Raw genomic sequence first — 53,995 nt, forward strand, 5'->3', positions numbered from 1 at the left:
CCCTCCGCCACCCCGCCCGACGCCGCCGATCCCCTCACCGGCGAGGACCCGGTCCGCACGCCGCCCCTGCTCCACGACCTCGACGGAGTGGACGTCGACGTCGACATCACCCCTCCGGCGCAGCCCGGCTCCCTCTCGCTCTCCGTCGCCGCCGACGCCGTCGACCTCGCCGAGTCGGGCTCCACCGCCCTCCAGCGCCGGTTCACGGGCGGGATCCCCACGGTCACCGTCACCGACTCGCGCGTCGGCGCGCAGAACGACTGGTACGTCCTCGCCTCGGCGAGCGCCCTCACCGGCGCGAGCGCCTCGATCGGAGCCGACCACCTCGGCTGGACCCCGCGCCTGATCACCGGCACCGGCGCCGTCGCGGGCGATCCGGTCGCCTCCTCCCTCGAGGGCGGCGCGGGCCTGCGCGACGCGCTGCTGCTCGGAGCCGCCGGCGGGGCCGGCACCTGGAGCGCCGACGCCGAGCTGCGGCTGCTGGCCGAGCCGGACGTCGAGGCCGGCTCCTACCGCTCGACGATCACGCTGTCGCTGTTCGCCTAGGCGCGGACCAGCGCAACGGCCGGGGACCGCGCCCCGCGGTCACTCCTGAGCGACCGCGACCGCCACGACGAGCGCGGAGTGGACCGTCGGCTCCGAGACGGCGAAGTAGCGGCTCGAGCCCTCGATCCAGGCCTCGGTCGCACCCTCCCTGGTGCGGAAGCGGACGGGCTCGTCGCTCGAGGTCCCACGCCCGTCGGCCTTCGCGACCGCCTGCGAGCGCAGATCGGCGAGCACCTGCTCCGCCGTCGTCGCCCCGGAGGCCACGCGGTCGCGGACGGTGCGGGCGCGCACCGCGTCGATCCCGATGTCGCGTCCGGTCGCCAGCGCCGCGACCACCGCGCCGTCGCAGTGCGCGATGCTGATCCGCATCCGCTCCAGCGCCGGGTGCTCGCCGCCGAGCACCGGGCGGCCGTGCGGTCCGGAGCAGCGCTCGCAGCGCGCGTCCACGGCTACCTCGAGGGGATCGATCCCGAGCGTCTCGGCGGCAAGCTCGCGCACGAGGACCCGGCCGAGGAGGAAGCCGTCCCGGACCTCGCGCCGACTCGTCGCCTCGTAGCGCAGGCGCTCGGCGAGGGTGAGCAGGCGCAGCATCCGGTGGCGGGCGGAGTCGAGGACCTCGGGCCGCGCCCAGCGCAGCTGCACGTCGTCGGTGGCGAGGAGGGGGAGTCCGGTCATGCCCCGGACGCTACGCACGCCAGGCGACATCGGCGTGACGGGAGGGTGGCCGGAGGGAGACGGGCCGCTGTTGACTGGGAGGCGTGCAGACCTTCCTCCCCTACCCCGACTTCCACCGCAGCGTCCGCGCCCTCGACGGCAAGCGGCTCGGCAAGCAGCGCGTCGAGACGCTGCAGGTCATGCGGGCGCTGACCGTCCCGGGGTACGGCTGGCAGAACCACCCCGTCACGCGGATGTGGCGGGGCTACCGGCCGGCGCTGATGACCTACCAGCGCGAGACCTGCGCGGAGTGGACGGAGCGCGGCTTCGCCGACACGTGCCTCGTGAAGACCGAGGAGGCCCTCGCCGCCGCCCCGGAGGATCTCGCCGCCTACCTGACCGGCGACTACCCGCTCCCGCCGTGGTTCGGCGACGAGCGGCTGCACCTCTCGCACCGCTCGAAGCTCGTGGCCAAGGACGAGGACCACTACGGCCCGCTGTTCCCCGGCACGCCGCCGGGGCTCGACTACCTCTGGCCCGTCGGCGCCTGAGCTCAGGCCGCGGGCGGGCGGAGGAACGGGATCGCGATGCGCGGACGGAACACCTCGCGCTGGTTCGCCTTCACCAGTCCGCAGATGATCAGCACGAAGTGCACCAGCCAGAGCACGGCGAACAGCGTGATCGGGATGCCGATCGGGTAGAAGCCCTTCGCGAGCGGGGTGTCGGAGGCGGCGAAGAGCAGCACGACGTGCGCGCCGAGCGTCACGACCCCGATCAGGATCACCGTCAGACCCCAGTTCGCCGCGTTCCGCGCGTTCTCGGCGGCGAGCCCGCCCTTCCTCCGGGCGGAGGGGTACACGGACGCCATGACGATGCCGCCCACGATCAGGCTGAGGAACGGGATCCCGATGAACGCGAGGAAGCCGAGAGCGTACGAGAGGGCGCCCGTGGGCGGTGCGGGGACGGCCTGCGGGGGCGCGACCGGAGCGGCCTCCGGGGTCGTCGCGTCGGCCGGTCCGGGGTCGGAGGAGGGGCTCGCCATGCCGACAGCCTAGGGAACACCGTCCCCCGGGTCGCGGTCAGGGTCTTTTCAGGCCTCTGGCCGGGCCTTCGTCTTCGGGGGCTCTCGGGTTAGTCTGTCGAGGTTGACCTGCCGCACGGAGCGTGCAGGGCGTCGGCCGCGGTCGTCGCAGCATCCGGGGGGATTCGCGAAGGAGAAGGTTTGGCGTCCGACAGAAGGACCACCGGTGGTGTGGTCAAGGCGATCGTGGGCTTCCTGGGCATGAGCGTCGTGGCCGGAGTCCTCGTGACCGCCACCGTCACCCCGGCTGTGGCGCTCGCCGGAGTCGCCGCGAACCAGTCGATCGGCGTCTTCGACGGCCTGCCCGACTACCTCGAGGTCGACAAGCTCTCCGAGAAGAGCAACATCTACGCGACCGGCTCCGACGGCCCGCAGCTGCTCGCCTCCTTCTACGTCGAGAACCGCGTCGAGGTGCCGCTCGACCGCATCGCCCAGGCCGCCAAGGACGCCGCCGTCTCGGGTGAGGACCCCCGCTTCTACGACCACGGCGGAGTCGACCTCCCCGGCACGCTCCGCGCCGTCGCGCAGACCTACGTGCTCGGCAACGACGTGCAGGGCGGATCCTCGATCACCCAGCAGTACGTGAAGAACGTCCTCGTCGAGAAGGCCGTCCGCAACATCTCGGACGACGCCGAGCGCGCGGCCGCGATCGACGAGGCCACCCGGACCTCCCCCGAGCGCAAGCTCCGCGAGATGAAGCTCGCCATCGGGCTCGAGAAGCAGTACACGAAGGACCAGATCCTCCAGGGCTACCTCAACATCGCGTTCTTCGGAGGCACCACCTACGGCCTCGAGACCGCCGCGAACTACTACTACGCGACCTCGGCCGCGGACCTCTCGATCGCCCAGGCCGCGAGCCTCATCGCGATCGTCAACAACCCGGCCGTCCTGCGGATCGACCAGCCCGACAACCCGGACAACGGCGCCGCGAACGGCTACGCCCGCAACAAGGACCGCCGCGACTACATCATCGGCAAGATGCTCGAGGAGGGGAAGATCTCGCAGGAGGACCACGACGCCGCCGTCGCCACTCCGATCGAGCCCCGCATCACCCAGCCCAGCACCGGCTGCTCGACCGCGGGCAACGCGGGCTTCTTCTGCGACTACGTCACCAACGTCCTGAAGAACAACGAGATCTTCGGCGCCGACGAGGACACCCGCTGGACGAACTTCCGCCGCGGCGGCCTCGACGTCTACACGACGCTCGACGTCGGCCTGCAGGACGCGGCCGTCGCCGCCGTCGACGCGCAGGTCCCGCAGACCTGGAACTTCGACGTCGGAGCCGTCTCGGTCAGCGTCGAGGTCGGATCCGGGCGCGTGCTCGCGATGACGCAGAACAAGAAGTACTCGCAGGATCCGGACGTCCTCACGACCGACCCGTCCTACAGCGCCGTGAACTACAGCACCGATCGGGCCAACGGCGGATCCTCCGGGATCCAGCCGGGCTCGACCTACAAGCTCTTCACGCTGGTGGAGTGGCTGAAGGAGGGCCACAGCATCAACGAGTCGGTCGACGGGACGCGCAAGTCCACCTGGGGCACCTTCACGGACTCCTGCGTCTCCGGCGGCACCGACACGAGCAACGAGACGAGCGCGAAGAACGACGAGGGCGGCACCGGCGAGGTCGGCACCCCGGTGTCCTTCACGAAGACCTCCCTCAACACCGGCTTCGTCGGCATGGCCCGTGAGCTCGACCTGTGCGGCATCCGCGACACCGCGGTCGACATGGGCGTGAAGCAGGGCAGCGGCGAGGAGCTCGAGCACAACCCGTCGTCGGTGCTCGGCACGAACTACGTCTCGCCCCTCTCGATGGCCGGCGCCTTCGCCACCATCGCCTCCGGCGGCACGACCTGCGACCCCGTCGCGATCGACCGCATCACCGACTCCGCCGGAGCCGACCAGCCGGTGCCCCCGGCGAACTGCCGCCAGTCGATCGACCGCAACGTCGCCGCCACCGCGGCCGTCGCGCTGCAGGCGACCTTCACCGGCGGAGGGACGGCCGTGGCCTCCCGCACCGGCGACGGCGTTCCGCTGATCGGCAAGACCGGCACCACCGACGACGCGAAGGCCACCTGGATGACCGGAGCGAGCACCCGCGTCGCGACCGCCGTCGGCGTGTTCAACGTGAAGGGTGACGCGAACCTGCGCCTCGGCCGCTACTCCTTCGACTCCGGATCCGCCGCCACCGCGCGCCACCGCATCTGGCCGGTCGTCATGCGCGCCGCCGACGCGACGTACGGCGGGACGGCGTTCCCGGAGGCCGACGGCTCGCTGCAGGTCGTCCCGAAGGTCGACATCCCGGATGTCGTCGGGCTCTCCTCCGCCGACGCCGAGGCCAAGCTCGAGGCGGCCGGCTTCGGCGTCGTGCAGGGCGGCACGGAGGCGAGCGACGCCGCGGTCGGGACGGTCACCCGCGCCGACCCGTCGGGCTCGGCCCCGCGCGGCACCGCGATCACCGTGTTCACCAGCTCCGGCAACCAGAAGACCGTGCCGAACGTGACGGGCCAGGATCTGGAGGCCGCGAAGAACGCCTTCGGCGCCGCCGGCTTCACGAAGATCACGCTCGCCTGCGCCGAGGATCCGAAGGCGCCCGACGCCGGCCAGGTCACCGGGCAGGAGCCGGCCGGCGGCTCCCCCGTCGCTCCGGACGCCACGCTGAAGGTGACGATCACCGCGAAGAAGTGCCCCTGACCGGCGCCCGACGGCTCGCGAGAACGCGTCCGGCCCGCGAGGATCCTCGGATCCCGCGGGCCGGACGCGTTCCTGTCGGACGACGGCGTCGGAGCCGGGGCTACTGCCCGCGCCCCCGGATCGCGCCGACGATCGCGACGGTCGCGAAGTAGACGATGAGGGCCAGCACGCCGAACGAGGCGAGCGCCCCGCTGGCCTCGGCCCAGGGCCGTCGCTCGTCCGTCATGGTGCCGGGCATGACGATGTCGAGGGCGAACATGCCCACCGCCAGGGCGAAGCAGACGAGGCTCAGCACGAGCAGCGCCCGGACCGCCTTGCCCACGGGGTCGTAGTAGCGCGGGTTCGACATCGTGCCTCCGGTTCTCGTGCTCTCGTGTCTATCCCGCCCGGACCGCTGTGGCAAGCCGTGGGGACGCGAAGACCCCCGCCCCTCCCCCTCCGCGGGCGCCGCTCGCGACGACGGGCGGTGCCGTCGTCACGAGCGGTGTCTCGCGGAAGGAGGAGGGACGGGGGTCGGAGCGGGACCGGCTACGCGGCCAGCGGGAGGGCGGCGGCCGAGGTCACCAGCAGCTCGCCGGCGACGGCGTCGACGCGGACCGCGCCTCCGTCGGAGACCTCGCCGCTGACGAACAGGTCGGCGATCCGGTCGTCGATGGAGCGCTGGACGAGCCGGCGGAGGGGCCGGGCGCCGTACTGCGGCTCGTAGCCGTTCTCGGCGAGCCAGTCGACGGCCGCCTCCGTCACCTCGAGCGTCACCTCGCGGTGAGCGAGGCGGGAGCGCGTGGTGTCGAGGACGATGCCGACGATCTCCCGCAGCTGCTCGCGGCCGAGGCGGCGGAACAGGACGATCTCGTCGATCCGGTTGAGGAACTCGGGGCGCATCGCCTCGCGGAGTCGGCCCATGACGCGATCGCGCAGGTCCTTCTCCGAGGCGAAGCCCTCGGCCGACGCGTCGCTCTGAGCGACGAAGCCGAGCGCACCCGACCGCGAGGCCAGGAACTCCGAGCCGAGGTTCGAGGTCATGATGATCACCGTGTTGCGGAAGTCGACCGTCCGCCCCTGGCCGTCGGTCAGACGCCCGTCGTCGAGCACCTGCAGCAGCAGGTTGAACACGTCGGGGTGCGCCTTCTCGATCTCGTCGAAGAGGACCACCGAGTACGGGTTCCGGCGCACGCGCTCGGTCAGCTGACCGGCCTCGTCGTAGCCGACGTACCCGGGAGGGGCGCCGACCAGCCGCGAGACCGTGTGACGCTCGCCGAACTCGCTCATGTCGAAGCGGATGACCGACTGCTCATCGGCGAAGAGGGAGCCCGCGAGGGTGCGCGCCAGCTCCGTCTTGCCGACACCGGTCGGACCGAGGAAGAGGAACGAGCCGACCGGGCGCGAGGAGTCGCCGAGGCCTGTGCGGCTGCGGCGGACGGCCCGGGCGACCGCGGTGACCGCGTCGTCCTGGCCGATGACCCGCTGGTGCAGCTCGGTCTCGAGGTGGGCGAGGCGCTCGCGCTCCCCCTCCGTGAGCCGCGACACCGGGATGCCGGTGGCGCGGGCGATGACGGCCGCGATCTCGGTCTCGCCGACGACCGCCTCCGCGGGGGCACTGCCGGTGGCCGCGTCGAGCTCCGCCTGCACGGCGCTGATCTCGTCGCGGACGCGGGACGCCTCCTCGTAGTGCTCGGCCGAGACGGCCGCGTTCTTGTCGGCCTCCAGGGTCGCCAGACGCTCGAGCAGAGCTCCGGTGTCGACGCCGGCTCCGAGGCGGAGGCGGAGGCGCGCGCCGGCCTGGTCGATCAGGTCGATCGCCTTGTCGGGCAGCACGCGGTCGGTGAGGTACCGGGCCGAGAGCTCGACGGAGGCGCGCAGGGCCTCGTCCGTGAAGCGCACGCGGTGGTGCTCCTCGTAGGCGGGGCGCAGGCCGTGCAGGATGGCGACCGCGTCCTCGATGCCGGGCTCGCCGACGCGGACCGGCTGGAAGCGCCGCTCCAGTGCCGGGTCCTTCTCGATGGTGCGGTACTCCTTGAGCGTGGTGGCGCCGACGAGGTGCAGGTCGCCTCGGGCCAGACGCGGCTTGAGGATGTTGCCCGCGTCCATGCCGCCCTCGCCGCCGCCGCCCGCACCGACGACGGTGTGGACCTCGTCGATGAAGACGATCAGCTCGCCGGAGTGGGCCGCGATCTCGTCCATGGTGCCGGTGAGGCGCTCCTCGAAGTCGCCGCGGTAGCGGGTGCCGGCCAGCATGCCGGGGAGGTCGAGCGAGATCACGCGCTTGCCGCGCAGCTGCTCGGGGACCTCCTCCGCCACGATCGCGCGGGCCAGGCCCTCGACGATCGCGGTCTTGCCGACGCCGGCCTCGCCGACGAGCACCGGGTTGTTCTTGGTGCGGCGGCTGAGGATCTCGAAGGTCTGCTCGATCTCGTCGGCGCGCCCGATGACCGGGTCGAGCCGGCCCTCGCGGGCGAGAGCGGTGAGGTCGGTGCCGAACTTGTCGAGCATCGGAGTGTCGGAGGCGGGCTGTCCCGCCTCCTGCTGCTGCGGGGCCTCGGTCTCGCGCATGCCCTGGGTGAGGGCCTCGGCGGTGACGCCGGCGCGGGCGAGGACCTGCCCGGCGGGGGCGTCCTGGCCGAGCACGAGCGCGAAGAAGAGGTGCTCGGGCTCGATGTAGGTCGAGCCGCTGGAGCGGGCGACCTGGTAGGCGTGGAACAGCGCGCGCTGCGCGCTGGGGGTGATGGTGGCCGCGTTCTGCGAGGCGTGGGCCTCGTCGGCCTGCGGGAGGCGCGCCTCCGCGGCGGTGGCGATGGCGGCGGGGTCGCCGCCGATGCGGCGCACGGCCTGCGAGACGGTTTCGTCGTCGATGAGCACGCGGAGCACATGCAGGGCGTCGAGCTCGGTCTGGCCGCGCTCGAGGGCGAAGCGTCCTGCGGACTGCAGGATGTCGCGGGTACGGGCGGTGAGGAATCGGCTGAGGTCGATCGACCGCGCCGCGCGGGCGCGCTCACCGTCGAGGTAGCGGGCGAGGAAGTCGTCGAACGAGCTCGCTCCGGCCTCGCTGTAGTTGTCGGGCACCTGTCCTCCTGAGGAAGTTGAGTCGGTTACGCTCAAGTTCAACGCAGGGGTGCCGTTCCTATTCCCGCCCCTCCCCCGCGAGATGCCGCTTCGGTCCGCGGCACACCGCGGCGGGCGTTCCGACCGGCGTCTCGCGGGGACGGGAAGAGGCACGGACTCCGGGGAGTCCGTGCCTCTCTGCGCCGACGCGCATTTCCTCCGGGGTGGGAGCTCTAGGGGACGAGGTAGCCCGCCGCGCGGAACAGCTCGTACCACTCCGGCCGCGTGAGCGGCAGATCGGAGCCGAGGGCCGCATCGCGCACGCGCTGCTCGTTGGTCGTGCCGAGCACGACCTGCATGCCCGCCGGGTGGCGGGTGATCCAGGCGGTGGCCACGGCGATCGCCGGGACCTCGTAGGTCGCTGCGAGCCGGTCGATGACGGCGTTCAGCTCGGGGTAGGCCGGGTTGTCGAGGAAGACGCCGGTGAAGAACCCCGCCTGGAAGGGCGACCAGGCCTGGACGGTGATGTCGTTCAGGCGGCAGTAGTCGAGGATGCCGGCGTCGCGCATGACGGACTGGTCCTCGCCGACCATGTTGGAGGCGACACCCTGCGCGATCAGCGGCGCATGGGTGATCGAGAGCTGCAGCTGGTTCGCCACGATCGGCTGGTTCAGCGACTTCTTCAGCAGCTCGATCTGGTACGGCGTCTGGTTCGAGACGCCGAAGTGCTTCACCTTGCCGGACGCGTGCAGCTCGTCGAACGCGCGGGCCACCTCATCGGGCTCGACGAGCGCGTCGGGCCGGTGCAGGAGCAGCACGTCGACGTAGTCGGTGCGCAGCGCCTTCAGCGAGCCCTCGACCGAGGCGATGAGGTGCTCGTACGAGAAGTCGAAGTAGGGGCCGTCCGGGACGATGCCCGCCTTGGTCTGCAGGACGACGTGCTCACGCTCCGACGGGGTGAGCGCCATCGCCTCGGCGAAGCGCTCCTCGCAGCGGTGCAGTTCGCCGCCGTACACGTCGGCGTGGTCGAAGAAGTCGATGCCGGAGTCGCGGGCGGCGCCGACGAGGCCGCGGATCGCCTCGTCGCTCATCTCGGGGATGCGCATGAGGCCGAGGACGACGTTCGGGGAGTCGACACCGGAGGTGCCGAGGGGGACGTGCTTCACAGGGAGTGCTCCTTCGTTGGATACCTCGTCCACGGTAGGCGCCCCGCCTGGGCGCCGTCCAACAGGGGGCGCTGGTGCGATTCATGCGGTGGAGTGGTGAATCGGCGGAGTGCGTTCACGATGCAGGACGAACGTGGTGCCACGACCCCGATTCCGCGGCAGGGAGGAAGTCCTTCGTCGTTCGTCCTGAGTTCTGAACGGCTTGTCCGCGCACCCCGACGGTGGAAGGCTGCGGCCATGACGATCGAGGTGCGCGCGGCCACCGTCTTCGACGACCTGGCGACGATGGTCGGCCCGAAGCGCCCCGACGCGAGCGTGTGCTGGTGCCTGAGCTACCGGCTCCGCTCCTCCGTCGAGAACCGGGCTCTCGCCGGTCCCGCTCGCGGTGCCCGGGTGCGGGAGCTCGTCGCGGAGGACCCTCCGCCCGGCGTCCTCGCGTACGACGGCGAGGAGGTGGTCGGCTGGGCGGCGGTGCACCCCCGGGCCGACACGAGCTACTCGACGAACCGGCGCATCCCGCACGTGGACGCCCTCGACGTGTGGAGCGTGTGGTGCCTGCGCGTGCGGCCCGGCTTCCGCGGGCGCGGGATCTCGCATCCGCTGCTCGAGGGCGCCGTCGAGTTCGCCCGAGCCCACGGGGCACCGGCGGTCGAGGGCTACCCGGTCGACAACGCCGGTGCGGAGGTCGACCGGACGATGGCGTACGTCGGCACGCGCTCGCTGTTCGAGCGCGCCGGCTTCGAGAAGGCCGCGGACACGACCTCGGTGCTCGACGGCTTCCCCCGGGTGCTGATGCGCCTGGCCCTCTGAGGCGCGCACGACGGCCGCTCCGGCCCCGCTCCGCGAGACACCGACGTGCCGCGCGAGGCGCCGCCGACAGGACGGCGCCTCGGCGACAGGGCGGCGCCTCGCCGGGTGCGGTGACCCGGCGCCCGCCCGCCGCCCGGAGACGAGGAACGGCCCCTCACCCGCGAGGGGAGGGGCCGTTCGCCGTGGAGGCCGGGACGTGGTGTCGACGCCTAGAAGTCCCAGTCCTCGTCCTCGGTGTTCACGGCCTTGCCGATCACGTAGGAGGAGCCGGAGCCCGAGAAGAAGTCGTGGTTCTCGTCCGCGTTGGGCGAGAGGGCCGACAGGATCGCGGGGTTCACATCGGTGACCTGCTTGGGGAACATCGGCTCGTAGCCGAGGTTCATCAGCGCCTTGTTGGCGTTGTAGTGCAGGAACTTCTTGACGTCCTCGGTCAGGCCGAGCTGGTCGTAGAGGTCCTGCGTGTACTGCGCCTCGTTGTCGTAGAGCTCGTAGAGCAGCGAGAACGTGTAGTCCTTGATCTCGTCGCGCTTGGCCTGGTCGACCCGCTCGAGCCCCTTCTGGAACTTGTAGCCGATGTAGTAGCCGTGCACGGCCTCGTCGCGGATGATCAGGCGCACGAGGTCGGCCGTGTTGGTGAGCTTGGCGCGCGAGGACCAGTACATCGGCAGGTAGAAGCCCGAGTAGAAGAGGAACGACTCCAGCAGCGTGGAGGCGACCTTCCGCTTCAGCGGGTCGTCGCCGCGGTAGTAGTCCATCACGATGGACGCCTTCTTCTGCAGGTTCGGGTTCTCCATCGACCAGCGGAAGGCCTCGTCGATGTCCTGGGTGTTCGACAGGGTCGAGAACACCGAGGAGTACGACTTGGCGTGGACCGACTCCATGAACGCGATGTTCGTGTAGACGGCCTCCTCGTGAGGCGTGATCGCGTCCGGGATGAGCGAGACGGCGCCGACGGTGCCCTGCACGGTGTCGAGCAGGGTGAGCCCGGTGAACACGCGCATGGTGAGCTGCTGCTCCTGGTGCGTGAGCGTGTTCCACGACTGGATGTCGTTCGACAGCGGGACCTTCTCGGGCAGCCAGAAGTTGCTCGTGAGGCGGTTCCACACCTCGACGTCCTTGTCGTCCTGGATCCGGTTCCAGTTGATCGCCTGGACGGAGTCGACGAGCTTGAGCTTCTCGGGGGGAGTCATGATTCCTTCTCGCTGCTGCGGATGGGTCGTGCGGAGGGGGGTGGGGCTGCGTGCTCTAGAGCATGCACGAGACGCACTGGTCGAGCTCGGTGCCCTCGAGCGCCAGCTGACGGATGCGGATGTAGTAGATCGTCTTGATGCCCTTGCGCCAGGCGTAGATCTGAGCGCGGTTGACGTCGCGGGTGGTCGCCGTGTCCTTGAAGAAGAGCGTGAGCGAGAGGCCCTGGTCGACGTGCTGCGTGGCGGCGGCGTAGGTGTCGATGATCTTCTCGTAGCCGATCTCGTACGCGTCCTGGTAGTACTCCAGGTTGTCGTTCGTCATGAACGGCGCCGGGTAGTAGACGCGGCCGAGCTTGCCCTCCTTGCGGATCTCGATCTTCGACGCGATCGGGTGGATCGAGGACGTCGAGTTGTTGATGTACGAGATCGAGCCGGTCGGCGGGACGGCCTGCAGGTTCTGGTTGTAGATGCCGTGCTCCATGACCGAGGCCTTGAGCGCACGCCAGTCGTCCTGGGTGGGGACCGCGATGCCCGAGTCGGCGAAGAGGCGGGAGACGCGCTCGGTGGCCGGCGCCCACTCCTTCTCGGTGTAGGTGTCGAAGAACTCGCCCGAGGCGTACTTCGAGTCGGCGAAGCCCTCGAAGGTGGTGACGCGCTCGATGGAGAGGTTGTTGGAGGCGCGCAGGGCGTGGAACAGCACCGAGTAGAAGTAGATGTTGGTGAAGTCGATGCCCTCCTCGGATCCGTAGTGGATCCGCTCGCGGGCGAGGTAGCCGTGCAGGTTCATCTGGCCGAGGCCGATGGCGTGCGACTTGTCGTTGCCGTCCTCGATCGAGCGGACCGAGGTGATGTGCGACTGGTCGGACACCGAGGTGAGGCCGCGGATCGCGGTCTCGATGGTGCGGCCGAAGTCGGGCGAGTCCATCGTCAGCGCGATGTTCAGCGAGCCGAGGTTGCAGGAGATGTCCTTGCCGATCTCCGCGTAGGAGAGGTCCTCGTTGTAGGTCGTCGGGGTGTTGACCTGGAGGATCTCGGAGCAGAGGTTGGACATGTTGATGCGGCCCTTGATCGGGTTCGCCTGGTTCACCGTGTCCTCGAACACGATGTAGGGGTAGCCCGACTCGAACTGGATCTCGGCGATGGTCTGGAAGAACTCGCGCGCCGAGATCTTGGTCTTCTTGATGCGCGGGTCGTCGACCATCTCGCGGTACTTCTCCGAGAGGGAGATGTCGCCGAAGGGGATGCCGTAGACGCGCTCGACGTCGTAGGGCGAGAAGAGGTACATGTCCTCGTTGTTCTTCGCGAGCTCGAACGTGATGTCGGGCACGACGACGCCGAGGGAGAGCGTCTTGATGCGGATCTTCTCGTCGGCGTTCTCGCGCTTGGTGTCGAGGAAGCGGAGGATGTCGGGGTGGTGCGCCGAGAGGTACACCGCTCCCGCGCCCTGGCGCGCGCCGAGCTGGTTGGCGTAGCTGAAGCTGTCCTCGAGGAGCTTCATCACGGGGATGATGCCCGAGGACTGGTTCTCGATCTGCTTGATCGGGGCGCCGGCCTCGCGGATGTTCGAGAGCGAGAGGGCGACGCCGCCGCCGCGCTTGGAGAGCTGGAGCGCGGAGTTGATGCCGCGGGCGATCGACTCCATGTTGTCCTCGATGCGCAGCAGGAAGCAGGAGACGAGCTCGCCGCGCTGTGCCTTGCCGGTGTTGAGGAAGGTCGGGGTCGCGGGCTGGAAGCGGCCGGCGACGATCTCCTCGACGAGGGCGGTCGCGAGCGTCTCGTCGCCCTGGGCGAGGCCGAGGGCGGTCATCACGACGCGGTCCTCGAAGCGCTCGAGGTAGCGCTTCCCGTCGAACGTCTTGAGCGTGTACGAGGTGTAGTACTTGAACGCGCCGAGGAAGGTCGCGAAGCGGAACTTCTTCGAGTACGCCAGGTCGTTGAGCTGCTGGATGAACTCGAACGAGTACTGGTCGAGCACGGCCTGCTCGTAGTACTCCTTCTCGACCAGGTAGTCGAGGCGCTCCTTGAGCGTGTGGAAGAACACCGTGTTCTGGTTGACGTGCTGCAGGAAGAACTCGCGAGCGGCCTCGCGGTCCTTGTCGAACTGGATCTCTCCGTTCGGGCCGTAGAGGTTCAGCATCGCGTTGAGCGAGTGGTAGTCCATCTGTGCGGCGTCGCGGGGAGCGTCGATCACTGCTGCGTCCAAAACGTGTCCAATCCTTCGTCGACGGCGCGGACGTCGTCGGGTGTTCCGAATACTTCGAATCGATAGAGGTGCGGCACCTCGCACTTGCGGGCGATGATGTCGCCGGCGAGGCAGTACGCCTCGCCGAAGTTCGTGTTGCCGGCGCCGATGACGCCGCGGATCAGGGAGCGGTTGCACGGATCGTTGAGGAACCGGATGACCTGCTTGGGGACCGCTCCTCCGCCGTTGCCGCCGCCGTAGGTGGGGAGGACGAGCACGTACGGCTCGTGGACGTGGAGCGTGTCGAGGGCGGCTCCGTCGCGGCGGGCGTGGAGCGGGATGCGCTGCGCCGGCCGTCCGAGCTTCTCGATGAACCGGTGCGTGTTCCCCGAGCTGCTGGAGAAGTACACGAGCCCGCTCATCCTTCGGCCCCTCTCCCCGTCAGCTGCTGTTCTCGGTCCCGCCTCCGAGGCGACTGCGCGGTGAGCCGCAAGGCGGAGGAGGAAGCCGCAGCGGCGCTACGGCGCCCGCCGACGACGTCGCGGATCGCCGTCCGTGCGCCTCAGAGGGTCGCGATCTTGTCGGGGCGGAAGCCGGACCAGTGGTCGTCGTCCGTGATGACGACCGGCGCCTGGAGGTAGCCGAGGGCCTTGACGGCCTCGAGGGCCTTCTCGTCCACGGAGAGGTCGAACACCTCGTAGTCGATGCCCTTGCTGTCGAGGGCGCGGTACGTCGCGGTGCACTGGACGCAGGAGGGCTTGGTGTAGACCGTCACAGCCATGGGTGTCGCCTTTCGGAGGGGGTGTCCCGGTGCCGCTCCCCGACCGGCGGCTCGCGATGCGGGCGGGGTCGGAGGGTGGTCCGGGTGAGTTCTGGGTGCCGGTGGGGCTCTCGCTCCGACCTGCTCAGCAATACTACATATAGGGGGCGGGCCGGTGTCAGCCCACTAGACGTAGTAGTTACAGCCGTGTAGTTATCCACCGGTTCCTCCCCCGTTCATCCACAGGCCGGAGCCCGTGGAACCGCGGAAGGACGCGGATCCGCACGAACCATCCACAGGTGTGGACAGAAGGATCCCGTTCACTGTGTACAACGCGCCACGGCGTGTCGGCATGCCCGACCGGTGGGGTCCGCGCGGCGGCTCGACCACAAGATGTGGTGGTCGGATCGCATCTCGGGGCATGCCCGGACGGTACGCCCGACCACCGACACCGCGAACGGTCAGAGGAGCTGCGCGGCCCACTCCCGGGCGACGGCGCGCAGGTGCGGGAACGGGTCCGCGAGGGCCGCGGACGAGGAGCCCGCCGCCTCCGTCAGCGACACCGCAGCGGTGAAGCCGGGAGTCGGCGCCGCGATCGCCCCGGCGACGAGGAGCGTCCGCGCCCCGGCCGCCTCAGCGAGCGCGAGGACGTGCACCGGGACCTTGCCGGCGGCGGACTGCGCGTCGAAGCGCCCCTCCCCCGTGATGACGACGTCCGCGCCCGCGAGGAGCGCCGGGAGCCCGATCGCCCGTCCGACGGCGTCGGCGCCGGAGGTCGGGCGCGCGCCCCAGGCGAGCAGCCCGAAGCCCGTCCCGCCCGCCGCCCCGGAGCCCGGCGCATCGGGATCCGCGTCCAGGTGCGCAGCGAGACGGCGGAGGCCGCTCTCGAGGAGGAGGACGTCCTCGGGGCCGGCCCCCTTCTGCGGTCCGAAGACGCGGGCCGCCCCGGAGTCGCCGAGCAGCGGGGTCGCGACGTCGCTGAGCACGACCGCGCCTCCGGGCGGCAGAGGACGCAGCGCGCGGAGGTCGGCGGCGGCGAGCGCGGGCAGCGCACCGCCTCCCTCGCCGAGGTCGCGGCCGGAGGCGGTGGAGAAGCGTGCGCCGAGCTCGCAGAGCGCTCCGACTCCGCCGTCGGTCGAGGCGCTGCCGCCGATCGCCAGCAGCAGGGCGTGCGCCCCCGCGTCGAGGGCGGCGGCGATCGCGCGGCCGAAGCCGCGCGTGTGCGCGGTGAGCGGTCGGAGCGGGTCGAGCAGCGTGATGCCGCTCGTGGAGGCGAGCTCGACGACGGCTGTCCCGTCGGGGAGCAGCAGCCACCAGGCGCGGACCGGCCGGGAGTCCGGGCCGGGCACGACGACCGGCAGCCGCTGCGACCCCGGGACCGCGAGCGCGAAGGCCTCGACCGTGCCCTCTCCCCCGTCGGCCATCGGCGCGAGGACGATCTCGTCCCCCGCGCGCGCAGCGCTCCAGCCCTCGGCGATCGCCCGCGCGACCTCGACCGCGCTCGCCGACCCCTTGAAGGAGTCGGGCGCGACGATGACCCTCAGCCTGCCCACGCGCTCAGTGTGGCACCGCGCCCGGCGCGGCCTCGAACGGTCGCCCGTCCGCGACCTCGGTCGCGTCGCCCCCGTCGCGCGTCCACTCGTGGTGAGCGGCGTGTGCCGAACGAGCGGAGTCGCGGCCTCCTGCGATGGACGCCTGGAGCCGCGCCAACGGGCGCGGAGAGGGCCGCAGCCGCATCGCGTTGCCACTCAGAGCGGGGTCGCGAGCCGGTAGCCGCGCTTGATCACCGTCGCCACGAGCCGCGGTTCGGGGAGAGCCTGACGGAGGCGGCTGACGGCGACGTCGACCGCGTGGTCGTCGAGAGCCTCCGGCGCGGAGGCCGCGAGGACGTGACGCGCGACGGTCGCGCCCTCGGCGGCGACGAGAGTCCGGAACAGCGCGAGCGCGACCGGGGTCAGCGCCACCCGGATCCCGGCCAGGACGGCGTGCCGGCCTCGGAGCTCAAGAGTGCCGAAGGCCGTCTCGATGCGGGGCGACGCCTGCTCGAGGTGCTCGCAGGTCAGGCGGATGAGCGCACCCATCCGGAACCGGTCCGGCACGACCGGGAGGATCCCTGCCTCGACCAGAGGTACTGCGGTCACGGGGCCGACGGCGGCGGCGACCACCGTCTCGCGGAAGGCCGCCTGGAGGTCGTCGAGGCGGCCCGCGGCCTCCGCGACCGTGAAGAGCGCCTCCACCGCCGGCGCGCTGGTGAAGGTGACGGCGTCGATGCCCCCTCCGCAGACCGCGTCGATCAGCCGCAGCACCCGGGCGGAGTCCTCGTGCACGCTCCAGCGGTAGGGCGCGGCCGTGAGCACCCGGGCGCCGGCGTCGCGGAGACGCTGCAGCTGAGCCGGGTCGGTGAATCCGTGCAGCTGCACCGCGATCGTGCGGCCGGCGACGCCCTCGCGCAGAGCCAGGTCGACGAGGGAGGTGGTCGTCTCGCGCTCGCTCATCCCGTGGTCGTCGAGACCCGCCGCACGGATCGCTCCGCGCGCCTTGGGTCCGCGGACGAGGATCCGCGCGGAGGACAGCGCGTCGGCCAGCTCGATCCCCGCGGCGTCCGCGGCCTCGAGCCAGCGCCGCAGGCCGTAGGAGGTGGTGGCGAGGAGCACGTCGGGACGGGCGGCGACGATGGCGCGGGTCTCCTCCTCGAGCGCGCCCTCGGTGTCGACGCCGCGCATTCGGATGGTGGGGGCGTGCGTGACGGCGGCACCGCGGCGCTCGAACGCGGCGATCAGGTCCTCGGAGCGGCGGTCGGAGGTGACCCCGATGCGGAAGCCGTCCAGCTGGTCGGGTCGGAACCCCACGGCGGCGTCGGGATCGGTGCCGGTCATGCTCGGCCCCCTCGGGGTCTCACGCGGTCAGTGCATCGACCGCTCGGGCGATGCTCTCGGGGTCCCCCGCATCATGGCACGCGGCCTGCCGGACCACCTCGCCGATGACGATCACGGCGGGCGAGCGCGGTGCCAGCTCGGCGAGCAGGCCGAGCACTGCGCCGACCGACGAGACCGTCGTGCGCTGGTCGCGCGACCAGCCCCGCTCGACGATCGCGAGGGGCGTGTCGGCGCGCATCCCGGCGCGCTGCAGCCCGGCGACGAGGTGCGGGAGGGTGTTCACTCCCATCAGCACCACGATCGTCCCGCCCAGCCCGGCCAGATGGCCGAGCTCCTGCTCGCTGAACGGCGCATGGCCCGAGACCACGGTGAAGGCCCTGCTGACCTCGCGATGGGTGACCGGGATCCCGGCGGCGGCGGGCACCGAGATCGCGCTGGTCACTCCGGGGAAGACCGTGGAGCCGACGCCGGCCAGCCGGCACGCGCGCACCTCCTCCGACCCGCGGCCGAACACGAACGGATCGCCGCCCTTCAGGCGCACGACGTCCAGACCCGCGAGGGCCCGCTCGATCATCAGCCGCTCGATCTCGTGCTGCGGCACCGCATGATGACCCGGCGTCTTGCCGACGTCGATCAGCTCGGCGCCGGGCGCCCACTCGGCCAGGCCCTCGTGCGGACCGAGCCGGTCGTAGAGCACCACGTCCGCGTCGCGGAGGGCGCGGCGGGCGGCGAGGGTCATCAGATCCGGATCGCCGGGGCCGCCGCCGACGATGCTGACGTGCCCGACCGGCCGGGTCGGCGCGGGGGCCTCGTCGACGATCCAGGGGCAGAGCTCGGCCGCCGCTGCTCGGAGCGGCGCCGGCCCCTCCACCCACACGATCAGGGCCGGGGGCGCCGGGGTGAGCGCGTCCTCCGCCTCGTGCCGCTCGACGAGTGCGCCGGCGGCTCGGTAGCGGGCGAGCACGCGGCGGGTCCCGGAGGCGGTGCCGATCACGAGCACACGGCGTCCGGCGAGGTCGAGGGAGAGCTGCATCACGAGTCCGATCCGATCCCGGCCGGACCGACGGGGATCCTCGGCCCCGCGACCAGCACGGGTCCGTCCGGTCTCTCGTCCCGGCCGGCGGGCCGGACCTGCCCGCGCTCGCGCACGGTCGCGACGCGCGGATCCGCGGTGTCCGGGGCGTTCACGAAGGAGCGGAAGCGGCGGAGCCGGTCGGGATCGGCGAGGGTCGCCGCCCACTCGTCGACGTAGGTGTCGACGTGCGTGGCCATGGCGGCCTCCAGCTCGGCGGCGATGCCGAGCGAGTCCTCGCAGACCACCTCGCGCACGTGCTCGAGTCCGCCGGGGAGCTCCTCCTGCCAGCGGGCGGTGCGCTGGAGCCGCTCGGCCGTGCGCACGTAGTACATGACGTAGCGGTCGATGTAGCGCACCAGGGTCTCGTCGTCGAGGTCCTGCGCGAGCAGCTGGGCGTGCGCCGGCTGGTAGCCGCCGTTGCCGCCGACGTAGAGGTTCCAGCCGAGGTCGCTCGCGATGACGCCGATGTCCTTCCCCCGCGCCTCGGCGCACTCGCGGGCGCAGCCGCTGACCCCGAGCTTGAACTTGTGCGGCGAGCGGAGACCCCGGTACCGCTCCTCGAGGAAGACCGCCATCCCGACCGCGTCCTGGACTCCGAAGCGGCACCAGGTCGATCCGACGCACGACTTGACCGTGCGCAGCGACTTGCCGTACGCCTGACCCGACTCGAAGCCGGCGTCGACGAGGAGGCGCCAGATCTCGGGCAGCTGCTCGAGGCGGGCGCCGAACATGTCGATCCGCTGCCCGCCGGTGATCTTCGTGTAGAGGCCGTACTGCTCGGCGACCTCGGCGATCACCTTGAGCTTCGCCGGCGTGATCTCGCCCCCGGGGATCCGCGGGACGACGGAGTAGGTGCCGTCCTTCTGCATGTTGGCCAGGGCGCGGTCGTTGGTGTCCTGCAGCGGCGCCTGGCCGCCGTCGAGGATGTAGGCGTTCGTCTGGGTGGCGAGGACGGAGGCGATCACCGGCTTGCAGACGTCGCAGCCCAGCCCGGAGCCGAAGCGCTCCATCACCTGCTCGGCCGAGTGCAGCCCGAGGATGCGGACCGACTCGAACAGCTCGCTGCGGCTGAGCGCCACGTGCTCGCAGAGGGCGCGGGAGACCTCGACGCCCGCACGGATCAGCTCCGTGTCGAGCAGCTTCTTCACCAGGGGCACGCACGATCCGCACTGGGTGCCCGCGCGGGTGCAGGCCTTGAGCGGCCCCAGCTCGGTGCACCCCTCGCCGATCGCGTGGCGGACCTCGCCGACCGAGACGTTGTTGCACGAGCAGACCTGGGCGTCGTCCGGAAGGTCGCCCGAGGGCGCCTCCGCCCCCGCCGCCGCGAGGTAGGCGCCGGGCTCGGCCGGCAGCTCGCGCCCCAGCAGCGGGCGGAGGGAGGAGTAGGGGCCCGCGTCGCCGACGAACATCCCGCCGAGCAGCGTGCGCGCATCGTCCGAGACGACGACCTTCTGGTAGAGACCGCGGGCCGGATCGGCGTAGACGACCTCGAGCGCTCCCTCCGTGGTGCCGAGGGCGTCGCCGAAGCTGGCGACCTCCACGCCCGAGAGCTTGAGCTTGGTGGCGTCGTCGACCCCCGGGAAGGTCGCGTCGCCGCCGAGGATCCGGTCGGCGACCACCTCCGCCATCGCGTTGGCGGGTGCGACGAGCCCGACCGTGCGGCCGGCGATCGCGGCGACCTCGCCGATGGCCCAGACTCCCGCCCTGCTGGTGCGGCAGGCCTCGTCGACGACCACGCCTCCGCGCGGTGCGACCTCGATCCCGACCGCTCGGGCGAGCTCGTCGCGCGCCGTGATCCCGATGGAGAAGACCACGAGATCGGCGCTGATGCTGCTGCCGTCGGTCAGCGCGACGCCGAGCACCGTCCCCGTCGGCGAGGTGAGGATCGCGGTGGGCCGGTTGCCGAGGTGCAGCGCGATCCCCTGCGCCGAGATGATGCGGCCGAGGGCCTGCCCGGCGCCCTCGTCGAGCTGCGCGCTCATCAGCCAGCGGCCGGAGTGGACGAGGGCGGTGCGCGCACCGAGCCGGTGCGCGCCTCCCGCCGCCTCGAGGCCGAGCAGACCGCCGCCGACCACGACCACGATCGCGGGGCGTCCGCGCCGGGCGCGGAACGCGGCGAGCTCGGCGACGAGCCCGTCCACGTCCTCGAGCGTGCGGTAGACGCGGCCGTGCTCGGCGCCCTCGATCGGCGGGACCGTGGCGGAGGAGCCCGTCGCCAGGACGATCTCGTCGCCCTCGAGGGAGCGGCCGTCCGCGAGCTCGACGCGCAGGCGGTCGGGATCGATCGCGACGACACGGGAGGAGGTGATCAGCCGCGCCGACTCCCACAGAGCGCCGTCGCCCAGAGTCAGGTCGTGCTCGCCGTCGAGGCGCTTCGAGAGTGCGACGCGGTCGTAGGGACGGTGCACCTCCTCGCCGAGGACGGTGATCTCCAGCGCCTGGTCGCCGGCCCGGGCGACGAGCGCGTCGACCAGGCGGTGCGCGGCGGGTCCCGCTCCGACGACGAGCACGCGTCGGGGCCGGGCGGCGGGGTTCGCTCCAGGAGTCATGACGTCCACCGTAGGGACGGCCCGTTTCCCCGCCGTTGCCCCTGTGTAACAGCGTGTGACGCGCGCCTCTCGGCGAGCGCCGCAGGCCGTGAGGGCTTCGTTACGCCCGTGACACCGGAGGCGTGCTCGCACGAAACGCGCGATCCCTACCGTTGCCTCATCGCGTCCGACCGGATGCGGTGGCCCACCCGCAGGAAGAAGGCGCAGCGATGACCCTCCTCGATCGGCTCGCCCCCGCGACCGCCACCACCTGGGTGCCGGTCTGCGCCGTCGGCGACCTCGAGCCGCTCTGGGGCGAGGCCGCCCTGGTCGGCGGTGTGCAGCTCGCCCTGTTCCTCCTGCCCGACGGGCGGGTGCGGGCCGTCTCGAACCTCGACCCCGCGACCGGCGCCGCCGTGCTCTCACGCGGCATCGTCGGCTCGCGTCTGGTCGACGGGGTGCAGCGGCCCACGATCGCCTCCCCCCTGCACAAGGACGTCTTCGACCTCGAGACCGGCGCCTGCTTCACACGAGCGGAGCTGCACCTCGCCACCTGGCAGGTGCGCGAGAGCGACGGCACGATCGAGGTCGCCCAGCGGACCGCTCTGGTCGCCGCGTCCCACGGGACCTCCGACGACGACGGGAGGCGTGCCGTCGCCGCGCTGGTCGAGGCGGTCCGCCGGGCCAACCCGGCGCTGGACGTGCTCGACTCCTTCGTCGACGTGCAGCAGCCCGACGTCCCCGCGACCCTGGGTTCTCTCGAGCCGGGCCGGCCGGCGGTGGTCGTGCCGCTGCTGCTCTCGGCCGGCTACCACGTGCACGTCGACCTCGCCGAGGCCGCGGCGGAGGCGGAGCGGCCGGTGCGGGTCTCGGGCGCGCTCGGACCCGATCCCCGCCTGGCGCGCGTGCTCGCCCGCCGGCTCCACGAGGCAGGGCTCGACGACGGCGACCGCGTCGTGCTCGCCGCTGCCGGCTCGAGCGACGCCGGTGCCGTCGCGGACTGCTGGACCACCGGCCGCCTCCTCGCCGCCGAGCTCGGCCGCGAGGTGAGCACCTCGTTCATCTCGGCCGCCGAGCCGCGGATCGCGGAGGCGGTCGCCGCCGAGCGCGCCGCCCACCCCGGCGCGCGCGTCGTGGTCGCCACCTACCTGCTCGCGCCCGGCTACTTCGCCGGCCTGGCCGCCTCCGCGGGGGCCGACCTCGCCTCCGCTCCCCTCCTCACCGCCGTCGATCCGCCCGCCCGCGAGCTGGTCGACATCGTCTCGGAGCTGTTCGGGCGCAACGCCTGACGCCTCCTCCCCGCACCACCACCGCTCCACCTCCCCGTCCCGAGCGCGCCCTCGCGCGCGCCGCCCACCCTCCGGAGGACCACGATGACTGCTGCACCCCCGACCACCGTCCCCACGACCGCCGCCACATCCACCGGCATCATCCGACGGCCGGGCCGCTGGATCGACGGCTGGAACCCCGAGGACCCCGCCCAGTGGGAGGCGGAGGGACGCTCCGTCGCCGCTCGCAATCTGAGGTGGTCGATCTTCGCCGAGTTCCTCGGCTTCGTCGTCTGGCAGCTCTGGTCGGTCGTCGTCGTCTCGCTGCCGGCGGCCGGGTTCGCCTTCGACACCGGGCAGATCTTCTGGCTCATCTCGATGCCGAGCCTCGTCGGCGCCACCCTGCGGATCCCGTACACGTTCATGGTCCCCCGCTTCGGCGGCCGCAACTGGACGATCGTGTCGGCGGGCCTCCTGCTGATCCCGAGCGTCGGACTCGGCATCGCGGTCTCGAATCCGGAGACCCCGTTCGGCGTCATGCTCCTGGTGGCCGCGCTCGCCGGCTTCGGCGGCGGCAACTTCGCCAGCTCGATGGCGAACATCACCTTCTTCTACCCGCACGCGCAGAAGGGCTGGGCTCTGGGGCTCAACGCCGCGGGCGGCAACCTGGGCGCCTCCGTCGCGCAGCTCGTCGTGCCGATCGCGATCACCGTCGGCGCCGCGGCCACGCTGAACCTGCCGATCGCCGGCTTCCTCTGGGTCCCCCTGATCGTCGTGGCGATGATCGGCGCCGCCAAGCGCATGGACAACCTCTCGACCGCGAAGTCCGACGTCGCCGCCTCCCTCGCCGCGCTCCGCGAGCCGCACCTCTGGCTGCTGGCCGTGCTCTACATCGGCACCTTCGGGTCCTTCATCGGATTCGCCGGCGTGTTCCCGAAGCTCATCGCCGACACCTTCCCCGAGTTCTCCGGCTTCGCCGTCGGCTCGGCGACGGTCGGCCTCGCGTTCCTCGGCTCCCTGGTGGGCTCGCTGTCCCGCCCCTCCGGCGGCCGTCTGGCCGACCGCTTCGGCGGAGCGCCTGTCACGGTCCTCGCCTTCGTCGCCATGGGCGCCGGGATCCTCGGCGTGATCGCGACACTGCCGCTCGGCAGCTTCTGGCTCTTCCTCGCCTGCTTCCTCGTGCTCTTCTCGGCGGCCGGCATCGGCAACGGCGCGACCTACCGCATGATCCCCACGGTGTTCGCCCTCCGCGCCCGCCAGCGCGGTGACGACGGCATCGGCGCCCAGCGCACGTCCGCCGCGGCGCTCGGCCTGATCTCGGCGATCGGCGCCTACGGCGGCTTCGTGATCCCCCAGCTGCTCGGCTTCTCCAAGACCGAGTTCGGCGACTACACCACGGCGCTGGGCTGGTTCGTCGGCGCCTATGCGGTGATGCTCGCGATCACGGCCGGCGTCTACCTCCGCCTCGCCGCGAAGACGGGGACCCGGATCTGACGATGAGCGCACCCGCCCCGACCGACTCCCACTGCCCGTACTGCGCCCTGCAGTGCGCGATGACGCTGACACCCGCGGCGGGCCCCGTGCCCCTGGCGGTCGAGGGGAGGGAGTTCCCGACGAACCGGGGCGGGCTCTGCGCCAAGGGCTGGACCTCCGTCGAGCTGCTGGCGAGCGGACAGCGCCTGGTCTCCCCGCTGCTGCGCGGCGCCGACGGCGTCCTCGCGGAGGCGTCGTGGGAGGAGGCGCTCGACGCGGTCGCCGGGGCGGTGCGCGGCGTCCGGGAGCGGCACGGCGCCGACGCGGTGGCCGTCTTCGGCGGCGGGGGCCTCACCAACGAGAAGGCCTACCAGCTCGGGAAGTTCGCTCGGATCGCTCTCGGCACCTCCCGGATCGACTACAACGGCCGCTTCTGCATGTCCTCGGCCGCGGCGGCCGGCAACCGCGCCTTCGGCGTCGATCGCGGACTGCCGTTCCCGGTGTCCGACCTCGACGACGCCGACACGATCCTGCTCCTGGGCTCGAACGTCGCCGCGACGATGCCGCCGCTGCTCGCCCACTTCGCCGGTGCCCGCTCGCGGGGCGGCCTGGTGGTCGTCGACCCGCGCCGCTCGGCCACCGCGCGGCTGACGGAGGACGGCGCCGGCACGCATCTGCAGCCCGCTCCCGGGACGGATCTGCCGCTCCTGCTCGGGCTGATCCACCTGGTCTTCGCCGAGGGCCTCGCCGACACCGCCTACCTCGCCGCGCGCACGACCGGCGCCGAGGCGGTGCGCCGCAGCGTCTCGGCGTGGTGGCCGGAGCGCACGTCCGCGGTCACAGGCGTGCCGACCACGCTCCTCCGCTCCCTCGCGCGCCGGCTCGCCGCGGGGCGGTCGTTCGTGCTGACCGGCCGCGGGGTCGAGCAGCACGTCGACGGCACCGACACCGCGACCGCCGCGATCAACCTCGCTCTCGTGCTCGGCCTGGTGGGTCGCGAGGGGTCGGGGTACGGCACGCTCACCGGTCAGGGCAACGGCCAGGGCGGACGCGAGCACGGCCAGAAGGCCGATCAGCTCCCGGGGTACCGCTCCATCCGCGATCCGGAGGCGCGGCGCCACGTCGCCGCCGTCTGGGGCGTGACGCCCGAATCGATCCCCGGCCCGGGCCTGCCCGCCACCGCCCTGCTCGCCGAGCTCGGACGCTCCGTGCACTGCCTGCTGGTGCACGGCTCCAACGTGGTCGTCTCGGCTCCGGACGCCGACGCCGTCCGCGCCGGGCTCGAGGCCCTGGACACGCTGGTCGTCTGCGACTTCTTCCTCTCCGAGACCGCCGCGCTGGCCGATGTGGTGCTCCCGGTGCCGCAGTGGGCGGAGGAGGAGGGCACGATGACCTCGCTCGAGGGCCGGGTGCTCCGCCGCCGCCGGGCGATCGACCCGCCGGCAGGAGTGCGCAGCGAGCTCTGGATCATGAGCGAGCTGGCGCGCCGTCTCGACGCCCCCTCGAGCTGGTCGGCGGTCCCCTCGGAGGTGTTCGACGAGCTGGCCCGCGCGTCCGCGGGAGGCGTGGCCGACTACTCCGGCCTCTCGCACGCCCTGCTCGACACCGGGATCGCCGCCCACTGGCCCTACCCCGCGGGCGGCACGGGGACGCCGCGCCTCTTCGCTGAGCGCTTCGGGCACCCCGACGGCCGGGCGCGCCTGGTCGCCGTCATCCCCGCCGTCCCCGTCGTCGTGGACCGCGGCGAGGAGCTGACCCTCGTGACCGGCCGCTACCTCCAGCAGTACCAGTCGGGCACCCAGACCCGGCGGGTCGCGGAGCTCGATGCGGCCCGCCCCGAGGCTCGGCTCGAGATCCACCCGGCGACCGCCTCCCGGCTCGGCGTCCGCGACGGAGCACCTGTGGCGATCGGGAACGCGCGCGGCGTGGTCCGCGCCCGCGCGAGCGTCACCGCGGACATCCGCCACGACACGGTGTTCCTGCCCTTCCACTACGCGGGTGAGCAGTGCGCGAACCTCCTCACCGAGGCCGTCGTGGACCCGGTGTCGTCGATGCCCGAGTTCAAGCGCACGCGGGTCTGGGTCCGCGCGGAAGGGACGGCACATGCCTGAGACACCTCCCGAGCGGATCGTCCTGATCGGCTATGGCCCCGTCGGCTCGCGCTTCGTCGAGGAGCTGCTGCCGGCCGTGCGGGCCGGTCTGGTCGCGCTGACGGTGGTCGGCGCCGAGAGCGACGACCCGTACAACCGTGTCCTGCTCGCGGAGTACGCCGTCGGCCGGGCGACCCGCGAGCGCCTCGACCTCGGCGACCGGACGGCGGCGGAGGCGGCGGGCGTCGTCCTGCGCCTGGGAGCGGCCGTCGTGGGGATCGACCGCGCGCGGAACGTCGTGCGGCTGCACGACGGCGAGCGGCTGCCCTACGACCGCCTCGTCCTGGCCACCGGCGCCCGGGCGAACGTGCCGACCCTCGCCGGGATGGAGCGGTCCCGACGCGAGCGGACGGTGCGCGCCGCCGATCCGGAGTCGCTCGACGCGGGCTCCCGGCCCCTCCCGGAGCGGGTGGTGGCGCTGCGCGACCTGGCCGACGCCCGGGTGGTCCGCGAGTCCGTGCGCTCCGGCGCGCGCCTCGTCGTGCTCGGGGCGGGAGTGCTCGGGATCGAGTTCGCCCTCGCGGCCGCCGAGCAGGGCGCGCAGGTGGTGGTGGTCTTCCACGGCGACATCCCGATGGCCCGCAATCTCGACACGGGCGGGGGCCGGATGCTGGCCGCGGCCGCCCGCGCGGCCGGCGTCGAGATGGTGGCGCACGCCCGGTCCGAGAGCGTCCTGCTCGCGCACGACGACCGCGGCCGTGCGCACTTCCAGGCGCTCGTCTGCGCTGACGGCAAGCAGATCGAGGGGGATCTGCTGGTGCTCTCGTGCGGTGTCGGTGCGCGGGTCGAGCTGGCCGCGGGCGCGGAGCTCGCCGTCTCGACCGGGATCCTGGTCGATGAGCAGCTGCGCAGCTGGAGCGACCCGGACGTCTTCGCGATCGGCGACTGCGCGCACGTCGCCCCCCGCGGCTCGGCCCTGCCCGACGGCCGCGTGCCCGGCGGACCGAGCGGACTGATCGGTCCGGGATGGGAGCAGGCGGACCGGCTCGCAGCACGGATCCGGGCGGAGGCGGAGGGCCGCTGCGGCGAGGAGCGCGTCCCCGACGCCCGACCGGCGGTCGTGATGCTGAAGGCCGAGGGCGTCGACCTCGTGGCAGGAGGCGACGTGGCCCCGGAGCCGTGGGACCCGCACCGCCCGGGCGAGGAGCACCTCGAGGTGACGCTGTGGGCTGACCCCGCCCGCGGCGGCTACGCCAAGCTCGTGACCGCAGGAGGAGTGCTGCGCGGGTTCGTCTCGGTGGGTCTGCCCCGGGTCGGCGCCGAGCTCAGCCTCCTCTTCGAGCGGGGCTCGGAGCTGCCGGCGGACCGGTCGAGCCTCCTGCGTCTGGACGCCCCGGATGCGGGCGCCGCGGCGACCGGCGATCCGTTCGCCCCCGATGCCACGGTCTGCTGGTGCAACGGCGTGACGGCGGCGGTGATCACCGATGCGGCTGCGGCGGGACACGGGACGGTCGCCTGCGTCGGGCGGGCGACCCGCGCCGGCACGGGCTGCGGCGGCTGCACCGGTCGTATCGCCGAGCTGCTCGCGCGGACGGCGGTCCCCGCCTGATCGCCGCGAGGACCGGGCCTCGCCGCCTCAGCGGTCGAGCGCCTCCGCGAGGCGCCGGGTGACCGCCCGCAGTTCGAGCTCGGCCCCGCGGACGCGCTCGTCGAGAGCCGCCGCGGTGTCGGCGGCCTGCTCGGCGGCCGCCGCACCCGCCGCCTCGGACGAGGCTCGGTCGGCCGCGACCGACGCGCTGAGCTCGTCCAGCGCCGCCCGGAGGCCCGCCGACTCGTCGCGCAGCACGGAGACGTCGCCCTGCACCGCGCTCAGCTCGCCGCGGAGCCCGGCCACCTCGTCGCGCAGGGCCGCCGTCTCGGCGCGCAGCTCCTCCGTGCGCAGCCGCGCCTGCTCGAACCAGGGGGCGACCAGCCGGTGCACCGCGTCGCGGAGCACGACGCCGCCGCGGCCGAGCCGGGTGGGCGCGGAGCCGGGGTCCTGGAGGAAGTCGTGGTCAGTGGTCATCGTCGTGGTCCCGTCCGGAGAAGCGGCGGTGGAGCACGTCCATCGCCCGCAGATCCTTGTCCATGATGTCGGCCTCGAGGGTGGTGTCGGCGAGGCGGTCGGCGAGGCCCGGCCGGGAGCGGCGCTCGAGCGAGGCCTCGATCAGCTCGACGGAGCGCTCGAACGAGAGCGGTCCGCGCGCCGCGGCCCGGCCCCGCCGACCGAGCGCCTCGAGGTCCACCGCCCCGCTCGCCACGTCCCGCATCGCCTCGAGGAGCGCCGGGGCGGAGCGGGTGATCTTGATGCAGTCGACGCCGTCGATGAGGAACTCCGCTACTCCGCTGGCCGCCGTCACGATCGGCACGGCGCCCGCCGCGGCCGCCTCGACCGGCGCGACGCCGAACGCCTCTCCGGCCCAGGTCGGGAAGAGGAACGCGTCGGCGCGGCCGTGCGCGGCGAGCACCTCGGCGTGCGGCGTCGCTCCGTGGAACTCGACCAGGCCGGCCAGGCCCGCCTCGTCCGCCCGGGCGCGCCAGCCGTCCACGTCTCCGTCGCCGTAGAGGTCCACGCGGAAGTCGCGGGTCTCCTCCGCGAGAGACGCCGCCGCCTCCAGCACCAGCCCGACGCCCTTGTGCTCGCCGAGCGACGCGGCGAACGTGAACCGGGTGGTCCCGCCCTCGCGGTAGCGCCGCGGCTCCGCGGTGTCGGGGGGAACGGACACTCCGCGCCCGATCACCTCGACCTCGCCCAGGCTCAGCCCGCCGGCCTCGATCGCGTCGACGAGGGAGCGGCTGACCGCGACGATCTCGCCGCGGTCGAAGTGGTCGGGGGCCTGGGCGCCGTAGACGCGGAGCACGCGCTCGGGCAGCCCGTCGACCAGGGCGTTCGGGATGCGGTCGCCGAGGTTCCACATCCACGGGGCCTCCACCGCCCGCAGCAGGTCGATCAGCGCGAGGCCGCCGATCCCGAGCAGGTTGAAGGCCACCACGTGGGTCGGCGCGAAGTCGCGCAGCTCCTCGAGCAGGATGCGGGTGTTCTCGAACCGCGAGACGGCGCTCTCGTGGTGCAGCAGCTGAGCGATCTCGCCGCCCGTCTGCGGCAGCGGGAAGTAGGTGCGCAGGCTCAACGTGCGGTGCACCTCGACGCCCGAGGGCTCCGGCGGCAGGTAGGTCGGCGTGGTCAGCACGCGCACGGTGTGGCCGCGGGCCGCCATCGCCTCCGCGACGCGCGCACAGGTCATCTCGTATCCGCCGAGCACCTGGGGCGGATAGAGGTTGCTCACGAACAGCAGGCGCATCAGCGCACCTCCCCTCTCGCGGAGGCGTCCGCCGCGATCCGCGCCGTCACCTCGGGCGTGTAGGCCGCGCGGGCCTGGCGGTCGTTGCCGCCGTCCCAGTAGTTGACGAGGTAGAGCCCGGACTGCTGCGTGCGCGGCACGAACGGGAACAGCTGGGCCCGGGGCTCGATCTGCGCGATCCGGTAGCCGGCGTCGACCGCGCGCACGTGCAGCCAGATGTCGTCGGCGTCCGGGGCGATCTCGCGGAACGCGTCCCCGTGCGCGGCGATCTCGCCGAGGAGCGGGGCGGGCAGCAGCTGCCCGGAGACGGAGGTGCCGAAGACATCGGTCGACGCGCGCGTGTCGGTGACCGACATCCAGCTCGTGTACGGAGCGACGGCGCCGTCGACGATCCCCACCCGGTGGGCGCGGTAGCAGAGCACGGTCTCGCGGGAGTAGCGCGAGCGGGCGTCGAGCAGGCCCCTCAGCCAGGTGCGCGGGTACACGATGTCGTCGTCGGAGGTGACGAGGTCGCGCTCCCCCGCCCGGCCCGAGAGCAGGTGCGGGTAGTACTTCGTGTGCACGCGGTATCCGTCGACCAGGCGGATCTCGACGCCGCGGCGGCGGAGGCGGCGCAGCGGCGCGGGCAGGTCGGCGTGCAGGGCCGGGTCGTCGAGCCAGAGCACCAGGCGCGCGGGCCGGGCATCGCCGCGGGCGATCGACTCGAGCGCCACGTGGACCCGCTGCAGCCGCTCGCCGTGCGTGGTCATCGTCACCACGACCTCGCCCGCCGGATCGACCGCGGAGCGGCGGGAGAAGCGGTTGGCCAGGTCGAGCAGCAGCAGCTCGCGCCGGAGCGCGGGCGAGGGGTGGTCGATCGGCCGGGCGGCGATCACGGCGGCGCGGCGCTCCGAGAGGCGCTGAGGGGCGGAGCGGACGACCCGGGCCGCGGAGCGCAGCCGCGTGCGGGGGCGGACACGACGGCCCAGCGCCGCGAGGCGCGTGCGGGGCCGGACGCGCCGGCCGACGGCGGCGAGAGCGGGATGCATCGGTCCAGGTTAGCCGGAGGCGCCCGGGCGCCCTGCGCCGGTCAGGGCTCGTCGACGACCGCGAAGGCCCGCACCGGGAAGGTCCCGAAGCCCCGCACCTTCGGCGGCACGGCGGTGAAGCGCGCCCCTGTCGCCGGCAGCCCGCCGAGGCCGGTGAGGTGCTCGACGACGTGCACTCCCGCGGCGAGGAGGGCCGAGTGCGCGGGCCGCGATCCGCCCGACTCCGTGTCGTCGATGTTCACCGAGTCGATGCCGACCAGCACCGCGCCGGCGGCGACGAGCGCCTCCGCCGCCTCGCCGCTGAGGAAGGGGGCGCCCCTGCCGTACCCGGGCGTGGCGAAGTGCGCGTCCCAGCCGGTGCGGAGGAGGACGGCGGCGCCGCGGACGTCGAGTCCCGCGACCGCGTCCGAGCCGATGCCCCGTTCGGTGGCTCCGGTCGCGTCGACCACGACGGTCGGCAGGTCGACCAGCGTCTCGAGCGGGAGAGCGGCGAGATCGGCTCCGCCCTCGTAGCGGTGGAACGGGCTGTCGAGGTAGGTGCCCGTGTTCCCGATCATCTCGATGACGTCCATCGCGAACTCGGTGCCGGGTGCGTAGGAGGCGCGGGACGCCTCACGGGTGAGGTGCGGCCGGATGCGCGGAGCGGGCAGGCCCGGGTAGGTCACCAGCCCGTCCGCGACGGTGTGGCTGAGATCGACGAAGCGGCGCGAGGAGGTCATGCGCCCGATCCTGGCAGGGGCCGGCTCGGGCGCACCATCGAGATGCCGCCCCGCGGGGCGGCGTTCCCGCCTCTACTTCTTCGGCAGCGCCGCCGACAGGTCCGCGATCAGGTCGGACGAGTCCTCGAGGCCCACCGAGAGGCGCACCAGCGACTCCGAGACCTCCAGCGGCGTGCCCTTCACCGACGCGTGCGTCATCTCGCTCGGGTAGCCGATCAACGACTCGACGCCGCCCAGCGACTCCGCGAGCTGGAACAGCTCGGTCGACTCGGCGAACTTCCGGGCGGCGCGCGGCGTCGCGAGCTCGAGTGAGAGCATCCCGCCGAACCGCGACATCTGGCGCTTCGCCAGCTCGTGGCCGGGGTGCGAGGGCAGGCCCGGGTAGTGCACGGCCGTCACCGCCGGGTGCTCGACGAGGAACTCGGCGACCGCCTGCGCGTTGACGGAGTGGCGCTCCATCCGCACCCCGAGGGTCTTGATGCCGCGGACCGTGAGCCACGCGTCCATCGGGCCCGAGATCGCTCCGACCGCGAACTGCAGGAACGCGATCTTCTCGGCCAGCGGCCCCGAGCGCAGGGCGAGCGCGCCGCCGACGACGTCCGAGTGGCCACCGAGGTACTTCGTGGTCGAGTGCACGACCACGTCGGCACCGAGGGCCAGCGGCTGCTGCAGGGCGGAGGAGGCGAACGTGTTGTCGACGACGACGATCAGGTCGTGCGCGTGGGCCAGGTCGGCGAGCTCGGCGATGTCGCTGATGGTCATCAGCGGGTTCGACGGGGTCTCGACCCAGAGCATCTTCGTCTCACCGGGGACGATCGCCCGCTGCACCTCGCGGAGGTTCGACATGTCGACGGCCGTGTTGCGCACGCCCCAGGCGCTGTGCACCCGGTCGATCAGGCGGTGGCTGCCGCCGTACGCGTCGTTGCCCAGGACGACGTGGTCGCCGGGCGCGAGGGCGGCGCGCAGCAGGGTGTCCTCGGCCGCGAGGCCGGAGGAGAAGGAGTAGGCGACGTCCGCACCCTCGAGCGAGGCGATGAGCTCCTGGAGCGAGTCGCGCGTCGGGTTCGCCGAGCGGGCGTACTCGTAGCCGCCCCGGAGACCGCCGATGCCGTCCTGGACGAACGTGGAGGTCATGTAGACGGGCGGCACGACCGCCCCGGTGGTCGGATCGAACTCCTGGCCGGCGTGGATGGCGCGGGTGTCGAAGTGCTGCTTCTTGGGCATGGTGCGGGCTCCCTGGGTCGGAGGTGCGGAGGCGGCGGCCGTCAGGCCGTGGCGTAGGTGAGGAGGTCCTGTCGGGTGATCACCGCGACGGGCTTGCCCTCGTCGGTGACGAGGAGGGCGCTGTGCTCGGTGAGCGCGGCGCGGGCGGCGGTGATGCTCTCGCCGAGCCCGATCAGCGCGAGCGCATCGCCCACGCAGTCGCCGAGCGGGTCGTTCATCGAGGCGGATCCGGCGAAGACGCGGTCGAGCAGCTCGCGCTCGTCGACGGCTCCGACGACCTCGCCCATCACGACCGGCGGCTCGGCGGTCAGCACCGGGAGCTGCGAGACGCCGTACTCGGTCATGATGCCGATCGCGTCGCGGATCGTGTCGGTCGGGTGCGCGTGCACGAGCGCCGGGAGGTCGGCCTGCCCGCTCGCCGCCCTCGCGCGGAGCACGTCGCGGACGGTGCCCTCGTCGCGCATCTCGAGGAAGCCGTAGGAGCGCATCCAGCGGTCGTTGAAGATCTTGCCGAGGTAGCCGCGCCCGCCGTCCGGCAGGAGCACGACGACGACGTCGTCCGGCCCGAGACCGGCGGCTGCCTTGAGCGCGACGGAGACGGCGAGCCCGCTCGATCCGCCGACGAGCAGCCCCTCCTCGCGGGCGAGGCGGCGGGTCATCGCGAACGACTCGGCGTCGCTGGAGGCGATGATCCGGTCGACCACGCTCGGGTCGTACGCGCTCGGCCAGAAGTCCTCGCCGACGCCCTCGGTCAGGTACGGGCGACCGCCGCCGCCCGAGTAGACGGAGCCCTCGGGGTCGGCGCCGACGATCTGCACGCGGCCCTCCGACACCTCCTTGAGGTAGCGGCCGGCGCCGCTGATGGTGCCGCCCGTGCCGACTCCCGCGACGAAGTGGGTGAGCCGGCCGGCGGTGTCGCGCCAGATCTCGGGGCCCGTGGTCTCGTAGTGGCTGAGCGGTCCGTTGAGGTTCGCGTACTGGTTGGGCTTGAAGGCGCCGGGGATCTCGCGGGCGAGGCGGTCCGAGACGGAGTAGTAGGAGGCGGGGTCCTCCGGAGCGACGGCCGTCGGCGTCACGACGATCTCGGCCCCGTAGGCGGTGAGGACGTTGCGCTTGTCCTCCCCCACCTTGTCCGGCAGCACGAACACGCAGCGGTAGCCGCGCTGCTGCGCGACGAGGGCGAGGCCGATGCCGGTGTTGCCGCTGGTCGGCTCCACGATGGTGCCGCCGGGCTTCAGCAGCCCGTCGCGCTCGGCGGCGTCGATGATGCGGGTCGCGATGCGGTCCTTCGACGAGCCGCCGGGGTTCAGGTACTCGACCTTGACCAGCACGGTCGCCTGCACGCCCGCCGCGACCGGACCCAGCTTCACCAGCGGGGTGTCGCCGATGAGGTCGAGCACCGAATCGGCGTAGGCCATCCCGGTCTCCGGGCGTGCGGGAAGGGCGCGATCCAGGCTCATCCCGCCAGCGTAGCAACCGGCTGCGGGCGTGTGACGGGGGTGGGCGGAGGCACAGGGAGCGGTCTCGGGAGGGGAGTGCCGCCGGTCGCGCCGGTGCCCTATCGTGGGGGTCCGCGAGCGCCGCGGTCGACCCGGAACGGACCCCGAATGACCTCACCGATCGCCGCACCGCCGCGGCGTCCGGCCGACATCCACCTCCTCCGCCTGCTCGGTCCGGCGCTGGTCGCCGGAGTCGCCTACCTCGACCCGGGCAACGTCGCCAGCAACATGACGGCCGGCGCCCGGTTCGGCTACCTCCTGGTCTGGGTGGTGGTGCTCGGCAACCTGATGGCCTGGCTCATCCAGTACCTCTCGGCGAAGCTCGGCCTGATGACCGGCCGCAGCCTCCCCGAGCTGCTCGGCGACCGCCTGCGCGGCCGCTGGGGCCGCCGGGCCTACTGGCTGCAGGCCGAGACGGTGGCGATGGCGACCGACCTGGCCGAGGTGATCGGCGGCGCGATCGCGCTGAACCTGCTCTTCGGACTGCCGCTGCTGGCCGGCGGCGTGGTCACCGGCGCGGTCTCGCTGGTGCTGCTGCTCGTGCAGACGCGGGGCGGGGCGCAGCCGTTCGAGCGGGTGATCACGGCGCTGATGGTGCTGATCGCCGTCGGCTTCACGGTCGGCGTGGTCGTCGATCCGCCGGACGCGGGCGCGACCGTCGCCGGTCTCGTGCCGCGCTTCGAGGGCTCGGAGTCGGTGCTGCTCGCCGCCTCGATCCTCGGCGCGACCGTCATGCCCCACGCGATCTACGCCCACTCCGCGCTCGCCCGCGACCGCTTCGGCCACGTCGAGGGCGTCGGCGCGCGCCGGAGGATCCTGGTCGCCACCCGGATCGACGTGACGATCGCGCTCGCCATCGCCGGCACCGTGAACCTCGCGATCCTGCTCCTCGCCGCGCACTCCCTCGCGGGAGTCGCCGGGACCGACAGCCTCGAGGGCGCCCACGCGGCCATCGGGGCGGCGCTCGGACCGGTGGTCGCGACCCTGTTCGCCGTCGGCCTGCTCGCCTCCGGCCTCGCCTCGACCTCGGTCGGCGCGTACGCGGGGGCCGAGATCATGCACGGTCTGCTCCAGGTGCGGGTGCCGCTCGTCGCCCGTCGTCTGGTCACGCTGATCCCGGCGCTCCTGGTGCTCGCGATCGGCTTCGACCCGACGCGCGCGCTGGTGCTCAGCCAGGTGGTCCTGTCGTTCGGCATCCCCTTCGCGCTCGTGCCGCTCGTGATCCTGACCCGCGACCGCCGCCTGATGGGCGACCAGACGAACCGCTGGTTCACCACCCTCGCCGCCGCCCTGGCCGCCGTCTTCCTCATCGTCCTGAACGGCCTGCTGCTCTGGCTCACCTTCGCCCCCTGAGCGGAGCGGCGGCGCACCCTGCGGATCAAGCGGGCCCGTTGGGCATCCCGCTGATCGAGCAGCCCGCTCCGCGGGCAGATCGAGATCCCCCTGACCGCGCATTGATCCGATCCGAAGCCTCGCTCGTTATCCTCTGAGAGCGCCTCTCAGGCGCCTGCGCCCGCCCCAGGCGCCTTCCGCCCTCAGAACGAGAGACGCCGCCGTGCCCAAAGACACGATGTCCGCCAAGAACCGCGCCCGACAGGAGAAGCTCGAGGCCTACAAGCGCGAGCAGGACCGCCGCAAGCGCGGCTCCCGCATCTGGATCTGGTCGCTGTCGGCCCTGGCCGTCCTCGCGGTCGGCGGGATCGTCGCGGTCACCGTCTTCGGGAACCAGCAGATCGTCGAGGCGCGCGAGATCGACGGCCTGCAGACCTTCGACAACGACGCCACCCACGTCGCCGGCGCCGTCGACTACCCGCAGACCCCGCCGGCGGGCGGCCCGCACAACGCCGTGTGGATGAACTGCGGCGTCTACGACGAGCCCGTCCCGAACGAGAACGCGGTGCACGACCTCGAGCACGGCGCCGTCTGGGCCACGTACGACCCCGAGCTCCCGCAGAGCGAGGTCGACGCGCTGATCGCCGCGATGCCCGACACCTACTCCGTCGTCTCGCCCTACGAGGGCCTCGAGTCGCCCATCGTGCTGAGCGCCTGGGACGCCCAGGTCGCGATCGACTCGCCCGAGGACCCCCGCATCGACGCCTTCGTCGAGCGCTTCTGGCAGTCCTCGAGCGCTCCGGAGCCCGGCGCCCCCTGCACCGGAGGGATCGATGCGCCCGGCAAGCAGTAGGGGCCGGATCCTCGTCGCCGCGGTCGCCGTGGTCGCGCTCCTCCTCGGAGCGGCCGGCGGCTACCTCTTCGGCGCGCTCGCCCCGTTCGCCTCCGCGGCGACGCCCTCGAGCGCCAGCGCCGAAGCGGGCTTCGCGCGCGACATGCAGGTGCACCACCTGCAGGGCGCCGAGCTGGCGATGATCGCCCGCGAGCGCAGCGCCGACGACGAGGTCCTCACCGTCTCGAAGGACATCCTGCTCACCCAGCAGCAGCAGGCCGGGCAGCTCTTCGGCTGGCTGAACTCGTGGGGCCTGCCGCAGGCTGCTCCGGAGCCCTCGATGACCTGGATGGGCCGGCCGACCCTGGCCGGAGCCGCCGACGAGCACTCGTCGATGGGGATGGGGACCGAGGACGGCGTCGTGCCGGCGAGCATGCCCGGTCTCGCGACACCGGACCAGATCACCGCCCTCAGCAGCGCGTCGGGCCGCGACTTCGACCGGATGTTCCTCGAGCTGATGATCGCCCACCACCGCGGCGCGATCGATATGGCCGAGGCGCTGCTCGCCCGGAGCCGCGTGACGGTCGCCACCGACTTCGCCTCCTCCGTCGTGAAGGCCCAGGAGGCCGAGATCTCGCTGATGGAGCAGATGCTCGAGGACCGGCCGGCGGAGTGACCGCCTCCGGCGCGCACGACATCGGCTGAGACTGGTGCGCCTCCCCCACCGGGAGGGGCACGTGCTCTCCGCCGACGTCGTGCACGGGGCCCGGCGACTCAGACGGCGTCGGCTGCGAGTAGCCCCGCGGAGTCCGGCCGCCGATCCGCGGCTCAGCCCTGGAGGGCCGACTCCGTCTGCTGCGCGTAGAGCGAGGCGTAGAGGCCGCCGAGGCCGAGCAGCTCGCGGTGGGTGCCCGATTCGACGATCCGGCCGCCCTCGACGACGTGGATGACGTCGGCCGACACGATGGTCGAGAGCCGGTGAGCGATCGCGATGGTGGTGCGACCGCGGGCGGCGTCGTCGAGCGCGGTCTGGACGATCCGCTCCGAGACGGTGTCGAGGGCGCTGGTCGCCTCGTCGAGGATGAGGACCGCCGGGTCCTTCAACAGGACGCGCGCGATCGCGAGCCGCTGCTTCTCGCCTCCGGAGAGCCGGTAGCCGCGCTCGCCGACCAGCGTGTCGTAGCCGTCGGGGAACGACGTGATCGTCGCGTGGATGTTCGCGGCGCGGGCGGCCGCCTCCAGCTCCTCCTGCGTCGCGTCCGGGCGGGCGTAGCGGAGGTTGTCGCCGATCGTCGCGTGGAAGAGGTAGGTCTCCTGGCTGACGATGCCGATGTGCGAGACGAGCGACTCCTGCCGCAGCTCGCGCACGTCGGTGCCGGCGAAGCGCACCGCTCCCCCGGCCACGTCGTAGAGGCGCGGGACGAGGTACGAGATGGTGGTCTTGCCCGCGCCGGAGGGACCGACGAAGGCGACGAACTGGCCCGGCTCTATGGCGACCGAGACGTGGTCGAGCGTCGGGCGCGCGTCCTCCGCCTGGTCGGGGTAGCGGAACACGACGTCGTCGAGCTCGACCCGGCCGAGCTCGCCCGAGACCTCGCGTGCATCTGCCCTGTCCGTGATCGCCGGACGCAGGTCCAGGTACTCGAAGATGCGGGCGAACAGCGCTCCGGCCGTCTGCAGGTCGAGCGCGACGCGCATCAGGCCCAGGAGCGGCCACATCAGGCGCGCCTGCACGGTGGTGAAGGCCACGACGGTTCCGGCGGTGACGGTGGTGCCGCCGAGGATCAGCCAGGCGGCCACGAGATACACGATCACGGGGATGACCGAGAGGAAGATCTGCACCATCGCGAAGAACCACTGGCCGGACATCTGCTGCCGCACCTGGAGCTCGATCTGCCGGCCGTTCTCGTCGGCGTAGCGCGTCACCTCCGACTCCTGGCGGCCGAAGCTCTTGGCCAGGAGGATGCCCGATACGCTCAGGGTCTCCTGGGTGATCGCGGTCATCTCGGACAGCGACTCCTGCGTCTTCGTCGCGATGCGCGCCCTCACCTGGCCGACGCGGCGCTGGGCCACGACGAGCACCGGAGTGAGGACGAGGGCGACGATCGTCATCTGCCACGAGAGCAGGAGCATCGCGACGACGGCCGCGATCACGGTGACGGTGTTGCCGAGGACGCTCGAGACGGTGTTCGTGAGCACGTTGGCCACGCCGCCCACGTCGTTGGCGAGGCGCGACTGGATGACGCCGGTGCGGGTGCGGGTGAAGAAGCCGAGCTCCATCGCCTGCAGGTGGCGGAAGAGGCGGATGCGCAGCTCCCCCATGACCGTGTTGCCGACGGTCGCGGTGAGGTAGGTCTGCCAGACGCCGAGGATCGCCGAGAACGCCCAGACCAGCACCATGACGCCGACCAGCTCGAGCAGCACCGGGAGGTTCGGGCGTCCGCCTGGCGGGAAGAGCCCACGGTCGAAGGCCAGCTGAGTGAGGAGCGGGGGCACCACCGTGAGGGCGGCGCCGACGAGCACGAGGATCACGGTGAGCGTGAGCTTGGGGCGGTGGTCGCGGAAGAGTCCCGCGATGCGCCGGAGCAGGTCGTCGACCTTCGGAGCCGCCGCGTTGATCTCCCGCTGGCTGTCCGGATCGCTGCTCGAGATCCTCCCGCCGCGCGCCCCTCCGCGCATCCCGCCGCCTGCCGCGACGTCACCCATCCTGCTCACGGCTCGACCCTAGCCCCGCCCGTCCCCGGACCCCCGCCCTTCCGCCCACGGCGAAGTCGTGCAAGCCCGCGCCGCGCCGACGCGCCGTCCCGCACCCGATGCCCGTGCCGGGTACCTCTCCGGTGCCCGGTCTCGACACCCCGCTCCACCGCTACTCGACCACCATGCGGTCCGCGGGTCGTCAGCCCTTGGTGGCGCCGGCGAGGAGGCCGCGGACGAAGAACCTCTGGAGGGAGAAGAACACGATGAGCGGCACGATGATCGAGATGAACGCGCCGGCCGTGAGCAGCTCCCACGATTGGCCGTAGGAGCCGGTGAGGTCCTGCAGCGCCTTCGTGATCGGCAGCCCTTGTCCGGAGGTGAAGACCGTCGCGACCAGCAGGTCGTTCCAGACCCAGAGGAACTGGAAGATGCCGAAGGAGGCGATGGCGGGGACCGAGAGCGGGAGCACGATGCGGAAGAAGATCTGGCCGTGTCCGGCGCCGTCCACTCGTGCCGCTTCGATGACCTCGCCGGGGATCTCGGAGATGAAGTTGTGGAGCATGAAGATCGCGAGCGGGAGCGCGAAGATCGTGTGCGCGATCCACACCTTCGCGTAGGAGCCGTCCAACCCGTTCACCCCGAGGCCGGGGAGGATGTAGAGCCCTCCGATGCGCAGGCCGTCCGAAAACAGCTGCAGCAGCGGCACGAGCGCCATCTGAATGGGAACGATCTGGAGCGAGAACACGAGGACGAAGAGCGTGTTGCGGCCCTTGAAGTCGATCCAGGCGAACGCGTAGGCGGCGAGGCTGGCGATCGTGATCGGGATCAGCGCCGCCGGCAGCGTGATGACCAGCGAGTTCACGAACGCCTTGCCCAGGGTCAGGCTGTCGCCCGAGTTGAGCGCGTTCGCGTAGTTGTCGAGGGTGAAGCCGGGGTTGGCGAAGATCGTCCACCAGCCGGTCGTCTTGATGTCGTTCGCGGGGCGGAACGACGAGATGAACAGGCCGAGGGTGGGGACGGTCCAGATGACGGCGATGATCAGCGCGGCGAGAGTGGCGCCGCGCGATGTCGTCGCCTTCTTGACCTTGCCGCTGGCCGCCTCGATCCTGGACTCGCCGCGGGCGAGCGCGCGCTCGGTGCTGCGGTCGACCGGAACCTGGATCGGAGTGGGCGTGACGCTCATCGGATCTCCCTCTGCTTGGCGAGCTGGCGGGCGTTGTAGACGACGATCGGGAGCACGAGCAGGAACAGGATGACCGCGAGGGCCGCGCTGTAGCCGCTGCGGGCGCCGAGCTGGAACTGGCGGACCATCTCGAACGCGAGGACCGTGGTGTCGGAGCGGCCACCGGTCATCGCCGAGACGATGTCGAAGACCTTCAGCGACGCGATCGAGATCGTCGTGAGGACGACCACGATCGAGGAGCGGATGCCGGGGACGGTGACGTTCCAGAAGGACTGCCACGCGCTGGTTCCGTCGAGCGAGGCCGCTTCGAGCTGCTCGGAGGGGACGCCCTTGATGGCGGCGGAGAGCACCGTCATGGCGAATCCGGCCTGGGTCCAGATGAGGACGACGACGAGGAACAGCGTGTTCCACGGCTCGAGTCCCAGCCAGTCGACCGGCGGGGCGCCGAAGGCGGTGAGGATGCCGTTGAGGAGGCCGATCTGCTCGCCCTGGCGCACGTCGTAGAAGAACTTGAAGATGATCGACGCGCCGACGAACGAGATCGCCATCGGCATGAAGACCAGCAGCTTGAAGAACTTCTCGCCGCGGCTCTTGTCGATGAAGACCGCGTAGGCGAGACCGATCGCGGTCGCCGTGATCGGGGCCAGGAGCACCCAGACCACCGTGTTGAGGAAGGCGGTGATGCCGTCGGGGCTGGTGAAGACCCAGACGAAGTTGTCGATGCCGGCGAATCCGGAGCCGTCGTTCTTCATGAACGCGTTGATGGCCGTCGTGATCGTCGGGTAGATCAGGCCGATGAGGATGAAGAAGGCGGCCGGTGCCATGAACGCGATGAGCTGGAGTCCGTAGCCCGCGCCTTTGCGGGATCGGAAGTCGAGCAGGAACAGCGCGCCGCCGATGACGGCGGCCACCACCGCGACCCAGAGGACGGAGTTGTAGAGGCCGAAGACCAGCAGGAGGACGACCGGCAGGACGACCGTCACCGCGAGCCGGAGGACCGTGTAGCCGGTGCCGCGGCGGGGCGCGATCTCGACGAAGAAGAGGATGAGCGCCACCACGGCCGCGAAGGCCAGGAGGATGAGCGGGATCTGCGCGAGCGGCGGGATTCCCGCCAGCCATTGGAAGAACCCCGAGATGGTGATGGGGGACATGGACGCCCTTTCGAGTGCGACTCTGGACTCAGGAGGGGCCCGGCCCCGGGATCCGTGGATTCGGGGGCCGGGCCGTCACAGCTGAGCCGCCACTCGGGAGCGGCGGCTCTGCTCCGCTGCTAGGAGGTGTAGCCGGCCTGGATCTCCTCGAGCGCCTGGTCGGTGCTCGTGCCGTCGATCCAGTCGACCATGCCCTTGAAGAAGCTGTCCGAGCCCACTGCCTTCGGCATGAGGTCGGACGCATCGAAGCGGAACGTGGTGTCCGGGTTCTGGAGGATCGCGATGGAGTCCTTCAGGACGTCGCTGCCCGCGTTGGCCGGGTCGAGACCGGTGTTCGCGGAGATGACGCCGCCGAGGGAGACGCGGCTGTTGGCCCAGTCGGCGCTGGCCAGGTACTCCTGGACCTTCGCGGTGTCCTCGTCGTTCGAGAACGCGGCGACCATCTCGCCACCACCGGTGACGGCCTGGGCGTCGTCGGCCTTGACCGGCGGGGTGAGGAAGGCCCACACGTCGCCGTCCTCGGCCACGTTGGCGCCGGCCGAGGTCAGGAAGCCCTCGAAGAACGAGGCCTGGTGGGTCAGCGCGCAGGTGCCGTTCGCCATGTTCTGGGCGACGTCGCCGAAGGCGGTGGAGTTGATCGACTTCACGTCGCCGTAGCCGGCGTTGACGAGGGTCGGGTCGAGGAGGATCGATCCGACGGAGTCGAACGCGGACTTGATGGCCGGGTCGGTGAAGGGGGTGTCGCCCGCGACCCAGGAGTCGTAGACGTCGGGGCCGGCCTCGCGGAGGACGGCGTCCTCGATCCAGTCGGTTCCGGGCCAGCCGGAGGCCTCACCGGAGTTGAAGCCCGCGCACCAGGACGGTCCGCCGGTCTTCTCGGCGATCGTCTTGCCGAGCGCCTCCATCTCGTCCCACGTCGTGGGAACGGAGACGCCCCACTCCTTGAACTTGGCCGGGGAGTACCAGATGTAGCCCTTGACGGACGCCATCAGCGGCGCGCCGTACTGGGTGCCGTCGACCTGGCCGTACTTCTGCCAGTCCTCGGACCAGTTCTGTTTGACGTTGGCGAGGGCGCCCTCGGGGAGCTCCTGCACCTTGCCGGAGGCGACGGTGTCGGCGAGCAGACCCGGCTGCGGGAAGATCGCGAGGTCGGGGGTGTCGCCACCCTGGACCTTGATGCCGATCTGCTTCTCGAACTCCTTGTCGCCCGTGTACTTGATCTCGATGCCGCTCTCCTTCTCCCAGTCCGCCCAGGACTGCTCGAGAAGGGTGGCCTCGTCGCCGTTGATGGTGCCGTAGACGTTGACGACGCCGTCGGCGGTGCCGACCGTGCCGGCCGAGCTGCCGCCGCCGGCGTTCGGGTCGTTGGGGTCACTGCTGCTGGAGCAGCCCGCGAGTGCGATGCCGGCCGCTGCCAGAACGGCGACCGGGACGGTGATACGGCGGTGCAGGGATGACCGCATTCTTCCTCCTCATTGAGTGGTGGAACCAGCCGAGCAGGCCGCTCCTGGCCGATCGGGATCGGGAGGCTGTGGCGGCTCGAAGCGTGTGCCGCGACGACTCGGATGCTGGTGATGGCGATGCCAGGAGGAACTCCGAGCGGATCACCGGATTCGTGTGGGTGGGCTCCCACGGAGGGAAACCTTTCCACAAGAACGATGAAAGCACAACGCCGATGATAGAGCGCTCTCTGAGATAACGATTCGGCGTCAGAACAGCGATCGCCGGGCCGGGGCCGAGCGGAGATCGATCTCGGCGCGACGCCCGGCCGCCGGGCGGGGTATAACTTCCTGGAACCGTTTCCAGCATCGAGGCCGGACGGTCGGGAGGAACGCCGTGCCAGGCATCGAAGAGGTGGCCGAGCTCGCAGGAGTGTCGAAGGCGACGGTCTCGCGCGCGCTCAGCGGCCGGGGCTACGTCTCCGCGGGGACGAAGCAGCGCGTCGAGCGCGCCGCGACGAGCCTGGGCTACGTCGTCTCCGCCAACGCCTCCAGCCTCGTCACCGGCCGCAGCAACAACATCGCCGTGATCATCCCGATCATCAACCAGTGGTTCTTCGCCGGGATCATCGAGGGCATCGAGCGCGCCCTGCTCGCCGCCGGCTACGACCTGCTCCTCTACAACATCGACAAGCACCTCGACGCCCGCCGGAGCGTGTTCGAGTACTACCTCGTCCGCAAGCGCGTCGACGCGATCGTCGCCGTCACGCTCGAGATCTCGCCGCACGAGACGGAGGCGCTCCTCGCCCTGGGCAAGCCCATCGTCGGCATCGGCGGCGAGCTCCCCGGCATCCCCACCTTCAGCATCGACGACGTCGCCGCCTCCCGCCTCGCCACGGAGCACCTGCTCTCCCTCGGCCACGAGCGGGTCGTCCACATCGGCGGGCTCGCGGAGGAGGAGATGGACTTCCACGTCCATACGCAGCGCCGCGACGGCTTCCGCCAGGCGCTCGCGGCCGCCGGCCTCGAGCCGGGCGCGCAGGACATCGTGCCCACCACCTTCGACATCCCCGGCGGGCACAGCGCCGGACGGCAGGTCCTCGGCGACCCGCGCACCCGGCCGACGGCGATCTTCGCCGCCTCCGACGAGATCGCGATCGGGATCATCCTCGCGGCGCGCGAGCTCGGCCTCTCGGTGCCCGAGGACGTCTCCGTCATCGGGATCGACGACCACCCCCTCGCCGAGCTCTTCGGTCTCAGCTCGATCCGCCAGGACCCGCGCCAGCAGGGCGAGCTCGCGGTCGCGCTGGTGCTGGACGCGCTGGCCGCCCTCGGTCGCGGCGAGCCCCCTCCCCCGGCCCGCCACACGCTGATCCCCGCCTCGCTGGTGATCCGCACCAGCACCTCGGCGCCGCGGGGAGCGAGAATCGGAGCATGAGCGACTCCGACACCCCCACTGTCCGCGACGTCCCCGAGCGGTCCCGCTTCGTGATCGAGGTCGGCGGCACTACGGCCGGCTTCGCCGCGTACACCCGCCAGGGCGACGAGGTGACGCTCACCCACACCGTCGTCGACGACGCGTGGGAGGGCCACGGCCTCGGGAGCATCCTCGCGCGGGCCGCGGTCACCGCGATCACGGAGGCGGGCGGCACGGTCGTCCCGCGCTGCCCCTTCGTCGCGGCCTGGCTGCGCAAGCACCCGGACGTCGACGCCCGGGTCCGCTGGCCCGAGGACTGACTCACTCCGGGGGCGTCCTGCTCCCGATCTCCTGGAGCGCCCAGGTGTTGCCGTCCGGATCGGCGAAGTACGCGTACTGCACGCCGCCCAGGTCCTGGACCTCGCTGATCTCGAGCGAGCGGCCGACGAGCTCCGCGCGAGCGGCGGCGATGTCGTCGACGACGAGGTGGAGGGAGCGGACGACGCCCTCCTCCGGACCGGGGCCCATCCCGCTGCCGACCACGATCGAGCAGGCCGAGCCGGGCGGGGTGAGCTGGACCACGCGCATCGCGGCGGAGGGCCGCACGTCGTGGTCGAGGTGGAAGCCCATCACCTCCGTGTAGAAGGCGACCGCGCGGTCGACGTCGCCGACGGGGAGGGGGACGAGCTCGAGTCGCATCTGCACGCGACCAGTGTGCCGCGCGGCGGAACCGCGCGGGAGGGGTCAGTCCCGCGGGCCGACGACGAGGCGCTCGTGCATGATCTCGACGGCGCGCTCGAGGACGCGGCGGTCCTCGGGGGTGAGATCGGCGAAGATCGGCGTCAGCGCGTCGCCGAGGTCGGTCCGCCAGGCGTTCAGCGCGTCCGCGCCGGCGGGAGCCAGGCGGATCTGCCAGGCGCGCGCGTCGAGGGGATCGGCGATCCGGTCGAGCCAGCCGGTCTCGACGAGGTTCTTCACGATCTTGGTCATCGTGGGCTGCGAGACGCGGCTCTGGGAGGCGAGCTCCCCCAGGCGCATCGGGCCCATCGAGAGGAGCACCGAGAGCGTGCGCCAGACGGCCTGCGACTCCTGGTTGCCGGTCGCCTGGGCGGCGAGGCGGGTGATCCGGTGCGTCACCGAGACGAAGTCGCTCAGGAGCTCGCTGAGCGAGACCTCGCTGGGCGGGACGTCGCGGGCGGGGAGCCCGGCGAGCAGATCGTGAGCAGTCACGCTCCAATCCTAGGGGCGCGCGCCTCCAACGGCCGGGAACGACGAAGGGCGCCGCCTCCGAGAAGACGACGCCCTGCGTCTGCAGGCGTGCCTGCGTCACCCTGACGAGCGACCGACCGGAGCCGGCACCCGCGACGGGTGAAGGGGATTACTTGACGGTGACGGTCGCGCCGGCGCCCTCGAGCTGAGCCTTGGCCTTCTCGGCCTGCTCCTTGTTGACGGCCTCGAGGACCGCCTTGGGGGCACCGTCGACGAGCGCCTTCGCCTCACCGAGGCCGAGGCTGGTGAGGGCGCGCACCTCCTTGATGACCTGGATCTTCTTCTCGCCGGCGGCCTCGAGCACGACGTCGAACTCGGTCTGCTCCTCAACCTCTTCGGCGGGGGCGGCCGGGCCGGCCACACCGGCGGCGGCGACGGGCGCCGCAGCGGTGACCTCGAAGACCTCTTCGAACTTCTTGACGAACTCCGAGAGCTCGATGAGCGTGAGCTCCTTGAAGGCCTCGATGAGCTCGTCCTGCGTGAGCTTTGCCATGATTTTTCTCCTTGTTTTTCTTTGTCTACGAACCGCGCGCGCACTGCTTCCCGGAAGGGGAAGACGTCAGCTCGCGGACTCCTGCTTCTCGCGCAGCGCCTCGACCGTGCGAACGGCCTTCGAGAGCGGAGCGTTGAACAGATATGCGGCGCCGAACAGCGAGGCCTTGAAGGCGCCGGCGAGCTTGCCGAGCAGAACTTCGCGGGACTCGAGGTCGGCGAGCTTGCCCACCTCTTCTGCGGTCAGCGGGTTACCGTCGAAGTAACCGCCCTTGACCACGAGGAGAGGGTTTGCCTTGGCGAAGGCACGCAGCGACTTCGCGACGGCGACAGGGTCGCCGTGCACGAACGCGATGGCCGAGGGGCCAGCGAGCTCGTCGTCGAAGGACGAGATACCGGCGTTGTTCGCCGCGATCTTGGTCAGCGTGTTCTTCACCACGGCGTAGGTTGCGTGCTCACTGATGTCCTTGCGCAGCGTCTTGAGCTGAGCAACAGTGAGACCGCGGTACTCGGTCAGCAGAACGGCCGTCGAGCTCTGGAACTTCTCCGTGAGTTCGGCAACCGAGGCTTCCTTGTTCGCCATGGCTACTCCTGTGAATTCTCGTGCCGGTAGCCCGAAGGCAGGCAAAGAAAAAAGCTCCGGCACAGGGGCGCGGAGCTTCGGGATCGCGGTGAGGCGGAACTGAACTCGTGCACCTGCGCGGGCAATTCGCTTCGCGAATCCTTCGTCCGGTGGCGATCCGCGGGGCCGGGGCCCTGCTCGTGCGCACACCGGAAACCGGCGGTCTTTGGCTTCGGGAAGCGTACGTCATCGCGGCGCGCGGGCGCAAGTCGAGGAGGAGGGCCCGCGCGCGGGATGCTGGAGGCATGACCGGCCCGACCCCCGACTCCGCCCGCGACGTCGACTCCGCGATCGCCTCGGTGGAGGGCGAGCTCAGCACCCTCTTCAACCGCGTGCGGGCGGCGATGCGCTCCTACGCCGAGCGGCTCCACCCGGAGCTGACGCCGCTGGGCTACAAGACGATCTCGGCGCTCGAGCGCCGCGGACCCGTGCACTCGGGCGTGCTGGCCGAGCTCCTCGAGATGGACAAGTCGGCGCTCAGCCGCCAGATCACGGCGCTCGACCGCCTCGGCTTCCTCGAGCGCACCCCCGACCCGCAGGACGGCCGCGCCACGATCCTCTCGGTGACTCCGGCGACCGCCGCGCGGCTGCGCGAGATCCGCAGCTCGAACCAGGCGCTGATGCACGAGGAGCTGCGCAGCTGGGCGCTCGCCGACGTCGAGCTCTTCGCCTCTCTCCTGCACAGGATCAACGACCTCGACATCTGACGCCTAGCACCCCGTCCGTTCGGGGACAATCGCCGGACGCCGCCCGCTCGACTGCGTAGTTTCGGAGGCGATGGACCAGCACTCCTCCTCTCTCCTCCCCCACGACGTCGACGGCGCGCTCGGCTTCGCGCGCGGTCTGAGCGCCGACGCGCCCCGGCCCGGCACCGGTCGCACCGCCGAGCTGCACGGTCTCCTCGAGCGCCTGGCTCGGCACGACCTCGGCGTCGCGCGCGCGGTGGAGCCGCACCTCGACGCTCTCGCGATCCTCGGCGAGGCGGAGCTCGACCCGTCCGGACTCGGAGTCGCCGCCGACGCCGCCTGGGGGGTCTTCGCGGCCGAGGGCGGCGGGGATCCTCTGGTCGCGCGCGAGAGCGACGGCGACTGGCTGCTCGACGGAGTGAAGCCCTGGTGCTCGCTGGCCGACCGCCTCGACGCCGCCCTCGTCACCGCCCACGTCGGGGACGCCTCCGGCGAGCGCCGCCTCTTCGCCGTGGCGCTGCGGGACGGGTCGGCGACGCCGGAGCAGGACGCCTGGCACGCGCGGGGCCTGACGGAGGTGCCCAGCGGACCGGTCCGCTTCTCCGGCACCCGCGCCGTCCCCGTAGGCGACGTCGGCTGGTACCTCTCGCGGCCCGGCTTCGCCTGGGGCGGCATCGGCGTCGCCGCCTGCTGGCACGGCGGAGCCCTCGGAGTCGCGGCGGCCGTCGCGGCGGCGGCAGCCCGACGCGAGGACCCGCACCTCCTGGCCCACCTCGGAGCGATCGACACGGCGCTCTCCGCGTCGCGCCGGGTGCTGGACGAGGCCGCCGCGGCGGTCGACGCGGGCGAGGCCGACGGCCCCCGCGGCTCACTGCTCGCCCAGCGCGTGCGGGCGAGCGTCGCCGGAGCGGTCGAGGAGATCCTGCTCCGCGCCGGCCGCGCGCTCGGCCCGGCTCCGCTCGCCCTCGACGCCGAGCACGCCAAGCGCGTCGCCGACCTCGCGCTCTACGTCCGCCAGCACCACGCCGAGCGCGACGACGCCGCTCTCGGCCGCGCCGTGCTCGCCTCGGGCGAGGCGGCCTCCTGGTGAGCCGGCCCTTCGACGGGCGCCTCGAAGGCACTCCTCTCGAGCGCTGGACCGCGGACGGCCGCCGCGACCGCCTCCCGGAGCTGACCCTGCCCGACGGGATCCGGCGCGTCCTGGTGGTCGTGGCGCACGCCGACGACGAGACCCTCGGCTGCGGCGGCACCATCGCGCTCGCGCGTCGGCGCGGGATCGCGGTCGACGTCGTCGTCGTGACCGACGGAGCCGCGGCCCACGGGGAGCGGGACGCGGACCTCGCTGCCGAGCGCCGGCGGGAGGCTTCGGACGCCCTGGTTGAGCTCGGCCCCGGCATCGGGCTCGCCTTCCTCGACGTGCCGGACTCGGCGACCCCGGAGCACCACGAGCGCATCGCACGCGAGGTGCGCGAGCGGGCGGCCGGCGCCCCCGGGACCGTCCTGCTCCTCTCCACCTGGACCGGGGACGGGCACCGGGACCACCGCGTGGTCGGCGAGATCTGCGCGGAGGTCGCGCGCGGGCTCGGGCAGCCGCTGCTCGCCGCGCCGATCTGGCTGTGGCACTGGGCGGTCCCGGAGGACCCCGAGGTGCCGTGGGGCGACCTCGTGCGCCTGCCGCTCGACGACGAGCTGCTCGAGCGCACCCGCCGTGCCCGCTCCCGCTATCCCAGCCAGACCCGCCCCGGGCCCGACGGGACCGGTCCGGTGCTCCATCCGCTCTTCCTGCGCACCTTCACCGGGGACGACCGGCTGGTGAGGATCGCATGAGCTACTTCGACGAGCTGTACGCCCGCCACGAGGACCCGTGGGGGTACACGAGCCGCTGGTACGAGCAGCGCAAGCGCGCCCTGACCCTCGCGAGCCTGCCGGAGCAGCGCTACGGCTCCGTGCTGGAGATCGGCGCCTCGATCGGCGTGCTGGCCGAGGCGCTGGCCGACCGGGCCGACCGCCTGCTGGCGATCGACGTGTCGAGCGCCGCCGTCGAGCGCGCCGCCCGCCGCCTCGCTCCGCTCGAGCACGTGCGGGTCGAGCACCACGACATCACCCGCGGCGTGCCGGAGGGTCCGTTCGACCTGGTCGTGCTCTCGGAGGTCGGCTACTACCTCGGCGACGCCCTCCCCGGCGTGCTGCGCACCATCCGCGACGCCCTCGCCCCCGCGGGGGAGCTCGTCACCGTGCACTGGCGGCATCCGATCGAGGGGCTCGCTCTGGACGGCGACGCCGTGCAGTCCGCCGTGGCGGAGCTGGGCCTGCACCGCCTCGCCCGCCACGAGGAGGAGGACGTCCTGCTCGAGGTCCACGCCCGCGACTCCCGCTCGGTCGCCCGCCGGACGGGGCTGGTGTGAGCCGGCTCGCGCAGGTGCTGGTCGTCGTCCCGGCCCTCGACGAGGAGGAGCGGATCGGCGGCCTGATCGCCTCCGTCCGGGCGAGCGCGACCCACCTCGCCCATCGGGCGCCCGGAATCGGGATGCGCCTCGTGGTCGCCGCGGACGGCTGCTCCGACGCGACCGTCGAGCGGGCCCGTGCCGCCGGCGCCGAGGTGCTGGAGCTCGCCCGCTGCGGAGTCGGCGCCGCCCGCTCCGCCGGGATCGCGCACGCCCTCTCCTCCGTCGCTGCTCCGCTCGAGCAGGTGTGGATCGCCAACACCGACGCCGACACCGTGGTCCCCCGCGACTGGCTGGCCGCCCACGTCGAGCACTCCCGACGGCACGACGCGCTGCTCGGCACGGTCCGGCCCGACCCGGCCGACCTCTCCCCCGGTGCCTACTCGCGCTGGCGAGACGTCCGCGCGCGGGAGGAGTCGATCGGCAGCATCCACGGCGCGAACCTCGGCGTCCGCGCGAGCGCATACCTCGCGGCGGGCGGCTTCGGCCGGGAGCCGCTGCACGAGGACGTCCTGCTCGTCGAGCGGCTGCGCGCGAGCGGCGCCCGGGTCGGAGCGACGGACCGCGGCGAGGTGGTCACCTCCGGCCGCCGCGACAACCGGGTCGAGGGCGGCTACGGCCACTACCTCCACGCTCGCTTCCCGTCCGAGACGTCTCCGGCCTGCGGCTGAATCGGGTACACGCGCACGCGGAACACGATGCGAGGGGTCCCTGTCAATGGTCGGGCCGTGGTTTGTCACGGATTGCGCAGGAGAGTCAAATGGGTGTCGAGCACGACCCGGTGCTCTCCGATGGAAGGGTCACCGCATGAATCCCCGCCTCGTCCTGCTGGCACTGGTCGCCTTCACCGCCTACGTGTTCGGCTCCCGCGCCGGCCGTGGCCGCTACGAAGAGCTGCGCCACCTCGCACTCGGCGTGTGGAACGACCCGGCCACGAAGAAGACCCGCAAGAAGCTCAAGAAGACCTCCAAGCGCGAGGCCAAGCAGCTCACCGCCATCGCGAGCAAGGCCCGCGACAAGGTGCAGCGCCGCCTCCGCTGACCCCCGCTTCCACGACTCACCGGACACCGGCCCGCCGGTGTCTCCGCTCGCATCGGAACGGCCGATCGAGCACGAACTGAAGGAGAAACATCATGGGCATCATCAGCTGGATCATCCTCGGCCTCATCGCCGGGGCGCTCGCCAAGCTCATCCTCCCGGGCAAGCAGGGCGGCGGATGGATCATCACGATCGTCCTCGGCATCGTGGGCGCGCTGCTCGGCGGCTTCCTCAGCACGCTGTTCGGCATCCAGGACGCCGTCAACGGCATCAACATCGTGAGCATCATCGTCTCCGTCGTCGGTGCGATCGTCGTCCTCCTCATCTACGGCGCGATCGTCGGCCGCAAGTCCCGCGCGTAAGTCGCGCTCCCCGAAGGCCCCCGGCATCCGTGCCGGGGGCCTTCGGCGTTCCCGGGAGGGCACACCTGTGGTCGGGGGATCCGACTCCTCCTCCGCGGAGAAGCTGGATGTCCGCCGAGCGCGCAAGGGGTTGATGCTGGGAGCCGCAGGCGATGGACTGGAGGCACGACGGCGCGGCTCCACTGCGCCCTCGCCCCGACGAAAGGACGTACTCGCTCATGAGCGACGACACCGCAACGGTCCCCACGATCACCCTGAACAACGGCGTGGAGATCCCGCAGCTGGGCTTCGGCGTGTTCCAGATCGACCCGGCCGAGACCAAGGACGCGACCCTGGCGGCCCTCGAGGTCGGCTACCGCCACATCGACACCGCCGAGATGTACGGCAACGAGGCGGGCGTCGGCGAGGCCGTCCGCGCCTCCGGCCTCGACCGCTCCGAGGTCTTCGTGACCAGCAAGCTCAACAACGGCTTCCACGCCCGCGAGGACGCTCTCGCCGCGATCGACGTCACCCTCGGCGAGCTGAAGTTCGACTACGTCGACCTCTTCCTCATCCACTGGCCGCTCCCGAACGTGGGCGACTACCTGGAGACCTGGAAGGCGATGGAGGAGATCTACCGCAGCGGCAAGGCGAAGGCGATCGGCGTCTCCAACTTCCAGACCAACCACCTCAACCGGCTCCGCGCCGAGGCGACCATCGTCCCGGCCGTGAACCAGATCGAGGTGCACCCCTACCTCGTGCAGCAGGAGCTCCGCGCCTACGGCACCGAGCACGGCATCGCGACCGAGGCCTGGTCGCCGATCGCGCAGGGCCTCGTCCTCGACGACGACACCATCACCCGCATCGCGCGCAACGTCGACCGCAGCCCGGCGCAGGTCGTGCTCCGCTGGCACATCCAGCGCGGCGACATCGTCTTCCCGAAGTCGGTCACCCGCAAGCGCGTGGAGGAGAACTTCGCCCTCTTCGACTTCGAGCTCGACGACGAGGCGATGACCGACATCACGGCGCTCGACCGCGGCCACCGCACCGGCCCCGACCCCGACACCTTCAACTACATCCCGAGCTGATCCTCGGCTCCATGGAGCGCGCCCGGCCTGCAGTCATCCTGCGGACCGGGCGCGCTCGTGCGTGGGGCGGCGAGCCGAGCCGCGCACGAACAGGGCGGGTCTCGAGACGCCGCGCTGCCGCTCCTCGACCGGCACGGTCACGGGCCGACCGCACCCCTGCTGATCGAGGAGCGGGCGCAGCCCGCGTATCGGGATCCACCCCACCGACGAACAGCGCGGATCCCGATGCGCCGGGCCCGCGGGTCAGCCCTGCTGCGAGTCGCGCCAGGAGTGCTCGGGGGCGTAGCCGAGGACCTCGCGGGCGTGGTCGATCGAGAGCAGGGTGCCGGTTGTCCCGAGGTCGCCGCGCAGCTCGACGCCGGGGAACACCTCGGCCACCAGCTCGGCGTTGGGGCGCGTCATCACGGTGTCGGCCGCGGCGATGATGAAGCGGTCGAACCCGGTCGTCTCGGCGAGCAGCGCCTTCTCGACCGCCTGCGCTCCGTCGCGTCCGTCGATGTAGCCCCAGAGGTTCCACTTGCGCAGCAGCGCGTCGGAGTCGAACGACGGGAACTCGGCGTAGTCGGCCTCGTCCATGACGTTCGAGAAGCGCAGGCCCGTGATCTTCAGGTCCGGGTGCCAGCGGCACAGCTCGATCGCCATCTGCTCCTCGAGGTGCTTGGTGAGCGAGTAGACCGACTCCGGGCGCGCCGGGTACTGCTCGTCGACCGGGATGTAGGGCGGCGGGACGTCGAAGGGCAGGCCCAGCACGGTCTCGCTGGAGGCGTAGACGACGTTGCGGATGCCGGCACGGATCGCTCCGTGGAACGCGTTGAACGTCGCGATCATGTTGTTGTGGAACGTGGCGACGTCGGGCACGAGGCCCGGCGCGGGGATCGCGGCGAGGTGCACGAGCGCGTCGATGCCCTCGTACTGGTCGTTCACCGACTGCAGCGCGTCCACGACCTGGCCGTAGTCGGCGATGTCGATGCGGACGAAGCCCGCGCCGCGGTCCCCCGCACGGTCCAGGTTGAAGACCTCGTGCCCGGAGGCGCGGAGGCGGGTGACGACGTGGCGGCCGAGCTTGCCGGATCCACCGGTGACTGCGATTCTCATGCTCGAACGCTAACGGGCCTGAGCGACGAGGGACGAGGGTTGCGGATCAGCTCCGGGCATGGAGCGAGATCGCGCCGCCGACCTCGGGCGTCGTCTCGTCGGCGACGAGCTCCGTCCAGCGGCGGAGCACGGCGGCGCCGGCCGCGTCGTTCACGGCTCCGTCGACGACGAGGACCGGGTAGGGCTTCTCGGGCACGCCCTCTGCGGGCCGCACATCGACGTGGGCGACGTCGTAGGCGTGCTCGAACAGCCAGTCGGCCATCGCGTAGTCGCTCCGGGAGTCGCCGACCGTGCGCCAGCGCTGCGGGATCGCGCCGGTCGCTCCGAGCAGCTCCACGGCGCGCTGGGCGCCGAGGTCCTTGCCGAGCCGGTTCGACTCGATGTCGGTCGAGATGACGGTCGGGTCGATGCGGAAGTCGACCGTCCCCTCCTCGTTCGGGTACCGGATGCCGCGGCGCTCGACTCCCAGGCCCGCGGCGGTCATGATCTGCAGGGCGTCGGCGTCGAAGACGAGCTGGCGCTCGAGGTAGTCCTCGCTCGGCAGGTCGACCAGCTGCTCGGCCGAGACCATGGCGCGCTTGGTCTCGTCGAAGAAGACCAGGTCGTCGTAGTCGGAGCGGATCATCCGCTCGAGGTCGCGGGCCACCGGCTCGGGGATCGCGAGCGACTCGTCGACGATCGGCTCCGAGGTGCCGCGGTAGTCGACGGTGAACCAGACGGCGCCCTTCTCGCAGACGCAGACGATGCGGGCCTCGGCCGAGACGCCGCGCTCGAGGAGCGCGGGCAGGACCCGCTCGCGCAGGAACGCGTCGGAGCGGCCCGTGTTGAACACGATCGGGATGCCGGCGTTGGCCAGGGTGACGAGGTCGTCGGCGATCTCGGGGATCGAGATCGTGCGCGTGACGGGGCTCGCGATGGGCCCGTCGACGTCGAGGAGCAGGCCGAGCGGAGGGGGTGTGGAGGTCATCGTGTCCCATTCTGCCGTGCCGGGGCCGCTCGACGCCTCCGTGACCGCCTCCACGCGGGCGGAGCGGCTCAGGAGGCGGGGACGACGAGGGTGCGCTGGGCGGTGGTGCCGTCGGGAGCGAGGACGGCGAGGGTGATCAGGGTCTCGGAGTCGCGGCAGTCGGCGGTGACGGCGGTGTAGCCGGACGCCGCGAGGTCGACGGGCTCGCCCGCGCTCGCGTCGGTGGTACCGACGGCCAGGCGGGCGGTGGCACCTCCGCTCGTCTCCCACGACAGGGCGAGCGGGACGGAGGCGGTGCGGTCGCCCTCGCAGTCGACCGAGGCGGGGGTGGAGGCGAAGGAGACGATCACGGGAGGAGCGTCGGATGCGGTGCCCGGCTCGGTGTCGGACGATGCGGCGGAGGCCGTCGGCGCGGAGGCGGCGGCGCCGTCGGCCGCCTCCGCGGAGCCGGGAGCGGCGGACGTCGCCGGAGCGGTCCCGGACGGCGCCGAGGACGGGCCCGCGGACGCCGTGGCTGCGCCGGACGCTCCCCCGCCGGCGGGCCGGACGAGCAGCACGATCGCGAGGACGACGGCGACGAGTCCGAGGGCGGCGAGGACGATGCCGGTGGTGCGGGCGGGGCGGGACGGCATCGGTCCTCCTGGGACGGGACGGGACGGGAC

General features: G+C 72.1%; 51 protein-coding genes. 21 read left to right on the forward strand and 30 right to left on the reverse strand.

Features of this window, described 5'->3' with window-relative positions; genetic code table 11:
* A partial coding sequence (locus tag C5C56_RS17965) for a hypothetical protein (protein ID WP_104319762.1) occupies positions 1-546 on the forward strand: 546 nt, incomplete at its 5' end.
* Positions 547-585: 39 nt separating this feature from the next.
* Here the strand turns inward: C5C56_RS17965 and C5C56_RS13235 are convergent.
* Complete coding sequence (locus C5C56_RS13235) at positions 586-1,221, reverse strand: 4'-phosphopantetheinyl transferase superfamily protein (protein ID WP_104247717.1); 636 nt, start codon at positions 1,219-1,221, stop codon at positions 586-588.
* A gap of 83 nt (positions 1,222-1,304) precedes the next feature.
* Between C5C56_RS13235 and C5C56_RS13240 the strand changes: the two genes are divergently transcribed.
* The gene (locus C5C56_RS13240) at positions 1,305-1,751 is read left to right on the forward strand and encodes an MSMEG_6728 family protein (RefSeq protein ID WP_104224363.1); all 447 of its coding nucleotides are present in this window, start codon (positions 1,305-1,307) and stop codon (positions 1,749-1,751) included.
* Between the two features lie 2 nt (positions 1,752-1,753).
* Here C5C56_RS13240 and C5C56_RS13245 read toward each other — a convergent pair whose 3' ends face one another.
* Positions 1,754-2,242, reverse strand: coding sequence for a DUF4870 domain-containing protein (locus tag C5C56_RS13245; protein ID WP_104247716.1), 489 nt, complete (start codon positions 2,240-2,242; stop codon positions 1,754-1,756).
* A gap of 180 nt (positions 2,243-2,422) precedes the next feature.
* Between C5C56_RS13245 and C5C56_RS13250 the strand changes: the two genes are divergently transcribed.
* Complete coding sequence (locus tag C5C56_RS13250) at positions 2,423-4,972, forward strand: transglycosylase domain-containing protein (protein WP_258060600.1); 2,550 nt, start codon at positions 2,423-2,425, stop codon at positions 4,970-4,972.
* 100 nt (positions 4,973-5,072) lie between these two features.
* On the opposite strand, the gene C5C56_RS13255 is transcribed toward C5C56_RS13250, so the two are convergent.
* From C5C56_RS13255 to C5C56_RS13265, 3 genes are all read right to left on the reverse strand, one after another.
* Positions 5,073-5,321, reverse strand: a complete 249-nt coding sequence (locus tag C5C56_RS13255) for a hypothetical protein (protein WP_104224361.1) — start codon at positions 5,319-5,321, stop codon at positions 5,073-5,075.
* 179 nt (positions 5,322-5,500) lie between these two features.
* Complete coding sequence (locus C5C56_RS13260) at positions 5,501-8,032, reverse strand: ATP-dependent Clp protease ATP-binding subunit (RefSeq protein WP_104319763.1); 2,532 nt, start codon at positions 8,030-8,032, stop codon at positions 5,501-5,503.
* Between the two features lie 212 nt (positions 8,033-8,244).
* Complete coding sequence (locus C5C56_RS13265; protein WP_258063708.1) at positions 8,245-9,177, reverse strand: aldo/keto reductase family oxidoreductase; 933 nt, start codon at positions 9,175-9,177, stop codon at positions 8,245-8,247.
* A gap of 237 nt (positions 9,178-9,414) precedes the next feature.
* Between C5C56_RS13265 and C5C56_RS13270 the strand changes: the two genes are divergently transcribed.
* A complete protein-coding gene (locus tag C5C56_RS13270) occupies positions 9,415-9,987 on the forward strand; it encodes a GNAT family N-acetyltransferase (RefSeq protein WP_104269654.1) in 573 nt (190 codons plus the stop codon).
* Between the two features lie 209 nt (positions 9,988-10,196).
* Here C5C56_RS13270 and nrdF read toward each other — a convergent pair whose 3' ends face one another.
* The 8 genes from nrdF to nirB form a co-directional block, all read right to left on the reverse strand.
* Positions 10,197-11,177: a class 1b ribonucleoside-diphosphate reductase subunit beta gene (gene nrdF / locus C5C56_RS13275; protein WP_104224358.1), complete on the reverse strand. Its 981-nt coding sequence runs from the start codon at positions 11,175-11,177 to the stop codon at positions 10,197-10,199.
* A 55-nt stretch (positions 11,178-11,232) separates the two neighbouring features.
* A complete protein-coding gene (gene nrdE / locus C5C56_RS13280) occupies positions 11,233-13,338 on the reverse strand; it encodes a class 1b ribonucleoside-diphosphate reductase subunit alpha (protein ID WP_104319773.1) in 2,106 nt (701 codons plus the stop codon).
* 26 nt (positions 13,339-13,364) lie between these two features.
* On the reverse strand, positions 13,365-13,781 hold the full coding sequence (nrdI, locus tag C5C56_RS13285) for a class Ib ribonucleoside-diphosphate reductase assembly flavoprotein NrdI (RefSeq protein WP_104224357.1): 417 nt from the start codon (positions 13,779-13,781) through the stop codon (positions 13,365-13,367).
* A 140-nt stretch (positions 13,782-13,921) separates the two neighbouring features.
* Positions 13,922-14,140 (reverse strand): glutaredoxin-like protein NrdH, encoded by a 219-nt coding sequence (gene nrdH / locus C5C56_RS13290; protein WP_068255139.1) that lies wholly within the window; start codon positions 14,138-14,140, stop codon positions 13,922-13,924.
* Between the two features lie 440 nt (positions 14,141-14,580).
* The gene (locus C5C56_RS13295; RefSeq protein ID WP_219813899.1) at positions 14,581-15,663 is read right to left on the reverse strand and encodes a glycerate kinase; all 1,083 of its coding nucleotides are present in this window, start codon (positions 15,661-15,663) and stop codon (positions 14,581-14,583) included.
* A 204-nt stretch (positions 15,664-15,867) separates the two neighbouring features.
* Entirely contained in the window at positions 15,868-16,995 is a 1,128-nt protein-coding gene (locus C5C56_RS13300) for a uroporphyrinogen-III synthase (protein ID WP_104319765.1), read from the reverse strand.
* 19 nt (positions 16,996-17,014) lie between these two features.
* On the reverse strand, positions 17,015-18,028 hold the full coding sequence (gene cobA, locus C5C56_RS13305) for a uroporphyrinogen-III C-methyltransferase (RefSeq protein WP_104273433.1): 1,014 nt from the start codon (positions 18,026-18,028) through the stop codon (positions 17,015-17,017).
* A complete protein-coding gene (gene nirB / locus C5C56_RS13310) occupies positions 18,028-20,619 on the reverse strand; it encodes a nitrite reductase large subunit NirB (protein WP_104224354.1) in 2,592 nt (863 codons plus the stop codon). Before nirB ends, cobA begins: the two co-directional genes overlap by 1 nt.
* 209 nt (positions 20,620-20,828) lie before the next feature.
* Here nirB and nirD point away from each other — a divergent pair, with 209 nt between their 5' ends.
* From nirD to C5C56_RS13330, 4 genes are all read left to right on the forward strand, one after another.
* A complete protein-coding gene (nirD, locus tag C5C56_RS18450) occupies positions 20,829-21,887 on the forward strand; it encodes a nitrite reductase small subunit NirD (RefSeq protein ID WP_104224353.1) in 1,059 nt (352 codons plus the stop codon).
* Between the two features lie 84 nt (positions 21,888-21,971).
* Positions 21,972-23,360 (forward strand): MFS transporter, encoded by a 1,389-nt coding sequence (locus tag C5C56_RS13320; RefSeq protein ID WP_104224352.1) that lies wholly within the window; start codon positions 21,972-21,974, stop codon positions 23,358-23,360.
* Between the two features lie 2 nt (positions 23,361-23,362).
* Positions 23,363-25,450 carry a molybdopterin oxidoreductase family protein gene (locus C5C56_RS13325; protein WP_104247712.1) on the forward strand — a complete coding sequence of 696 codons (2,088 nt, stop codon included), beginning with the start codon at positions 23,363-23,365 and terminating at the stop codon, positions 25,448-25,450.
* Entirely contained in the window at positions 25,443-27,038 is a 1,596-nt protein-coding gene (locus tag C5C56_RS13330) for an NAD(P)/FAD-dependent oxidoreductase (RefSeq protein WP_104227174.1), read from the forward strand. Before C5C56_RS13325 ends, C5C56_RS13330 begins: the two co-directional genes overlap by 8 nt.
* A gap of 27 nt (positions 27,039-27,065) precedes the next feature.
* Here C5C56_RS13330 and C5C56_RS13335 read toward each other — a convergent pair whose 3' ends face one another.
* From C5C56_RS13335 to C5C56_RS13360, 6 genes are all read right to left on the reverse strand, one after another.
* Positions 27,066-27,494, reverse strand: a complete 429-nt coding sequence (locus C5C56_RS13335; protein ID WP_104319766.1) for a hypothetical protein — start codon at positions 27,492-27,494, stop codon at positions 27,066-27,068.
* Positions 27,484-28,770: a glycosyltransferase gene (locus C5C56_RS13340; protein WP_104319767.1), complete on the reverse strand. Its 1,287-nt coding sequence runs from the start codon at positions 28,768-28,770 to the stop codon at positions 27,484-27,486. The genes C5C56_RS13335 and C5C56_RS13340 overlap by 11 nt, the downstream gene beginning before the upstream one ends.
* Positions 28,770-29,798 (reverse strand): glycosyltransferase, encoded by a 1,029-nt coding sequence (locus tag C5C56_RS13345; protein WP_104319768.1) that lies wholly within the window; start codon positions 29,796-29,798, stop codon positions 28,770-28,772. Before C5C56_RS13345 ends, C5C56_RS13340 begins: the two co-directional genes overlap by 1 nt.
* Before the next feature lie 41 nt (positions 29,799-29,839).
* On the reverse strand, positions 29,840-30,517 hold the full coding sequence (locus tag C5C56_RS13350; protein WP_104261750.1) for a cyclase family protein: 678 nt from the start codon (positions 30,515-30,517) through the stop codon (positions 29,840-29,842).
* 72 nt (positions 30,518-30,589) lie between these two features.
* On the reverse strand, positions 30,590-31,741 hold the full coding sequence (locus C5C56_RS13355) for a cystathionine gamma-synthase (RefSeq protein WP_104224345.1): 1,152 nt from the start codon (positions 31,739-31,741) through the stop codon (positions 30,590-30,592).
* 41 nt (positions 31,742-31,782) lie between these two features.
* Positions 31,783-33,159 (reverse strand): cystathionine beta-synthase, encoded by a 1,377-nt coding sequence (locus C5C56_RS13360; protein WP_104224344.1) that lies wholly within the window; start codon positions 33,157-33,159, stop codon positions 31,783-31,785.
* A gap of 189 nt (positions 33,160-33,348) precedes the next feature.
* Between C5C56_RS13360 and C5C56_RS13365 the strand changes: the two genes are divergently transcribed.
* The 3 genes from C5C56_RS13365 to C5C56_RS13375 all read left to right on the forward strand — a co-directional run bounded on the left by C5C56_RS13365 (position 33,349) and on the right by C5C56_RS13375 (position 36,080).
* Entirely contained in the window at positions 33,349-34,593 is a 1,245-nt protein-coding gene (locus C5C56_RS13365) for an Nramp family divalent metal transporter (RefSeq protein WP_104227179.1), read from the forward strand.
* Positions 34,594-34,795: 202 nt separating this feature from the next.
* The gene (locus tag C5C56_RS13370) at positions 34,796-35,425 is read left to right on the forward strand and encodes a DUF3105 domain-containing protein (protein ID WP_244230507.1); all 630 of its coding nucleotides are present in this window, start codon (positions 34,796-34,798) and stop codon (positions 35,423-35,425) included.
* Positions 35,406-36,080: a DUF305 domain-containing protein gene (locus tag C5C56_RS13375; protein WP_104224341.1), complete on the forward strand. Its 675-nt coding sequence runs from the start codon at positions 35,406-35,408 to the stop codon at positions 36,078-36,080. Before C5C56_RS13370 ends, C5C56_RS13375 begins: the two co-directional genes overlap by 20 nt.
* Positions 36,081-36,232: 152 nt before the next feature.
* Here C5C56_RS13375 and C5C56_RS13380 read toward each other — a convergent pair whose 3' ends face one another.
* The 4 genes from C5C56_RS13380 to C5C56_RS13395 all read right to left on the reverse strand — a co-directional run bounded on the left by C5C56_RS13380 (position 36,233) and on the right by C5C56_RS13395 (position 41,898).
* Positions 36,233-38,110: an ABC transporter ATP-binding protein gene (locus tag C5C56_RS13380; RefSeq protein WP_104247708.1), complete on the reverse strand. Its 1,878-nt coding sequence runs from the start codon at positions 38,108-38,110 to the stop codon at positions 36,233-36,235.
* A gap of 190 nt (positions 38,111-38,300) precedes the next feature.
* Positions 38,301-39,284 carry a carbohydrate ABC transporter permease gene (locus tag C5C56_RS13385; RefSeq protein WP_104224339.1) on the reverse strand — a complete coding sequence of 328 codons (984 nt, stop codon included), beginning with the start codon at positions 39,282-39,284 and terminating at the stop codon, positions 38,301-38,303.
* Positions 39,281-40,435, reverse strand: coding sequence for a carbohydrate ABC transporter permease (locus C5C56_RS13390; RefSeq protein ID WP_181027270.1), 1,155 nt, complete (start codon positions 40,433-40,435; stop codon positions 39,281-39,283). Before C5C56_RS13390 ends, C5C56_RS13385 begins: the two co-directional genes overlap by 4 nt.
* A gap of 119 nt (positions 40,436-40,554) precedes the next feature.
* Complete coding sequence (locus C5C56_RS13395) at positions 40,555-41,898, reverse strand: ABC transporter substrate-binding protein (RefSeq protein WP_104227181.1); 1,344 nt, start codon at positions 41,896-41,898, stop codon at positions 40,555-40,557.
* Positions 41,899-42,271: 373 nt separating this feature from the next.
* On the opposite strand from C5C56_RS13395, the gene C5C56_RS13400 reads away from it, so the two are divergent.
* Together C5C56_RS13400 and C5C56_RS13405 are read left to right on the forward strand one after the other, a co-directional pair.
* Entirely contained in the window at positions 42,272-43,312 is a 1,041-nt protein-coding gene (locus C5C56_RS13400) for a LacI family DNA-binding transcriptional regulator (protein WP_104224337.1), read from the forward strand.
* On the forward strand, positions 43,309-43,611 hold the full coding sequence (locus C5C56_RS13405) for a GNAT family N-acetyltransferase (RefSeq protein ID WP_104319769.1): 303 nt from the start codon (positions 43,309-43,311) through the stop codon (positions 43,609-43,611). Before C5C56_RS13400 ends, C5C56_RS13405 begins: the two co-directional genes overlap by 4 nt.
* 1 nt (position 43,612) lies before the next feature.
* Here the strand turns inward: C5C56_RS13405 and C5C56_RS13410 are convergent, their stop codons facing one another.
* The 4 genes from C5C56_RS13410 to rplJ form a co-directional block, all read right to left on the reverse strand.
* A complete protein-coding gene (locus tag C5C56_RS13410; protein ID WP_181027271.1) occupies positions 43,613-43,996 on the reverse strand; it encodes a VOC family protein in 384 nt (127 codons plus the stop codon).
* Between the two features lie 39 nt (positions 43,997-44,035).
* Positions 44,036-44,521: a MarR family winged helix-turn-helix transcriptional regulator gene (locus C5C56_RS13415; protein ID WP_244229591.1), complete on the reverse strand. Its 486-nt coding sequence runs from the start codon at positions 44,519-44,521 to the stop codon at positions 44,036-44,038.
* Between the two features lie 148 nt (positions 44,522-44,669).
* Positions 44,670-45,053: a 50S ribosomal protein L7/L12 gene (gene rplL, locus C5C56_RS13420; RefSeq protein WP_104319770.1), complete on the reverse strand. Its 384-nt coding sequence runs from the start codon at positions 45,051-45,053 to the stop codon at positions 44,670-44,672.
* Positions 45,054-45,119: 66 nt separating this feature from the next.
* The gene (gene rplJ / locus C5C56_RS13425; protein ID WP_055791018.1) at positions 45,120-45,635 is read right to left on the reverse strand and encodes a 50S ribosomal protein L10; all 516 of its coding nucleotides are present in this window, start codon (positions 45,633-45,635) and stop codon (positions 45,120-45,122) included.
* A gap of 284 nt (positions 45,636-45,919) precedes the next feature.
* On the opposite strand from rplJ, the gene C5C56_RS13430 reads away from it, so the two are divergent.
* The 8 genes from C5C56_RS13430 to C5C56_RS13465 all read left to right on the forward strand — a co-directional run bounded on the left by C5C56_RS13430 (position 45,920) and on the right by C5C56_RS13465 (position 51,271).
* The gene (locus C5C56_RS13430) at positions 45,920-46,381 is read left to right on the forward strand and encodes a MarR family winged helix-turn-helix transcriptional regulator (RefSeq protein ID WP_104224334.1); all 462 of its coding nucleotides are present in this window, start codon (positions 45,920-45,922) and stop codon (positions 46,379-46,381) included.
* Positions 46,382-46,451: 70 nt separating this feature from the next.
* Positions 46,452-47,450: an acyl-CoA/acyl-ACP dehydrogenase gene (locus C5C56_RS13435; protein WP_104319771.1), complete on the forward strand. Its 999-nt coding sequence runs from the start codon at positions 46,452-46,454 to the stop codon at positions 47,448-47,450.
* Positions 47,447-48,187: a PIG-L deacetylase family protein gene (locus tag C5C56_RS13440; RefSeq protein ID WP_181137607.1), complete on the forward strand. Its 741-nt coding sequence runs from the start codon at positions 47,447-47,449 to the stop codon at positions 48,185-48,187. Before C5C56_RS13435 ends, C5C56_RS13440 begins: the two co-directional genes overlap by 4 nt.
* On the forward strand, positions 48,184-48,765 hold the full coding sequence (locus C5C56_RS13445; RefSeq protein WP_104234596.1) for a class I SAM-dependent methyltransferase: 582 nt from the start codon (positions 48,184-48,186) through the stop codon (positions 48,763-48,765). Before C5C56_RS13440 ends, C5C56_RS13445 begins: the two co-directional genes overlap by 4 nt.
* Positions 48,762-49,475, forward strand: coding sequence for a glycosyltransferase family 2 protein (locus tag C5C56_RS13450; RefSeq protein ID WP_104234597.1), 714 nt, complete (start codon positions 48,762-48,764; stop codon positions 49,473-49,475). Before C5C56_RS13445 ends, C5C56_RS13450 begins: the two co-directional genes overlap by 4 nt.
* 136 nt (positions 49,476-49,611) lie before the next feature.
* A complete protein-coding gene (locus C5C56_RS13455) occupies positions 49,612-49,845 on the forward strand; it encodes a hypothetical protein (protein ID WP_104227476.1) in 234 nt (77 codons plus the stop codon).
* 92 nt (positions 49,846-49,937) lie between these two features.
* Entirely contained in the window at positions 49,938-50,204 is a 267-nt protein-coding gene (locus C5C56_RS13460) for a GlsB/YeaQ/YmgE family stress response membrane protein (RefSeq protein WP_104224330.1), read from the forward strand.
* Positions 50,205-50,422: 218 nt separating this feature from the next.
* Complete coding sequence (locus C5C56_RS13465; RefSeq protein WP_104224329.1) at positions 50,423-51,271, forward strand: aldo/keto reductase; 849 nt, start codon at positions 50,423-50,425, stop codon at positions 51,269-51,271.
* 243 nt (positions 51,272-51,514) lie between these two features.
* On the opposite strand, the gene C5C56_RS13470 is transcribed toward C5C56_RS13465, so the two are convergent.
* The 3 genes from C5C56_RS13470 to C5C56_RS13480 all read right to left on the reverse strand — a co-directional run bounded on the left by C5C56_RS13470 (position 51,515) and on the right by C5C56_RS13480 (position 53,965).
* Positions 51,515-52,366 carry an NAD(P)-dependent oxidoreductase gene (locus tag C5C56_RS13470; protein WP_104227477.1) on the reverse strand — a complete coding sequence of 284 codons (852 nt, stop codon included), beginning with the start codon at positions 52,364-52,366 and terminating at the stop codon, positions 51,515-51,517.
* 46 nt (positions 52,367-52,412) lie between these two features.
* Positions 52,413-53,333, reverse strand: a complete 921-nt coding sequence (locus tag C5C56_RS13475) for a hypothetical protein (RefSeq protein ID WP_104234599.1) — start codon at positions 53,331-53,333, stop codon at positions 52,413-52,415.
* Between the two features lie 68 nt (positions 53,334-53,401).
* The gene (locus C5C56_RS13480; protein WP_104319772.1) at positions 53,402-53,965 is read right to left on the reverse strand and encodes a hypothetical protein; all 564 of its coding nucleotides are present in this window, start codon (positions 53,963-53,965) and stop codon (positions 53,402-53,404) included.
* Between the last annotated feature and the right edge of the window lie 30 nt (positions 53,966-53,995).

This window comes from Rathayibacter sp. AY1D1 (genome assembly GCF_002932635.1).
Lineage (GTDB): Bacteria > Actinomycetota > Actinomycetes > Actinomycetales > Microbacteriaceae > Rathayibacter.

Coding starts and splice junctions, on each gene's coding strand:
- C5C56_RS13235 (WP_104247717.1), bottom strand. CDS start 1,221: ATGACCGGACTCCCCCTCCTCGCCACCGACGACGTGCAGCTGCGCTGG.
- C5C56_RS13245 (WP_104247716.1), bottom strand. CDS start 2,242: ATGGCGAGCCCCTCCTCCGACCCCGGACCGGCCGACGCGACGACCCCG.
- C5C56_RS13255 (WP_104224361.1), bottom strand. CDS start 5,321: ATGTCGAACCCGCGCTACTACGACCCCGTGGGCAAGGCGGTCCGGGCG.
- C5C56_RS13270 (WP_104269654.1), top strand. CDS start 9,415: ATGACGATCGAGGTGCGCGCGGCCACCGTCTTCGACGACCTGGCGACG.
- nrdF (WP_104224358.1), bottom strand. CDS start 11,177: ATGACTCCCCCCGAGAAGCTCAAGCTCGTCGACTCCGTCCAGGCGATC.
- nrdE (WP_104319773.1), bottom strand. CDS start 13,338: ATGGACTACCACTCGCTCAACGCGATGCTGAACCTCTACGGCCCGAAC.
- nrdI (WP_104224357.1), bottom strand. CDS start 13,781: ATGAGCGGGCTCGTGTACTTCTCCAGCAGCTCGGGGAACACGCACCGG.
- nrdH (WP_068255139.1), bottom strand. CDS start 14,140: ATGGCTGTGACGGTCTACACCAAGCCCTCCTGCGTCCAGTGCACCGCG.
- C5C56_RS13300 (WP_104319765.1), bottom strand. CDS start 16,995: ATGACCGGCACCGATCCCGACGCCGCCGTGGGGTTCCGACCCGACCAG.
- cobA (WP_104273433.1), bottom strand. CDS start 18,028: ATGCAGCTCTCCCTCGACCTCGCCGGACGCCGTGTGCTCGTGATCGGC.
- nirB (WP_104224354.1), bottom strand. CDS start 20,619: ATGACTCCTGGAGCGAACCCCGCCGCCCGGCCCCGACGCGTGCTCGTC.
- nirD (WP_104224353.1), top strand. CDS start 20,829: ATGACCCTCCTCGATCGGCTCGCCCCCGCGACCGCCACCACCTGGGTG.
- C5C56_RS13320 (WP_104224352.1), top strand. CDS start 21,972: ATGACTGCTGCACCCCCGACCACCGTCCCCACGACCGCCGCCACATCC.
- C5C56_RS13325 (WP_104247712.1), top strand. CDS start 23,363: ATGAGCGCACCCGCCCCGACCGACTCCCACTGCCCGTACTGCGCCCTG.
- C5C56_RS13330 (WP_104227174.1), top strand. CDS start 25,443: ATGCCTGAGACACCTCCCGAGCGGATCGTCCTGATCGGCTATGGCCCC.
- C5C56_RS13335 (WP_104319766.1), bottom strand. CDS start 27,494: ATGACCACTGACCACGACTTCCTCCAGGACCCCGGCTCCGCGCCCACC.
- C5C56_RS13340 (WP_104319767.1), bottom strand. CDS start 28,770: ATGCGCCTGCTGTTCGTGAGCAACCTCTATCCGCCCCAGGTGCTCGGC.
- C5C56_RS13345 (WP_104319768.1), bottom strand. CDS start 29,798: ATGCATCCCGCTCTCGCCGCCGTCGGCCGGCGCGTCCGGCCCCGCACG.
- C5C56_RS13350 (WP_104261750.1), bottom strand. CDS start 30,517: ATGACCTCCTCGCGCCGCTTCGTCGATCTCAGCCACACCGTCGCGGAC.
- C5C56_RS13355 (WP_104224345.1), bottom strand. CDS start 31,741: ATGCCCAAGAAGCAGCACTTCGACACCCGCGCCATCCACGCCGGCCAG.
- C5C56_RS13360 (WP_104224344.1), bottom strand. CDS start 33,159: ATGGCCTACGCCGATTCGGTGCTCGACCTCATCGGCGACACCCCGCTG.
- C5C56_RS13365 (WP_104227179.1), top strand. CDS start 33,349: ATGACCTCACCGATCGCCGCACCGCCGCGGCGTCCGGCCGACATCCAC.
- C5C56_RS13375 (WP_104224341.1), top strand. CDS start 35,406: ATGCGCCCGGCAAGCAGTAGGGGCCGGATCCTCGTCGCCGCGGTCGCC.
- C5C56_RS13380 (WP_104247708.1), bottom strand. CDS start 38,110: ATGGGTGACGTCGCGGCAGGCGGCGGGATGCGCGGAGGGGCGCGCGGC.
- C5C56_RS13385 (WP_104224339.1), bottom strand. CDS start 39,284: ATGAGCGTCACGCCCACTCCGATCCAGGTTCCGGTCGACCGCAGCACC.
- C5C56_RS13390 (WP_181027270.1), bottom strand. CDS start 40,435: ATGTCCCCCATCACCATCTCGGGGTTCTTCCAATGGCTGGCGGGAATC.
- C5C56_RS13395 (WP_104227181.1), bottom strand. CDS start 41,898: ATGCGGTCATCCCTGCACCGCCGTATCACCGTCCCGGTCGCCGTTCTG.
- C5C56_RS13405 (WP_104319769.1), top strand. CDS start 43,309: ATGAGCGACTCCGACACCCCCACTGTCCGCGACGTCCCCGAGCGGTCC.
- rplL (WP_104319770.1), bottom strand. CDS start 45,053: ATGGCAAAGCTCACGCAGGACGAGCTCATCGAGGCCTTCAAGGAGCTC.
- rplJ (WP_055791018.1), bottom strand. CDS start 45,635: ATGGCGAACAAGGAAGCCTCGGTTGCCGAACTCACGGAGAAGTTCCAG.
- C5C56_RS13430 (WP_104224334.1), top strand. CDS start 45,920: ATGACCGGCCCGACCCCCGACTCCGCCCGCGACGTCGACTCCGCGATC.
- C5C56_RS13435 (WP_104319771.1), top strand. CDS start 46,452: ATGGACCAGCACTCCTCCTCTCTCCTCCCCCACGACGTCGACGGCGCG.
- C5C56_RS13445 (WP_104234596.1), top strand. CDS start 48,184: ATGAGCTACTTCGACGAGCTGTACGCCCGCCACGAGGACCCGTGGGGG.
- C5C56_RS13455 (WP_104227476.1), top strand. CDS start 49,612: ATGAATCCCCGCCTCGTCCTGCTGGCACTGGTCGCCTTCACCGCCTAC.
- C5C56_RS13460 (WP_104224330.1), top strand. CDS start 49,938: ATGGGCATCATCAGCTGGATCATCCTCGGCCTCATCGCCGGGGCGCTC.
- C5C56_RS13465 (WP_104224329.1), top strand. CDS start 50,423: ATGAGCGACGACACCGCAACGGTCCCCACGATCACCCTGAACAACGGC.
- C5C56_RS13470 (WP_104227477.1), bottom strand. CDS start 52,366: ATGAGAATCGCAGTCACCGGTGGATCCGGCAAGCTCGGCCGCCACGTC.
- C5C56_RS13475 (WP_104234599.1), bottom strand. CDS start 53,333: ATGACCTCCACACCCCCTCCGCTCGGCCTGCTCCTCGACGTCGACGGG.
- C5C56_RS13480 (WP_104319772.1), bottom strand. CDS start 53,965: ATGCCGTCCCGCCCCGCCCGCACCACCGGCATCGTCCTCGCCGCCCTC.